At 49.5% G+C, this 54,466-nt stretch carries 43 protein-coding genes and 4 pseudogenes; 33 read left to right on the forward strand and 14 right to left on the reverse strand.

Annotation, left to right across the window (positions count from 1 at the left end):
- The 11 genes from D9738_RS22470 to D9738_RS22520 form a co-directional block, all read left to right on the forward strand.
- Positions 1 to 1,533 (forward strand): phage tail tape measure protein (locus D9738_RS22470; RefSeq protein ID WP_130261224.1); only part of this gene is annotated, 1,533 nt, incomplete at its 5' end.
- On the forward strand, positions 1,530 to 1,859 hold the full coding sequence (locus tag D9738_RS22475; RefSeq protein WP_130261225.1) for a phage tail protein: 330 nt from the start codon (positions 1,530 to 1,532) through the stop codon (positions 1,857 to 1,859). The genes D9738_RS22470 and D9738_RS22475, both read left to right, overlap by 4 nt.
- Entirely contained in the window at positions 1,859 to 2,557 is a 699-nt protein-coding gene (locus D9738_RS22480) for a phage minor tail protein L (RefSeq protein ID WP_130261226.1), read from the forward strand. Before D9738_RS22475 ends, D9738_RS22480 begins: the two co-directional genes overlap by 1 nt.
- Positions 2,558 to 2,562: 5 nt before the next feature.
- Positions 2,563 to 3,306, forward strand: coding sequence for a C40 family peptidase (locus D9738_RS22485; RefSeq protein ID WP_000194780.1), 744 nt, complete (start codon positions 2,563 to 2,565; stop codon positions 3,304 to 3,306).
- Positions 3,303 to 3,875, forward strand: coding sequence for a tail assembly protein (locus tag D9738_RS22490; protein ID WP_240780611.1), 573 nt, complete (start codon positions 3,303 to 3,305; stop codon positions 3,873 to 3,875). The genes D9738_RS22485 and D9738_RS22490 overlap by 4 nt, the downstream gene beginning before the upstream one ends.
- A gap of 60 nt (positions 3,876 to 3,935) precedes the next feature.
- Complete coding sequence (locus D9738_RS22495; protein ID WP_130261228.1) at positions 3,936 to 7,349, forward strand: host specificity protein J; 3,414 nt, start codon at positions 3,936 to 3,938, stop codon at positions 7,347 to 7,349.
- Between the two features lie 70 nt (positions 7,350 to 7,419).
- Positions 7,420 to 8,019 (forward strand): Ail/Lom family outer membrane beta-barrel protein, encoded by a 600-nt coding sequence (locus tag D9738_RS22500; protein ID WP_001233071.1) that lies wholly within the window; start codon positions 7,420 to 7,422, stop codon positions 8,017 to 8,019.
- Between the two features lie 64 nt (positions 8,020 to 8,083).
- Entirely contained in the window at positions 8,084 to 11,479 is a 3,396-nt protein-coding gene (locus D9738_RS22505; RefSeq protein ID WP_130261229.1) for a prophage tail fiber N-terminal domain-containing protein, read from the forward strand.
- A complete protein-coding gene (locus D9738_RS22510) occupies positions 11,479 to 12,063 on the forward strand; it encodes a tail fiber assembly protein (protein WP_130261230.1) in 585 nt (194 codons plus the stop codon). The genes D9738_RS22505 and D9738_RS22510 overlap by 1 nt, the downstream gene beginning before the upstream one ends.
- Positions 12,064 to 12,381: 318 nt before the next feature.
- Positions 12,382 to 13,272 carry a LysR family transcriptional regulator gene (locus D9738_RS22515; protein ID WP_024193551.1) on the forward strand — a complete coding sequence of 297 codons (891 nt, stop codon included), beginning with the start codon at positions 12,382 to 12,384 and terminating at the stop codon, positions 13,270 to 13,272.
- Between the two features lie 149 nt (positions 13,273 to 13,421).
- Positions 13,422 to 14,414: a zinc-dependent alcohol dehydrogenase family protein gene (locus D9738_RS22520; RefSeq protein ID WP_016248370.1), complete on the forward strand. Its 993-nt coding sequence runs from the start codon at positions 13,422 to 13,424 to the stop codon at positions 14,412 to 14,414.
- Positions 14,415 to 14,672: 258 nt separating this feature from the next.
- Here the strand turns inward: D9738_RS22520 and D9738_RS22525 are convergent, their stop codons facing one another.
- Positions 14,673 to 15,452, reverse strand: coding sequence for a hypothetical protein (locus tag D9738_RS22525; protein WP_130261231.1), 780 nt, complete (start codon positions 15,450 to 15,452; stop codon positions 14,673 to 14,675).
- 522 nt (positions 15,453 to 15,974) lie between these two features.
- On the opposite strand from D9738_RS22525, the pseudogene D9738_RS22530 reads away from it, so the two are divergent.
- Positions 15,975 to 16,347, forward strand: a pseudogene (locus D9738_RS22530) (tyrosine-type recombinase/integrase); the annotation flags it as partial.
- A gap of 48 nt (positions 16,348 to 16,395) precedes the next feature.
- Here D9738_RS22530 and D9738_RS22535 read toward each other — a convergent pair.
- Both D9738_RS22535 and D9738_RS22540 read right to left on the reverse strand, forming a co-directional pair.
- Positions 16,396 to 16,734 carry a DUF1294 domain-containing protein gene (locus D9738_RS22535; protein WP_130210782.1) on the reverse strand — a complete coding sequence of 113 codons (339 nt, stop codon included), beginning with the start codon at positions 16,732 to 16,734 and terminating at the stop codon, positions 16,396 to 16,398.
- A 115-nt stretch (positions 16,735 to 16,849) separates the two neighbouring features.
- Entirely contained in the window at positions 16,850 to 17,524 is a 675-nt protein-coding gene (locus D9738_RS22540) for a TetR/AcrR family transcriptional regulator (RefSeq protein WP_130261232.1), read from the reverse strand.
- 144 nt (positions 17,525 to 17,668) lie between these two features.
- Between D9738_RS22540 and D9738_RS22545 the strand changes: the two genes are divergently transcribed.
- The 3 genes from D9738_RS22545 to D9738_RS22555 all read left to right on the forward strand — a co-directional run bounded on the left by D9738_RS22545 (position 17,669) and on the right by D9738_RS22555 (position 20,451).
- Positions 17,669 to 18,316: a class I SAM-dependent methyltransferase gene (locus D9738_RS22545; RefSeq protein WP_130261233.1), complete on the forward strand. Its 648-nt coding sequence runs from the start codon at positions 17,669 to 17,671 to the stop codon at positions 18,314 to 18,316.
- Positions 18,317 to 18,406: 90 nt separating this feature from the next.
- Complete coding sequence (locus D9738_RS22550; RefSeq protein WP_130261234.1) at positions 18,407 to 19,702, forward strand: PHB depolymerase family esterase; 1,296 nt, start codon at positions 18,407 to 18,409, stop codon at positions 19,700 to 19,702.
- A gap of 59 nt (positions 19,703 to 19,761) precedes the next feature.
- Positions 19,762 to 20,451, forward strand: a complete 690-nt coding sequence (locus D9738_RS22555; protein WP_130261235.1) for a tetratricopeptide repeat protein — start codon at positions 19,762 to 19,764, stop codon at positions 20,449 to 20,451.
- Between the two features lie 113 nt (positions 20,452 to 20,564).
- Here D9738_RS22555 and rpmJ read toward each other — a convergent pair.
- A pseudogene (gene rpmJ / locus D9738_RS22560) lies at positions 20,565 to 20,666 on the reverse strand (50S ribosomal protein L36); the annotation flags it as partial.
- A gap of 42 nt (positions 20,667 to 20,708) precedes the next feature.
- On the opposite strand from rpmJ, the gene D9738_RS24855 reads away from it, so the two are divergent.
- Positions 20,709 to 20,933: a hypothetical protein gene (locus D9738_RS24855; protein WP_165383358.1), complete on the forward strand. Its 225-nt coding sequence runs from the start codon at positions 20,709 to 20,711 to the stop codon at positions 20,931 to 20,933.
- Between the two features lie 110 nt (positions 20,934 to 21,043).
- Here D9738_RS24855 and ykgR read toward each other — a convergent pair whose 3' ends face one another.
- The 3 genes from ykgR to D9738_RS22575 form a co-directional block, all read right to left on the reverse strand.
- Positions 21,044 to 21,145, reverse strand: a complete 102-nt coding sequence (gene ykgR / locus D9738_RS22565; protein ID WP_064530486.1) for a small membrane protein YkgR — start codon at positions 21,143 to 21,145, stop codon at positions 21,044 to 21,046.
- Between the two features lie 329 nt (positions 21,146 to 21,474).
- On the reverse strand, positions 21,475 to 21,726 hold the full coding sequence (locus tag D9738_RS22570; RefSeq protein WP_130210792.1) for a DUF1471 domain-containing protein: 252 nt from the start codon (positions 21,724 to 21,726) through the stop codon (positions 21,475 to 21,477).
- Between the two features lie 133 nt (positions 21,727 to 21,859).
- A complete protein-coding gene (locus D9738_RS22575) occupies positions 21,860 to 22,165 on the reverse strand; it encodes a hypothetical protein (protein WP_130261236.1) in 306 nt (101 codons plus the stop codon).
- 119 nt (positions 22,166 to 22,284) lie between these two features.
- Between D9738_RS22575 and D9738_RS22580 the strand changes: the two are divergent.
- Positions 22,285 to 22,759 (forward strand): annotated as a pseudogene (locus tag D9738_RS22580) (LysR substrate-binding domain-containing protein); the annotation flags it as partial.
- On the opposite strand, the gene D9738_RS22585 reads toward D9738_RS22580, so the two are convergent.
- Both D9738_RS22585 and D9738_RS22590 read right to left on the reverse strand, forming a co-directional pair.
- Positions 22,756 to 23,745, reverse strand: coding sequence for an aldo/keto reductase (locus D9738_RS22585; protein WP_130218362.1), 990 nt, complete (start codon positions 23,743 to 23,745; stop codon positions 22,756 to 22,758). The pseudogene D9738_RS22580 and the gene D9738_RS22585 sit on opposite strands and share 4 nt — an antisense overlap.
- A 26-nt stretch (positions 23,746 to 23,771) precedes the next feature.
- Positions 23,772 to 24,623: an aldo/keto reductase gene (locus D9738_RS22590; RefSeq protein WP_130261237.1), complete on the reverse strand. Its 852-nt coding sequence runs from the start codon at positions 24,621 to 24,623 to the stop codon at positions 23,772 to 23,774.
- Between the two features lie 565 nt (positions 24,624 to 25,188).
- On the opposite strand from D9738_RS22590, the gene fdeC reads away from it, so the two are divergent.
- A complete protein-coding gene (fdeC, locus tag D9738_RS22595; RefSeq protein ID WP_130261238.1) occupies positions 25,189 to 29,439 on the forward strand; it encodes an inverse autotransporter adhesin FdeC in 4,251 nt (1,416 codons plus the stop codon).
- Positions 29,440 to 29,564: 125 nt separating this feature from the next.
- On the opposite strand, the gene D9738_RS22600 is transcribed toward fdeC, so the two are convergent.
- Entirely contained in the window at positions 29,565 to 30,416 is an 852-nt protein-coding gene (locus D9738_RS22600; RefSeq protein WP_130261239.1) for a helix-turn-helix domain-containing protein, read from the reverse strand.
- A gap of 394 nt (positions 30,417 to 30,810) precedes the next feature.
- On the opposite strand from D9738_RS22600, the gene D9738_RS22605 reads away from it, so the two are divergent.
- The 6 genes from D9738_RS22605 (at position 30,811) to D9738_RS22630 (ending at position 41,148) form a co-directional block, all read left to right on the forward strand.
- Positions 30,811 to 31,680, forward strand: coding sequence for an aldo/keto reductase (locus D9738_RS22605; protein ID WP_130261240.1), 870 nt, complete (start codon positions 30,811 to 30,813; stop codon positions 31,678 to 31,680).
- A gap of 508 nt (positions 31,681 to 32,188) precedes the next feature.
- Positions 32,189 to 32,908: a (Fe-S)-binding protein gene (locus D9738_RS22610; protein WP_130218352.1), complete on the forward strand. Its 720-nt coding sequence runs from the start codon at positions 32,189 to 32,191 to the stop codon at positions 32,906 to 32,908.
- Positions 32,909 to 32,918: 10 nt separating this feature from the next.
- Positions 32,919 to 34,346 (forward strand): LutB/LldF family L-lactate oxidation iron-sulfur protein, encoded by a 1,428-nt coding sequence (locus D9738_RS22615; protein ID WP_130261241.1) that lies wholly within the window; start codon positions 32,919 to 32,921, stop codon positions 34,344 to 34,346.
- On the forward strand, positions 34,339 to 35,034 hold the full coding sequence (locus D9738_RS22620; protein WP_130261242.1) for a lactate utilization protein C: 696 nt from the start codon (positions 34,339 to 34,341) through the stop codon (positions 35,032 to 35,034). The genes D9738_RS22615 and D9738_RS22620 overlap by 8 nt, the downstream gene beginning before the upstream one ends.
- 908 nt (positions 35,035 to 35,942) lie before the next feature.
- Complete coding sequence (locus D9738_RS22625; RefSeq protein ID WP_130261243.1) at positions 35,943 to 39,920, forward strand: autotransporter outer membrane beta-barrel domain-containing protein; 3,978 nt, start codon at positions 35,943 to 35,945, stop codon at positions 39,918 to 39,920.
- 139 nt (positions 39,921 to 40,059) lie between these two features.
- Positions 40,060 to 41,148: an EAL domain-containing protein gene (locus D9738_RS22630; protein ID WP_130209778.1), complete on the forward strand. Its 1,089-nt coding sequence runs from the start codon at positions 40,060 to 40,062 to the stop codon at positions 41,146 to 41,148.
- Positions 41,149 to 41,189: 41 nt separating this feature from the next.
- Here D9738_RS22630 and D9738_RS22635 read toward each other — a convergent pair whose 3' ends face one another.
- Together D9738_RS22635 and D9738_RS22640 are read right to left on the reverse strand one after the other, a co-directional pair.
- Positions 41,190 to 42,122: a LysR substrate-binding domain-containing protein gene (locus tag D9738_RS22635; RefSeq protein WP_130261244.1), complete on the reverse strand. Its 933-nt coding sequence runs from the start codon at positions 42,120 to 42,122 to the stop codon at positions 41,190 to 41,192.
- A gap of 91 nt (positions 42,123 to 42,213) precedes the next feature.
- A complete protein-coding gene (locus D9738_RS22640; RefSeq protein WP_130261245.1) occupies positions 42,214 to 42,711 on the reverse strand; it encodes a DUF1097 domain-containing protein in 498 nt (165 codons plus the stop codon).
- A gap of 257 nt (positions 42,712 to 42,968) precedes the next feature.
- On the opposite strand from D9738_RS22640, the gene D9738_RS22645 reads away from it, so the two are divergent.
- The 9 genes and pseudogenes from D9738_RS22645 to yahK all read left to right on the forward strand — a co-directional run bounded on the left by D9738_RS22645 (position 42,969) and on the right by yahK (position 52,046).
- Positions 42,969 to 43,574 carry an ankyrin repeat domain-containing protein gene (locus D9738_RS22645; protein WP_130261246.1) on the forward strand — a complete coding sequence of 202 codons (606 nt, stop codon included), beginning with the start codon at positions 42,969 to 42,971 and terminating at the stop codon, positions 43,572 to 43,574.
- Between the two features lie 39 nt (positions 43,575 to 43,613).
- Entirely contained in the window at positions 43,614 to 44,477 is an 864-nt protein-coding gene (locus D9738_RS22650) for a DUF2877 domain-containing protein (protein WP_130261247.1), read from the forward strand.
- Entirely contained in the window at positions 44,467 to 46,014 is a 1,548-nt protein-coding gene (fdrA, locus tag D9738_RS22655) for an acyl-CoA synthetase FdrA (RefSeq protein ID WP_130261248.1), read from the forward strand. Before D9738_RS22650 ends, fdrA begins: the two co-directional genes overlap by 11 nt.
- On the forward strand, positions 46,014 to 47,432 hold the full coding sequence (locus tag D9738_RS22660) for a DUF1116 domain-containing protein (protein WP_130261249.1): 1,419 nt from the start codon (positions 46,014 to 46,016) through the stop codon (positions 47,430 to 47,432). The genes fdrA and D9738_RS22660 overlap by 1 nt, the downstream gene beginning before the upstream one ends.
- A 23-nt stretch (positions 47,433 to 47,455) precedes the next feature.
- Positions 47,456 to 47,638: pseudogene (locus D9738_RS22665) on the forward strand (hypothetical protein); the annotation flags it as partial.
- A 49-nt stretch (positions 47,639 to 47,687) separates the two neighbouring features.
- Positions 47,688 to 48,638 carry a carbamate kinase family protein gene (locus D9738_RS22670; RefSeq protein WP_000661631.1) on the forward strand — a complete coding sequence of 317 codons (951 nt, stop codon included), beginning with the start codon at positions 47,688 to 47,690 and terminating at the stop codon, positions 48,636 to 48,638.
- Positions 48,639 to 48,647: 9 nt separating this feature from the next.
- Positions 48,648 to 50,030, forward strand: a complete 1,383-nt coding sequence (locus tag D9738_RS22675; RefSeq protein WP_130261251.1) for an amidohydrolase family protein — start codon at positions 48,648 to 48,650, stop codon at positions 50,028 to 50,030.
- 319 nt (positions 50,031 to 50,349) lie between these two features.
- The gene (locus D9738_RS22680) at positions 50,350 to 50,760 is read left to right on the forward strand and encodes an ASCH domain-containing protein (protein ID WP_130261252.1); all 411 of its coding nucleotides are present in this window, start codon (positions 50,350 to 50,352) and stop codon (positions 50,758 to 50,760) included.
- Positions 50,761 to 50,996: 236 nt separating this feature from the next.
- On the forward strand, positions 50,997 to 52,046 hold the full coding sequence (gene yahK / locus D9738_RS22685; protein ID WP_130261253.1) for an NADPH-dependent aldehyde reductase YahK: 1,050 nt from the start codon (positions 50,997 to 50,999) through the stop codon (positions 52,044 to 52,046).
- A gap of 400 nt (positions 52,047 to 52,446) precedes the next feature.
- On the opposite strand, the gene D9738_RS22690 is transcribed toward yahK, so the two are convergent.
- Complete coding sequence (locus D9738_RS22690; protein WP_130218317.1) at positions 52,447 to 53,079, reverse strand: LysE family transporter; 633 nt, start codon at positions 53,077 to 53,079, stop codon at positions 52,447 to 52,449.
- 133 nt (positions 53,080 to 53,212) lie between these two features.
- On the reverse strand, positions 53,213 to 54,466 hold a 1,254-nt coding region (locus D9738_RS22695; protein WP_130261254.1), incomplete at its 5' end, for an autotransporter outer membrane beta-barrel domain-containing protein.

A 54,466-nucleotide genomic window follows, 5' to 3' on the forward strand; every position in this document is an offset into this window, starting at 1 on the left:
GATGATTATTTTGTTAACGATGAAGCGCGGGCGCGTTACTGGGATGATCGTGAAAAGGCCCGTCTTGCGCTTGAAGCCGCCCGAAAGAAGGCTGAACAGCAGACTCAACAGGACAAAAATGCGCAGCAGCAGAGCGATACCGAAGCGTCACGGCTGAAATATACCGAAGAGGCGCAGAAGGCTTACGAACGGCTGCAGACGCCGCTGGAGAAATATACCGCCCGTCAGGAAGAACTGAACAAGGCACTGAAAGACGGGAAAATCCTGCAGGCGGATTACAACACGCTGATGGCGGCGGCGAAAAAGGATTATGAAGCGACGCTGAAAAAGCCGAAACAGTCCGGCGTGAAGGTGTCTGCGGGCGATCGTCAGGAAGACAGTGCTCATGCTGCCCTGCTGACGCTTCAGGCAGAACTCCGGACGCTGGAGAAGCATGCCGGAGCAAATGAGAAAATCAGCCAGCAGCGCCGGGATTTGTGGAAGGCGGAGAGTCAGTTCGCGGTACTGGAGGAGGCGGCGCAACGTCGCCAGCTGTCTGCACAGGAGAAATCCCTGCTGGCGCATAAAGATGAGACGCTGGAGTACAAACGCCAGCTGGCTGCACTTGGCGACAAGGTTACGTATCAGGAGCGCCTGAACGCGCTGGCGCAGCAGGCGGATAAATTCGCACAGCAGCAACGGGCAAAACGGGCCGCCATTGATGCGAAAAGCCGGGGGCTGACTGACCGGCAGGCAGAACGGGAAGCCACGGAACAGCGCCTGAAGGAACAGTATGGCGATAATCCGCTGGCGCTGAATAACGTCATGTCAGAGCAGAAAAAGACCTGGGCGGCTGAAGACCAGCTTCGCGGGAACTGGATGGCAGGCCTGAAGTCCGGCTGGAGTGAGTGGGAAGAGAGCGCCACGGACAGTATGTCGCAGGTAAAAAGTGCAGCCACGCAGACCTTTGATGGTATTGCACAGAATATGGCGGCGATGCTGACCGGCAGTGAGCAGAACTGGCGCAGCTTCACCCGTTCCGTGCTGTCCATGATGACAGAAATTCTGCTTAAGCAGGCAATGGTGGGGATTGTCGGGAGTATCGGCAGCGCCATTGGCGGGGCTGTTGGTGGCGGCGCATCCGCGTCAGGCGGTACAGCCATTCAGGCCGCTGCGGCGAAATTCCATTTTGCAACCGGAGGATTTACGGGAACCGGCGGCAAATATGAGCCAGCGGGGATTGTTCACCGTGGTGAGTTTGTCTTCACGAAGGAGGCAACCAGCCGGATTGGCGTGGGGAATCTTTACCGGCTGATGCGCGGCTATGCCACCGGCGGTTATGTCGGTACACCGGGCAGCATGGCAGACAGCCGGTCGCAGGCGTCCGGGACGTTTGAGCAGAATAACCATGTGGTGATTAACAACGACGGCACGAACGGGCAGATGGGTCCGGCTGCTCTGAAGGCGGTGTATGACATGGCCCGCAAGGGTGCCCGTGATGAAATTCAGACACAGATGCGTGATGGTGGCCTGTTCTCCGGAGGTGGACGATGAAGACCTTCCGCTGGAAAGTGAAACCCGGTATGGATGTGGCTTCGGTCCCTTCTGTAAGAAAGGTGCGCTTTGGTGATGGCTATTCCCAGCGAGCGCCTGCCGGGCTGAATGCCAACCTGAAAACGTACAGCGTGACGCTTTCTGTTCCCCGTTGGGAGGCCACGGCGCTGGAGTCGTTTCTGGCTGAGCACGGTGGCTGGAAATCCTTTCTGTGGACGCCGCCTTATGAGTGGCGGCAGATAAAGGTGACCTGCGCAAAATGGTCGTCGCGGGTCAGTATGCTGCGTGTTGAGTTCAGCGCAGAGTTTGAACAGGTGGTGAACTGATGCAAAATATCCGGCAGGAAACATTGAATGAATGCACCCGTGCGGAGCAGTCGGCCAGCGTGGTGCTCTGGGAAATCGATCTGACAGAGGTCGGTGGAGAACGTTATTTTTTCTGTAATGAGCAGAACGAAAAAGGTGAGCCGGTCACCTGGCAGGGGCGACAGTATCAGCCGTATCCCATTCAGGGGAGTGGTTTTGAACTGAATGGCAAAGGCACCAGTACGCGCCCCACGCTGACGGTTTCTAACCTGTACGGTATGGTCACCGGGATGGCGGAAGATCTGCAGAGTCTGGTCGGCGGAACGGTGGTCCGGCGTAAGGTTTACGCCCGTTTTCTGGATGCGGTGAACTTCGTCAACGGAAACAGTGACGCCGATCCGGAGCAGGAGGTGATCAGCCGCTGGCGCATTGAGCAGTGCAGCGAACTGAACGCGGTGAGTGCCTCTTTTGTACTGTCCACGCCGACGGAAACGGACGGCGCTGTTTTTCCGGGACGTATCATGCTGGCCAACACCTGCACCTGGACCTATCGCGGCGATGAGTGCGGTTATCACGGTCCGGCGGTCGCGGATGAATATGACCAGCCAACGTCCGATATCACGAAGGATAAATGCAGCAAATGCCTGAGCGGTTGTAAGTTCCGCAATAACGTCGGCAACTTTGGCGGCTTCCTTTCCATTAACAAACTTTCGCAGTAAATCCCATGACACAGACAGAATCAGCGATTCTGGCGCACGCCCGGCGATGTGCGCCAGCGGAGTCGTGCGGCTTCGTGGTAAGCACGCCGGAGGGGGAAAGATATTTCCCCTGCGTGAATATCTCCGGTGAGCCGGAGGCGTATTTCCGTATGTCGCCGGAAGACTGGCTGCAGGCAGAAATGCAGGGTGAGATTGTGGCGCTGGTCCACAGCCACCCCGGTGGTCTGCCCTGGCTGAGTGAGGCCGACCGGCGGCTGCAGGTGCAGAGTGATTTGCCGTGGTGGCTGGTCTGCCGGGGGACGATTCATAAGTTCCGCTGTGTGCCGCATCTCACCGGGCGGCGCTTTGAGCACGGTGTGACGGACTGTTACACACTGTTCCGGGATGCTTATCATCTGGCGGGGATTGAGATGCCGGACTTTCATCGTGAGGATGACTGGTGGCGTAACGGCCAGAATCTCTATCTGGATAATCTGGAGGCGACGGGGCTGTATCAGGTGCCGTTGTCAGCGGCACAGCCGGGCGATGTGCTGCTGTGCTGTTTTGGTTCATCGGTGCCGAATCACGCCGCAATTTACTGCGGCGACGGCGAGCTGCTGCACCATATTCCTGAACAACTGAGCAAACGAGAGAGGTACACCGACAAATGGCAGCGACGCACACACTCCCTCTGGCGTCACCGGGCATGGCGCGCATCTGCCTTTACGGGGATTTACAACGATTTGGTCGCCGCATCGACCTTCGTGTGAAAACGGGGGCTGAAGCCATCCGGGCACTGGCCACACAGCTCCCGGCGTTTCGTCAGAAACTGAGCGACGGCTGGTATCAGGTATGGATTGCCGGGCGGGACGTCAGCACGTCCGGGTTAACGGCGCAGTTACATGAGACTCTGCCTGATGGCGCTGTGGTTCATATTGTTCCCAGAGTCGCCGGGGCCAAGTCAGGTGGCGTATTCCAGATTGTCCTGGGGGCTGCCGCCATTGCCGGATCATTCTTTACCGCCGGAGCCACCCTTGCAGCATGGGGGGCAGCCATTGGGGCCGGTGGTATGACCGGCATCCTGTTTTCTCTCGGTGCCAGTATGGTGCTCGGTGGTGTGGCGCAGATGCTGGCACCGAAAGCCAGAACTCCCCGTACACAGACAACGGATAACGGTAAGCAGAACACCTATTTCTCCTCACTGGATAACATGGTTGCCCAGGGCAATGTTCTGCCTGTTCTGTACGGGGAAATGCGCGTGGGGTCACGCGTGGTTTCTCAGGAGATCAGCACGGCAGACGAAGGGGACGGTGGTCAGGTTGTGGTGATTGGTCGCTGATGCAAAATGTTTTATGTGAAACCGCCTGCGGGCGGTTTTGTCATTTATGGAGCGTGAGGAATGGGTAAAGGAAGCAGTAAGGGGCATACCCCGCGCGAAGCGAAGGACAACCTGAAGTCCACGCAGTTGCTGAGTGTGATCGATGCCATCAGCGAAGGGCCGGTTGAAGGTCCGGTGGATGGATTAAAAAGCGTGCTGCTGAACAGTACGCCGGTGCTGGACACTGAGGGGAATACCAACATCTCCGGTGTCACGGTGGTGTTCCGTGCCGGTGAGCAGGAGCAGACACCGCCGGAGGGGTTTGAATCCTCCGGCTCCGAGACGGTGCTGGGTACGGAAGTGAAATATGACACGCCGATCACCCGCACCATTACGTCTGCAAACATCGACCGTCTGCGCTTTACCTTCGGTGTACAGGCACTGGTGGAAACCACCTCAAAGGGTGACAGGAATCCGTCGGAAGTCCGTCTGCTGGTTCAGATACAACGTAACGGTGGCTGGGTGACGGAAAAAGACATCACCATTAAGGGCAAAACCACCTCGCAGTATCTGGCCTCGGTGGTGGTGGGTAGCCTGCCGCCGCGCCCGTTTAATATCCGGATGCGCAGGATGACGCCGGACAGCACCACAGACCAGCTGCAGAACAAAACGCTCTGGTCGTCATACACCGAAATCATCGATGTGAAACAGTGCTACCCGAACACGGCACTGGTCGGCGTGCAGGTGGACTCGGAGCAGTTCGGCAGCCAGCAGGTGAGCCGTAATTATCATCTTCGCGGGCGCATTCTGCAGGTGCCGTCGAACTATAACCCGCAGACGCGGCAATACAGCGGTATCTGGGACGGAACGTTTAAGCCGGCATACAGCAACAACCCGGCCTGGTGTCTGTGGGATATGCTGACCCACCCGCGCTACGGCATGGGGAAACGTCTTGGTGCGGCGGATGTGGATAAATGGGCGCTGTATGTCATCGGCCAGTACTGCGACCAGTCAGTGCCGGACGGTTTTGGCGGCACGGAGCCGCGCATCACCTGTAATGCCTGGCTGACCACGCAGCGTAAGGCGTGGGATGTGCTCAGTGATTTCTGCTCGGCGATGCGCTGTATGCCGGTATGGAACGGGCAGACGCTGACGTTCGTGCAGGACCGACCATCAGATAAGGTGTGGACCTATAACCGCAGTAATGTGGTGATGCCGGATGATGGCGCGCCGTTCCGCTACAGCTTCAGCGCCCTGAAGGACCGCCATAATGCCGTTGAGGTGAACTGGATTGACCCGAACAACGGCTGGGAGACGGCGACAGAGCTTGTTGAAGATACGCAGGCCATTGCCCGTTACGGTCGTAATGTCACGAAGATGGATGCCTTTGGCTGTACCAGCCGGGGGCAGGCACACCGCGCCGGGCTGTGGCTGATTAAAACGGAACTGCTGGAGACGCAGACCGTGGATTTCAGCGTGGGTGCTGAAGGGCTTCGCCATGTACCGGGCGATGTCATTGAAATCTGCGATGATGACTATGCCGGTATCAGCACCGGTGGTCGCGTGCTGGCGGTGAACAGCCAGACCCGGACGCTGACGCTCGACCGTGAAATCACGCTGCCATCCTCCGGTACCACGCTGATAAGCCTGGTTGACGGAAGTGGTAATCCGGTCAGCGTGGAGGTTCAGTCCGTCACCGACGGACTTAAGGTGAAAGTGAACCGGGTTCCTGACGGCGTTGCAGAATACAGTGTGTGGGGGCTGAAGTTGCCGACGTTGCGTCAGCGCCTGTTCCGCTGTGTGAGTATCCGTGAGAACGATGACGGCACGTATGCCATCACTGCCGTGCAGCATGTACCGGAAAAAGAAGCCATCGTGGATAACGGGGCGCACTTTGACGGCGACCAGAGCGGCACGGTGAATGGTGTCACGCCGCCAGCGGTGCAGCACCTGACCGCCGAAGTCACCGCAGACAGCGGGGAATATCAGGTGCTGGCGCGCTGGGACACGCCGAAGGTGGTGAAGGGCGTGAGCTTCCTGCTCCGTCTGACCGTAACAGCGGATGACGGCAGTGAGCGGCTGGTCAGCACGGCCCGGACGACGGAAACCACATACCGCTTCACGCAACTGGCGCTGGGGAACTACAGGCTGACAGTCCGGGCGGTAAATGCGTGGGGGCAGCAGGGCGATCCGGCGTCGGTATCGTTCCGGATTGCCGCACCGGCAGCACCGTCGAGGATTGAGCTGACGCCGGGCTATTTTCAGATAACCGCCACGCCGCATCTTGCCGTTTATGACCCGACGGTACAGTTTGAGTTCTGGTTCTCGGAAAAGCGGATTACCGATATCAGGCAGGTTGAAACCACAGCCCGCTATCTTGGTACGGCGCTGTACTGGATAGCCGCCAGTATCAATATCAAACCGGGCCATGATTATTACTTTTATATCCGCAGTGTGAACACCGTTGGCAAATCGGCATTCGTGGAGGCCGTCGGTCGGGCGAGCGATGATGCGGAAGGTTACCTGGATTTTTTCAAAGGCAAGATAACCGAATCCCATCTCGGCAAGGAGCTGCTGGAAAAAGTCGAGCTGACGGAGGATAACGCCAGCAGACTGGAGGAGTTTTCGAAAGAGTGGAAGGACGCCAACGATAAGTGGAATGCCATGTGGGCTGTCAAAATTGAGCAGACCAAAGACGGCAAACATTATGTCGCGGGTATTGGCCTCAGCATGGAGGACACGGAGGAAGGCAAACTGAGTCAGTTTCTGGTTGCCGCTAACCGTATCGCATTTATTGACCCGGCAAACGGGAATGAAACGCCGATGTTTGTGGCGCAGGGCAATCAGATATTCATGAACGACGTGTTCCTGAAGCGCCTGACGGCCCCCACCATTACCAGTGGTGGCAGTCCTCCGGTATTTTCCCTGACATCAGACGGAAAGCTGACCGCTAAAAATGCGGATATCAGTGGCAGTGTGAATGCGAACGCCGGGACGCTCAACAATGTCACGGTAAATGAAAACTGTACGATTAAGGGCATGCTGGAGGCGACTCAGGTCAGAGGTGACTTCGTTAAAGCTGTATCCAAATCATTTCCGAAACAGGCTGGTACGTGGGGTAACACGGAAACACCAAACGGGACGGTTACAGTCACCATCAGCGATGATCATAACTTTGACCGCCAGATTATTATTCCGCCCATTATTTTTAACGGTATAGCGTATGACGATCCGGGGAGCGGAAATAACCCGGGAGGCACGCGATACACGGGTTATGGTTTTGAAGTTCGCAAAAACGGCGTATTAATCGCATCCAGAGAAACTAAAGGGGCCATTCCCGGTAGTTACAGTGCAGTTATTGATATGCCTAGTGGTGGTGGTAGCGTCACTCTGGAGTTTAAGATTTTCCAGAAAGGCAATCAGGGGGCAGGCAATATCACCGACTGTACGGTGATTGTGACCAAAAAAGCGGCTTCCGGCATCAGTATTCGTTGAAATATTTATAACCCCAATAAATGGCGTCAGGAATGACGCCTTTTTTATTGCAGAAAAGCGAGAGGTAATTATGCGTAAAGTTTGTGCAGCCATTTTGTCCGCAGCCATTTGTCTGGCCGTATCCGGTGCGCCTGCATGGGCGTCTGAACATCAGTCCACGCTGAGCGCGGGGTATCTTCATGCCCGGACCAACGTTCCCGGCAGTGATGATCTGAACGGGATTAACGTGAAATACCGTTATGAGTTTACGGATACGCTGGGGCTGGTGACGTCATTCAGCTATGCAGGAGACAAGAATCGCCAGCTGACCCATTACAGCGATACCCGCTGGCATGAAGATTCCGTTCGTAACCGCTGGTTCAGCGTAATGGCGGGGCCGTCTGTGCGCGTGAATGAATGGTTCAGCGCGTATGCGATGGCGGGTGTGGCTTACAGCCGTGTGTCGACTTTCTCCGGGGATTATCTCCGCGTAACTGACAACAAGGGGAAAACGCACGACGTGCTGACCGGAAGTGATGACGGTCGCCACAGCAACACGTCTCTGGCGTGGGGAGCTGGCGTGCAGTTTAACCCGACCGAATCCGTGGCCATTGATATTGCTTATGAAGGCTCCGGCAGTGGCGACTGGCGCACTGACGGTTTCATCGTGGGTGTCGGTTATAAGTTCTGATTAGCCAGGTAACACAGTGTTATGACAGCCCGCCGGTTCAGGCGGGCTTTTTTGTGGGGTGAATATGGCAGTAAAGATTTCAGGTGTACTGAAAGACGGCACAGGAAAACCGGTACAGAACTGCACAATCCAGCTGAAAGCAAAACGTAACAGCACCACGGTGGTGGTGAACACGCTGGCCTCAGAAAATCCGGATGAAGCCGGGCGTTACAGCATGGACGTTGAGTACGGTCAGTACAGCGTTATTCTGTTGGTGGAAGGATTCCCGCCGTCACATGCCGGGACCATCACCGTGTATGAAGATTCCCGACCCGGTACGCTGAATGATTTTCTCGGTGCCATGACGGAGGATGATGCCCGTCCGGAGGCTCTGCGCCGTTTTGAACTGATGGTGGAAGAGGTGGCGCGTAACGCGTCCGCGGTGGCACAGAACACGGCAGCCGCGAAGAAGTCAGCCAGTGATGCCGGCACATCTGCCAGTGAGGCGGCAACCCATGCGACTGATGCTGCAGGCTCAGCGCGTGCAGCCAGCTCGTCAGCCGGACAGGCCGCGACGTCGGCTCAGGAGGCGTCTTCCAGCGCAGGAACGGCATCAACAAAGGCCACTGAAGCATCAAAAAGTGCTGCCGCTGCAGAGTCCTCAAAAAGCGCGGCGGCCACCAGTGCCGGTGCCGCGAAAACGTCAGAAACGAATGCTGCAGCGTCACAAAAATCAGCAGCCACTTCTGCATCCACTGCGACGACGAAAGCGTCAGAAGCCGCCACTTCAGCCCGGGATGCGTCGGCTTCAAAAGAGGCGGCAAAATCATCAGAAACGAACGCATCCTCGAGCGCCAGTAGCGCAGCTTCCTCGGCAACGGCGGCAGCAAATTCCGCGAAGGCGGCAAAAACGTCCGAGACGAACGCCAGGTCTTCTGAGACGGCAGCGGGACAGAGCGCCTCAGCTGCGGCAGGCTCAAAAACAGCGGCTGCGTCGTCTGCCAGTGCCGCGTCAACAAGTGCCGGGCAGGCCTCAGCCAGTGCCACCGCCGCCGGAAAATCGGCAGAAAGCGCCGCATCATCCGCTTCAACAGCCACAACGAAGGCTGGCGAAGCCACTGAACAGGCCAGCACAGCAGCGAGGTCAGCTTCCGCAGCGAAGACATCCGAAACGAACGCGAAAGCGTCGGAAACCAGCGCAGAATCCTCAAAAACGGCTGCCGCATCGTCAGCCAGTTCGGCGGCGTCATCGGCATCATCTGCGTCTGCTTCAAAAGATGAGGCGACCAGACAAGCGTCAGCAGCGAAGAGCAGCGCCACGACGGCATCCACGAAGGCGACAGAGGCAGCTGGCAGTGCGGCAGCGGCAGCACAGAGCAAAAGTACGGCAGAATCCGCAGCAACGCGCGCTGAGACAGCGGCAAAACGTGCAGAGGATATTGCATCCGCCGTGGCGCTTGAGGATGCGAGCACGACGAAAAAGGGGGGAGTACAGCTCAGCAGTGCGACCAACAGCACGTCTGAAACGCTGGCGGCAACGCCAAAGGCAGTAAAAGCAGCCTATGACAATGCAGAGAAACGTCTGCAGAAAGACCAGAACGGTGCTGATATTCCCGACAAGGACCGCTTCCTGAGTAACATTAATGTTTACAGCAAAGGTGAAGTGGATCAGAAAAAGGGGATGCGATACGTTGTGGTAAATGCCCCGGCGGGTGTCCAGGAAGGTAAATATTATCCGTTAGTGATAAAAAGGAATGACAGCCATCGGGCATCCCGCGTTGTCATTTTAACGCCAAGTCGCTCAGCTAATCACAGAATGAATAATTGTGAGTTTAATGGTTTTGTTTGCGCAGGCGGCTGGACGGACCGGGGTAGCTATGCCTGTGGTATGTTCTGGGCTTATTCATCATCGGAACGCGCTATTCATTCCATTCTGATGAGTAATAAAGGCGATACCGTAGACAGCGTATTCTATATAGAAGGTGGGGCATTTCCCGTAGAGGTCTTTTTAGAAGAAGGTCTCTCCGTTACTGCACCTGCTTCTGATTATATTGTTGCTGAAACGACTTATAAATTTGGCGCAACTGATCCTTATTCTGAATCAGTTGCGGTAAATTTAATTTTAGATTTTAAACAAGGTAATGGATTTTATAGTTCGTATCCTGTTTTGAGTAAGTCAGACATTAGCGGGAATAAGATTTACGCTAATGATGAAGTTATTGTCCGTAGTCAGAACGCGTTAAGGATGATTGCAGGTGATTACGGTGTCATATGGCGAAATGATGGAGCAAATACTTACTTGCTCATGACTGATAAAGGCGACCAGTACGGTGGCTGGAACGGTCTTCGACCATTTGCAGTAAATAACGCAACAGGTGAAGTGACGATCAATACATCACTTAATTCTCCTAAGGGGATTAAGGGAAATTCTGATACAGCTACGAAACTTCAGACAGCAATAAAAATATCTGGTGTTTCGTTTGATGGTTCTACTGATATCACTTTAACCGCTGCGCATGTTGCTGCTTTTGCCAGAAGAGCAACGGATACGTATGCCGATGCGGATGGGGGCGTTCCCTGGAATGCCGAATCAGGCGCTTACAATGTCACTCGCTCTGGCGACAGCTATATTCTGGTTAACTTCTATACCGGAGTCGGAAGTTGCCGGACCTTGCAGATGAAGGCGCATTACAGAAATGGTGGTCTGTTCTACCGTTCTTCAAGAGACGGTTATGGTTTTGAGGATGACTGGGCAGAAGTTTATACCTCGAAAAATCTTCCACCAGAAAGCTACCCAGTCGGCGCACCAATCCCGTGGCCATCAGATACCGTTCCGTCTGGTTATGCCCTGATGCAGGGGCAGACTTTTGACAAATCTGCCTACCCGAAACTTGCAGTCGCTTATCCGTCAGGCGTGATCCCTGATATGCGTGGCTGGACGATTAAGGGCAAGCCCGCCAGTGGTCGTGCCGTATTGTCTCAGGAACAGGACGGCATTAAATCGCACACCCACAGCGCCAGCGCATCCAGTACGGATTTGGGTACGAAAACCACATCGTCGTTTGATTACGGCACTAAATCCACGAATAACACCGGGGCGCATACGCACAGTCTGAGCGGCTCTACAAGCTCGGCCGGAGCACACTCGCACGTTGATGGTCGCAGGTTTAATACAAGCACTTTTAAAGACACCTATCAGTATGGTTCTACAGCTGTCGGAAGTAAATCATACCAGGTACAAGGGGCGGTTGGTCTGGGCATTGGCACGATGGCGAATACGAACTCTGCTGGCGCGCATACCCACTCACTGTCCGGCACTGCTGCAAGCGCAGGTGCACACGCACATACTGTCGGTATTGGTGCTCATACGCACTCCGTTACGATTGGCTCACATGGACACACCATCACCGTTAACGCTGCTGGTAACGCGGAAAACACCGTCAAAAACATCGCATTTAACTATATTGTGAGGCTTGCATAATGGCATTCAGAATGAGTGAACAAGCACGGACCATAAAAATTTATAATCTGCTGGCCGGAACTAATGAATTTATTGGTGAAGGTGACGCATATATTCCGCCTCATACAGGTCTGCCAGCAAACAGTACCGATATTGCACCACCAGATATTCCTGCTGGCTTTGTGGCTGTTTTCAACAGTGATGAGGCATCGTGGCATCTCGTTGAAGACCATCGGGGTAAAACGGTTTATGACGTAGCGTCAGGGGACGAGTTATTTATTTCTGAACTCGGTCCGTTACCGGAAAATGTTACTTGGTTGTCACCGGAAGGGGAATATCAGAAGTGGAACGGCACAGCCTGGGTGAAAGATGCAGAAGCAGAAAAACTGTTCCGGATCCGGGAGGCGGAAGAAACAAAAAACAGCCTGATGCAGGTAGCCAGTGAGCATATTGCGCCGCTTCAGGATGCGGTAGATCTGGAGATCGCAACGGAGGAAGAAAACTCGTTGCTGGAAGCCTGGAAAAAGTATCGGGTGTTGCTGAACCGTGTTGATACATCAACTGCACCTGATATTGAGTGGCCGGAAGAACCAGACACAATGTAAGCGAAAAAGAAAAACCGCAGACACGACGTATGCAGGACGTGCTGCGGTTGGCTGGTGAACTTTCGATAGTGCGAGTATTGAATGATTTCTATCTGTTATAGATTTTACCGTATTTCGGCATGAATGAAACTGAATATCCTCCCACCGATTCTCCATGACTTTACGCCATTGTCTCTAGAACTGCTATGTGCCAGAAGCGGACATTGTGACAGCCAGGAAGCCCTTATCTGAACGAAAAAAATAATGTCGTTGGGATGGTTTACTTTACAATGTCAGTTTTAAACAGCCTACAAAACAGGTGATCACGTGCATGCCAACATGATTGAATACCTAAATATTTTCATACAGGTTGTTGAGCAGGGTAGCTTCACTAAAGCTGCTGATGTACTTCAGATCCATCGCCCCACCGTGAGCAAAGCAATACAGCAGATAGAGCATGATCTGGGTGTAAAACTCATTTATCGCACAACCCGAAAGCTGAGCGTTACTGCTGAAGGGGATGAGTTCTATCATCATGCCAGGCATGTCCTGGCCGAAGTTAATGACATGATGGCCAGTTTTTCACCGACTCTTCCACCGCGAGGACGCCTGAGACTTGATGTGCCCCTGGCGCTGGCGCATTCCATATTGATCCCTAATCTTAGGCATTTTCAGACACTGTATCCAGGTATTGAAGTTGTGCTGGTTTCTTCGGATAAAAAAACTGATTTGATCACGGAAGGCGTAGATTGCCTTATCCGCCTGGGTGCGCTTCAGGATTCTAGTTTTATATCCAGACGTCTTGGTGACATCCGGATGGTTACCTGTGCAGCCCCGTCTTACCTGCAGCAGCATGAGCGGCCAGAAACACTTGCGGATCTGGATAAACATCGGGCAATTAACTTTTTTAGCGACCACAGTCGTGACGTCATGGAATGGAAGTTTATCGAAAACGGGAGCATTGTTTCGCTACGTCCTGCGGGCAGCCTGCTGGTTGATAATTCCGATATTCTGCTTTCCTGTGCTCTGGCTGGTCTGGGCATTATCCAAGCTACCTATGATGCCGTTGCTCCCCATATTGCTTCCGGCGCTCTTGAAGAGATTCTGCCGCAATACCCATCGGTGTCAAAGCCCGTGTCAGTGATGTATCCCGACAGGCGCTACCTTTCTCCAAAAGTGCGCGTCTTTATCGACTGGTTCAGTGATGTTCTGGCCACGCAGATCCGCTGAAGCAGGCGGATTGTTAATGGATAATTAATACTGAAGTTCCCTCTCAGCTATTTCTGGTGTGTTTGTAACAACGTAGATTGTTCACAAATGATTCGGGCATCCCTTCGGCATTATTCTGAAGGAGTGCCTTTAACTGAAGAGAGCTGAATATGTCTAAAGTTATTACCTTTAACCGTACCGGAGGCCCGGAAGTGCTGGAATTTGTTGATGTACAGGTGCCTGCGCCGACAGCGGGTGAAGTGCAGATCCGCGTACATGCGATAGGTATCAACCGTGCAGAAATCATGTACCGCAACGGCCAGTATGTTATTGAGCCGGAATTTCCGGCACGTCTTGGTTATGAAGCGGCTGGCGTTGTGCAGGCCGTAGGTGAGAATGTTGATGAGTTTACCATTGGAGATCTGGTCAGCGTTATCCCTTCATTTATGTTTAATGAATACGGTATGTACGGTGAAGTGGTCAATGCACCTGTGCATGCTATCGTGAAGCATCCTGAAAACCTTTCTTTTGAGGAAGCCGCTGCAAGCTGGATGATGTATGTCACCGCTTATGGTGCGCTGGTTGAATATGGCAATCTTCAGGCTGGTCAGAATGTTGTGATCCGCGCAGCATCAAGCAGCGTAGGTCTGGCTGCCATACAGATAGCTAACATGCTGGGTGCAAACCCAATTGCACTCACTCGGACCTCTGAAAAAAGTGAAATGCTACTGAAAGCTGGCGCAGCTGCCGTCATTGCTACTGCAGAGCTGGATATGGTTGCTGAAATCAATCGAACAACAGATGGCGTAGGTGCCCATATTGTTTTTGATCCCGTCGGCGGGCCGGACGTGGCAAAACTGACGCAGGTGATGGCACCACAGGGCATGTTTTTCCAGTATGGCGCGCTCGATAGCCGTGACATGCTTGTGCCTGTATTTAATATTCTCGGTAAGCATCTCACTCTGCGTGGATATGAGCTGTTTGAAATCACGACTGACTCTGAAAAAATGGCGCGCGCAAAATCCTTCATCACAGAAGGCTTACGAGCTGGCAAATTGAAACCGGTCATCGATAAAACGTTCCCGTTCGAAGAGATTGCAGACGCCCAGCGCTATATGGAGGCCAATGGCCAGGTAGGCAAAATAGTCGTGACCGTTGAGTAATCCTTACCACAGCATTTTATAAATGAGCCTGGTGAAGCCTGGATATTATCCAGGCTTCGATGCAATGGCTCCGGCAGGTACTGCCTTCGATTTCCACGACTTGAAAATTAAATGTCCTTTTCTCGCTTAAAGGGGGACCTTCAGATCCAAGAGGCTGTCCGCTTGGTGCTAGGAGCGGACATTACCTAACACATTGGTAACCTTCACAGATTTACGCGTTCTACATAGTAAGCGTCGTATCTGATGAGTTATCATGTTTTAAAATATCCAGCTGATAAATCCACCTGAATACTTTTCACTAATTTTGATTGCATAAAGGTCATGAAGACTTAGAAATAAATCATTATCTTCTTTGAAAATTAACTCCTCATACTCTGCCATTATCAAACTATGCTGCGTTGTTAGTTTAGATATGTTATCCATTTCACTGGCAAGCATGGATTTGTTTGCATGGGTGGATAGATCCATAGCAATAAATTTCCGCATCAATGGAATTAGTTGATTAGGGTCTATATTTTTTGTATTTTCCTTAGCTTTTTTTTGTCTTTCTGAATAGATGGTGTTAATCGTATTCGTATAATTTTTCGCTAAGCTCCTAAACTCTTGATATGAACCAGTAACTAATGCAAGCTCTTCGTACTTGAGGAATAAATCGGTCTTGCATTTTTTTACCGTTATTTCAAGGTCTTCAACTCTTTTTTTTAACTCTGTATTTGCTTTAATAATAGACATTGGGAGAGCTTCATAATGTTGGCCTAATTTTGAATCAGGGGTCATTGTCATATGTACTGTTTCATTAGACATGAGCTGATAAGAACCAGATAACTCTCCATACTTTAGAAATAGTTCATTATGTGAAGATGAACAAGAGTTTTGTAATTCCATCATTGGTCTAAAGTAATCCTTTATAATCTCCTCCTGAAGACCTTGGTCTTTTTTGTAGCTCTCTAGAATCCCAGCAAAAAGAAATGACCCTAAAGATATAGAGATTATGGCAATTAGCAATTGACTAAGAAATGATTGTGCTCCATTACTCATGAATTATCCTTAAAAAATAACACGGAAAAAGTGGCTCCTGACAGGGGGGGAACGACAGGTCGGAAACAAACTTAACTGATGGGTTAGTCATAGTCCAGAACCTTGTTTAAACACTTAGTGTGACTGTATGCATCTCAGAAATTTGTGCCAATAACATTTGAAGCCTTATAATTTATTTAAATCGAGGTCAGTTACTCGCTCATAACAGACATTCACTACAGTTATAGTAGAAGGTATGCATGCTGAGTGGGGAAAGTGTGAAAGAAAAGAAGACTGCAGCGTCGTTTGTCGTCACGTTTATCTTCATTGGTTATGCAAGTAGTAATACAAGGTGGGACAAAACTGAGACACATAAGGCCTCACAATAGCTTGCAAGGCTTTACATGTTTTGATGTGGTGGGACGTGTGAGCGCAGTGTTGATGGGGTAATGCTTTGAATTAGAAGCGGATTCTTATAATTCGTAATGCGAAGGTCGTAGGTTCGACTCCTATTATCGGCACCATTTCAAACTCTTCCCAAGTCTATCTAAGTCAATTGACCCCGCACATACTACAGCTCACTGCCCGTTCCTTATCTTCCATTATCAACCGTATTTTCTTTAATGCGTTATCTGGTTACACAGGTAGTCCGCTGGTTGTTTTGGGGGCGAGATTGTTGATTATTACAGGTGTTCGAACCGGAGAGTGGAGAGCGGCGCTCTGGAGCGAATTCAACCTCGATAAAGCGATATGGGAGATCCCTGCGCAACGGATGAAAATGAGGCGACCACATATTGTTCCGCTTTCAATTCAGGCAATTACAATACTCAAAACGCTTCAGATAATGACAGGAAATTATCCTCTAGTGTTTCCTGGTCGTAAGGATCCAAATAAGTGCATGAGTAAAGCGCCGGTGAAATAGCATGGAGCTACTGCCTGTAACTCCCGGAGCGGATACCGGGTTTTATGGTTGATACAATTCATATATCACAACTGACAGGATCATCACGTTCAATACGACGCTGATTGCGAAGTAGGTTCTGAATGGCTGTTTCTGTGTTTTATGTCGAAAGACCTGTTGACCAATAATTGCACCAACCCAACCTCCGACAAAGCCAAACACCAGCAGAGTTGCTTCTGGCACTCTGCGCCAGCCTCTACGTGCAGCCAGCTTATCAGTACCATAAATTACCAGGGTGAGCAGGTTTACGCATGTAACCCACGCAGCAAACGGCTCCGCCAGTAACACACTGCTGGCAGCCGTTAAAAGGAGGAGCAAATAGCAAAAACGATTCAGATTCATGGCGTATTTTAGTCATACCAGGCATGCGCTTGCTATCATTTTTGTATATCTCCCTAAACGGAATGGACTCAATTTTGGGGATTATGATGTTGTGTAAGTATCCCCATAATCGTGGCTAGTTTTTGTTGACCACTTCAATCCCTTGTATAACAGTTTCGATACGCTCTTTTATTTCCTCAAGTTGTTGCTGACGACCTTCAGGTGTTAATGTCTGATCTTCGTTAACATCCAAAACCCATCGACGAGGAAGCAATGCGCCAAAAACAATATCCATTAGCATTCCAGCGCAATTACCCGTATTTTTAACAGCAATACGCCCTTGAGCTTGCTGAATATCCAGCCATTCGATTAACAGTTCTCTTGAGCGAAGCGTTTTAGTGGCATATAAATAGTCTGAAAGCTCTGGAAAGAGAATTGATTCACGTGTCATTAATTTTAAGAGTGCTTCTCTCTCTTTAGCTTCTTCTTGACTTATATCTAATCGGAATATACGAAACAGAGTTTCATTAATGGGGAGCTTCTCGTTTTCCGGTCTTGGGAGATCGAGGAACAGGGCTTTATATTCTTTAATTACTTCTGAAAAAATTTCCTTCTTATTACTGAATACCTCATAAATTGTTCTTTTTGATACTTTTGCCCGACGAGCAATTTCTGTGGTTGAGGTTTGGGCAAAACCAAGCTCAATGAAGGCACTATACGCGCCAATAACTATCGCTTTCTTACGCTCACCAAGCCCCGCACTTTTAGGTCTTCCCCGTCGCACCGGTGTCCTCACTTCGCTCTTGTTCATCAAAACATTTACTCCTGCATTAATTTTTGGTACTTGACCAGTACCAAAAATGGTATCACTATACCAACAACATAAGCAATGATCATAACATGGTGTATGAAAACAACCAGGTAACATCACTTCATAAAATACAGGTCCTTATTTATGAGTCGATTAAATAATAGTATCTGCCCCATTCGTGATCCCCAGGTTATACGTGTTCTGGAACGCATGAATAATGAACGCAAACATCCCCCGCAGGAACTGTTTCGCGAAGCTCCGGCACTTGATCCTGAAAGATTTTCCAGTTATGGCTTTTCCATAGCCCCAGAACAGGGGGAACTTATCTACTTACTGTGCCGGGCAATGAAAGCCACTCGCGTTGTGGACTTTGCAACTTCTGTAGGTATGTCAGCGCTCTATTTTGCCGCTGCGATGAAAGATAATGGTGGCGGACTGGTGATTGGTTCTGAAATGGTACGGGAAAAAGCTGAAGTCGCGTCTCGAAATCTGGCAGAGGCAGGTCTTACGTCTTTTGTTGATATTCGTGTCGGTGATGCGAGAGAAACGCTGAAAGATCTCGGTGGTCCTGTCGATTTTATTCTTATTGATGGTTTCCCTCTTGCGGATGGCCCAAGCCTCGCTCGTAAGGTTACTGAGATCGTTGCGCCACAGTTACGAGTAGGAGGATATATATTAAATGATAACGCAGAACCGGATTTTTTATCTTATGTTCGTGATCCACAGAATGGTTTTATTTCTATAACATTGCCGATAAAACGAGGTACAGAGTTAGCACTGAAAATAAGTTAAATACAAGCACGAATGATAAAGTTGAAAAAATATAGTCCTGGTATCATGCTGATATTCATTTAATTTTTATCAAAAGTAAAGAGGGCATTTATGCCGACGCGCAGAGAGTTTTTAATTAAAAGTATTGCGGGTGCTTTAGTTGTTTCAATGCCTCGCATTGTATTCGCAAACACAAACAACAAGGCAATAAAGGCTACAGCTATTACACAAGTTTTTGGTGACGGAGTTCGACTTATTGCGATAGCTGTAGAATTTGAAAAGCCTATAAATAAGGAAGAACTTTCGTCAACAGAGTTTAGCGTAAAAAATTATCATATCAATAAAGTGGTTATCAGTCAGTCAACAGCTTTGGTTGAGGCAAAATCAGGTAAGTACGCGATTCTTGAACTGGACCACAGCAAACCACAAAATGAATGGCAAGAAACTATAACGGACCCAACAATACAAAAAGCAGTTCCCAAACAAGGGCAAGGTAAACCCTCCTGGGTTGCAGGAGAAAAACTAAACCAAACTATTAGATATAAAGATGCATCTGCAACTGTGATTACACAAAATACCACGCTGGAAACTAACGCCGTTTCAAATCTGGTGGTCGATAGTTTTAGACATGGTAAATATAAAGATAATGAAAGCGGAAAAATACTAGAATATAATTTCTTTATTCCTGAAGAACAAAATAAAGTATTGCCATTGGTTCTTTTTATGCATGATGCAGGGGCTACCAGTGCACAAATAACAACGACTCTGTTTCAGGGGCTAGGCGCAGTAATTTGGGCAGAACCGGAAGAACAACTGAAACGACCCTGCTATGTTTTAGCTCCTCAGTATAATGAAATCATTGCTGATGATGACTGGCGTACATCTACGTTGCTTGATACAACAATAAATCTTGTTCAGTCTTTGATGAAAGAATATAAAATAGATCCTGAACGTATTTATGTTACTGGTCAGTCAGGGGGATGTATGCTGGCCATCGCTATGAATATCAAATATCCTGACTTTTTCACAGCGAGTTACCTGGTTGCAGGAAAATGGGATGCGGAACAGGTTGCTCCAATAGCTAAAAACAAATTGTGGTTTATGGCCTCAGAAGATGATGCAGGGGCTTTTCCCAGCTTCAACGCGATTACTGAACGTCTTGAGCAGTTTGGGGGAAAAGTTTCTCGTGCAGCATGGAATGGTCAATGGGACCCTGAACAATATCGATTTGCTGCCGACACATTGTTTGAAGAACAAAGTAATATCCGTTATACCGTTTTTATAAAAGACAGTGTATTTGATGAATACTCTTCGCGAGAAGGTGCCAGCGGGCATCGTAACACATGGCGTATTGCTTACAGTATAGAACCAGTTCGTGAATGGTTATTTAACCAACGCAAACAATAAAGTGTAGGCCAGACTGTCATCAGGTATCGTGTTGGCAGTCATTTTTACCGAGAGACAGAATGAAGGCGTTATTATTTGTAATTCTATTTTTTTCTGCATCTGTATATGCAGATACTCCACCAAAAATGAATTTTGATGAAATAATAACGCGCTCTGCTCAGGGAGATGCAGAAGCGCAAGCCAGATTGGGGGAAGCATACCTGAATGGAAACTACAATCAAACGGTGAATTATACTGAGTCTTTTAAATGGTTGACGAAATCAGCAGCCAGCGGAAACCCCCGCGCGAAACTGGATTTAGGGATTTTATATCTTAATGGATATGGCGTACCGTTTGATTATGCAAAAGCCTTAAGCCTTTTTGAGCAAGCTGACCAGGCGGGAGAAATGAAAGCTGCACGTTATCTTGGGATTATTTATGAAAGAGGATTAGGCGTTCCTCAGGATTATAATAAAGCGGCGAAATATTATAAGAAAGGCGATAAAAATAATGATATTACGGCGCAGTATCGTCTGGCTAAACTTTATGAACAAGGTAATGGCGTAAAACGCGATTATCAAAAAGCGATAAACCTTTATCTTAAACATATCAGCAGAATGGATCATATCACTGCTCCCAGTTTTGTGGCTTTAGGTGATATTTATTCTTTGGGATTGGGCGTAGAGAAAAATCCACAACTGGCTAAAAAATGGTATCAAAAAGCGGTTGATGCGGCTCATACACAGCATCAGCAGGTAGCAAGCCATTAATGAGTAAGAAGATACGTTTGCAGGAAAGTTAATGCTGGCGCACTGAATACACCAGCGTTAATCAGGCATGATTATGCAGCCAGCCAGGTGTCGTTGAACCTTCAAACTCAGAGTTAACGCTTTTTCTTGCGCCTCTGAACAGCCTTAAAGCGGGGATTAGATTTGCAAATGACATATAGCCGTCCTTTTCGCTTCACAATCTGACAGTCTGGATATGTGGGATTCCCGCAGCTAACTGAACGTGCCGGAAGTGAGAGATGTTGTTGGCTATCGTTGGTGACGGCACTATTCATGCTGATTTATGTCACTACCCGCTGATCGGTATGAACGCATTGAGAATGTGGGTGAGCCTTGCTTTACCGGCTGATTATTTATCACGCAGCCAAAGTAACAATTTGGTGAACCAACATGCGCATTGGGTAACTAAAATGCTGACTCAATGCGCAATCTCTTTTAGTGCGGCACAAATACGGTTTCTTTAAACTTCCCTTCGAAACTGTACGAATATCCTTCCCCACTGACATAACTCTTACAAAGTAGGTGGAGGATACATATTTTAAATATCACCTAAGGGAATTGTTTTTAGATGTAATTAATAGTAATGGAGGAATAAATAAGCATATTCTACAACTGCAACCAAAACAACAATATTAATCAGCTTATTACTGATTTCTTGTATCTTATTCTCTTTCATTGGTATTTCCTCGCTTTAAAAAAGAGCGCACCTCATAAGCGCCTCTTATATAGATAACGAGTTTGGTCAACCAATTTTTTGAACTGTATCACAAATTTGGAAAGATGTATTACATCAATTATTACTAATCGCACACAAGTGATCCATAGTTTACGCTGAGATTGGCCCTGAGGATTACGCTGCTCTCCTTGTATGATCCCCGCATAATTGTGCTATTCACACTTAGAAATGTACCGTGTTTACAATCTGCTGAGACTGCATTTTCGTCGTAAGGACAAGCCATGGAACCGATGCTCATGATAAACAGTCCATGGCACATCATTTACTATTTACTTATAGATTTCAGCAACTCCGTGCAGTTTGTTATTCCCCGTGGTAGACAGGATTTTGAACGACGTTGCTCCTTGCTCATCAGCCTTACGAGAAAGCGCATTCGATAACTCATCAAGCGTCAAGGCATTGCTGGCTGAGATTACACCAATCTTTTCTTTGCCATCTGTATGATTAATTTCTTGCGCTGCAAATGCAACATTCACCGAAATAAAGCCCATGACTAATGTAGTAACAAGTAGTGTTTTCATAACTAATACCTAATCTAAGTTATATGTTTGAAAATGAATTAATATAGGAGAGAACGTCTCTTTCCTGATAATTGTACAGATTAAAGCTGTCATAATACTGACCGCTATATGATAAAATTGTCATATTTTAAAATTAGTTAACCTTGGTGTGCAGATTCAGGTCATTAATAATACATTCAGGTTCTTCACGCAGAGGCATATTGTCTATATCCAAAACCCCATCGTTTTTTTGAGGATTATCACTCTGCAGGTTTGCAAACAGAGGGGGCAGATCCTGCTGCGCTTCTCCTCGTTCTGCGACCAGTTCGAATGTTTTATTTTTAGCGGCGTCGTTGCTCAGGGTACTGACCAGATCCACGGGCTGATGACCCATTGCAATAGCGGTATTTACTACATGAATACCGATGCATCCTGTTGCTCCTGCAACGAGTATTTTCATGGTAAACCTCATGATAATTAATCTTTATTTTCGATACATACAGATTATCAATTATCATAATTGTCAGTAATGTGGCTAAAATAATTGTATCTATGAACGCCCTTCATGAGTGCGCTTTGAAAAGTGTGGATAAGGATATGATTGCAGTGCGGATTGGACCAGAGATGCGGATGGCCGTGGTGGGGGCTCCGGAGTATTTTGCCGCTAACGCCTTACCTGAAACGCCTCACGAGCTACAAAATCATCGCTGCATCAATATGCGTTTGCCAACCGCCGGTGGGCTTTACCACTGGGAGTTCGAGCGAGAAGGGAAACCACTTCGCGTCAAGGTTGAGGGGCAACTGACGTGTAGCCCATTGCCAGTAAGAATTGATGCCGCGTTATCAGGGTTTGGGATCGCTTTCTCTGAAGACATGGTTCAGAAGTATGTAAAGTCAGGCAAGCTTATTCAGGTGTTGCAGGAGGGGGGGGCCAACTTTTCCAGGATATTACCTTTACTACCCCAGCCACAAGCAGCATCCGCCAGCTTTTGCGCTGTTGATCGTATTCAGAGTAACGGGTCCACATTTTGTTGTGGACCCGTTTGGGCATTAACGGCCTACGCGTGCCTGGTGCTCAGGCGAGTAACGTTCACCGACGATTTTAATTGTTTCCAGTGCCTCGGTTATCTGCTGCGTATCATTGCGCGAAAGAACAATGTCGACAGCACCCAGGTTTTCTTCCAGCCGGTGCAGTTTAGTGGTGCCAGGGATGGGTACAATCCATGGCTTTTGTGCTAACAGCCATGCCAGTGCGATTTGTGCAGATGTTACCCCTTTCTCCGCGGCCAGTTCACCTAACAAGGTGACCAGTTTTTCATTGGCTTCAATAGCTTGTGCCGCGAAACGCGGTACGGTGCTACGATAATCATCCTTGCCGAAAGTGGTTCCTGGCTTAATCGACCCCGTCAGGAAACCTTTACCTAGTGGGCTGAAGGGTACAAAACCAATCCCCAGTTCCTCCAGCAACGGCAGAATTTCCTGTTCAGGCTCACGCCACCACATGGAATATTCGCTTTGCAGGGCGGTGACAGGTTGTACCGCATGTGCACGACGAATGGTTTGTGCTCCCGCTTCAGACAGGCCGAAATGTTTGACCTTCCCTTCTGCAATTAGGTCTTTCACCGTTCCTGCAACATCTTCAATAGGAACATCCGGATCAACACGGTGTTGATACAGAAGGTCAATGACATCAGTCTTAAGACGGCGTAATGAGCCTTCAACGGCTTCACGGATATGTTCCGGACGGCTGTTTAAAATCTGCTGTTTATTATCATCGCCGAAGGTAAAACCGAATTTAGTGGCAATTACCACGCGGTCACGAAACGGTTTTAAGGCTTCGCCGACCACTTCTTCATTCAGATACGGACCATACACTTCGGCGGTATCGAAGAAGGTGACGCCACGTTCAACCGCAGCACGAATAAGTTCGATAGCCTGACGGGTATCGGTCGCCGGGCCGTAGCCGTGGCTTAAGCCCATGCAACCGAGCCCAAGGGCGGAGACTTCGAGTCCGGATTTACCCAGATAACGTTTTTGCATTGAATGAATACCTCTTTTATCGCGGCTTAAACATCAAGTTTGCGGCCAGTCAGCCATTCCACCATTGCGGGATCGCGGTGAGAGAAGAACGCGCTGGTTGTGGTATCCAGGGCGGTAATTTGCAGCATATCTTCAGGGCTGAGTTCAAAATTGAGAATGTTGATGTTCTCTTCCATGCGTTCTTTTCGCACTGATTTTGCCAGTGAAACAATGCCTCGTTGGTAGATCCAGCGCAGAACAACCTGGCCCACGCTTTTGCCATACTTCGCGCCAATTGCCGTCAATACCGGATGCTGGAACAGACCATTTTTCCCTTCCGCAAACGGTGCCCAGGCTTCTGGCTGAATGCCACGACTTTGCATCCACGGAACGGCCTGTAATTGCTGGTTGAAGGGGTTAACTTCAATCTGGTTTACCGCCGGAACGACTTTATTAAAGGCGATAAGGTCAGCCAGTCGGTCAGGATGGAAGTTACTGACGCCAATAGCGCGGATCTTGCCTGCCTGTTGCAGTTCTTCCATGGCGCGCCAGGCACCGTGGACATCACCGTATGGCTGGTGAATCAAATACAGGTCAACATAATCAAGTTGCAACCGATTCAAAGAGCGTTCGAACTGGGCTTTGGCCCCTTCGTAACTGGTATCCTGCAACCAGAGTTTGGTGGTGACAAAGAGCTCGTTACGGGCGATACCGCTTTGTTTCAGTGCGTTCCCGACCTGGGTTTCATTTTGATAGGAGGCGGCGGTGTCAATCAGTCGATAACCGGTGTTAATAGCGTCAATGACCGCTCTTTCGCATTCGGCGGCATCGGTCATCTGAAATACACCAAAGCCCAGCAGGGGCATTTCAATACCGTTGTTCAGTTTTACTTTTTGCATGGTGTTATCCTTCCGTTATCGTTCATGAGAAGCATAACGTAAAGGGAAGAGCTCGATTAGACGGCAGGATCTGTCAGGGGTTATGAACGAAATTCATAAATCTGTTTGAGTGTTGAGATGAGTAGTGCAAGTTCGATATCCCCGGAATTTACAGTCCGATGAAGGAAAATGAATATCCATAAAAAATATATTGGTTTATCCTGGCGTATATACCTACTTCGACGTATTGCCAATCGTGATAAATTAAAGGCAGGTCATTATTATTCACTCTGAATAATGAATTATTCACTGTCCGCAGACTAAGAAATATAACTTAGGTATCTATTTAATGACTTGCACAAAAAGCTAAATTTTCACCCATAAATAAAAATATAATCCCGCGCCCAACCACCTGATGAGTGGCTACAGGCACTGGATATATTAGGTGGCGGTGTACTTTCTTACATAAAGGTATTTCCTTTTCTGCGGAAAAGGAAACCGGGAAATTCCCGGTTTTTCTGACAAGCGGACGCCATTATTTGTGTCTGCCTATGTTCGTTAATTCGTTCATCAGGAAATTATCTCAATGTCACGTTATAAAACAGGTCATAAACAACCACGATTTCGTTATTCAGTTCTGGCCCGCTGCGTGGCGTGGGCAAATATCTCTGTTCAAGTTCTTTTTCCACTCGCAGTCACCTTTACGCCGGTAATGGCGGCACGTGCGCAGAATGCGGTTCAGCCACGGTTGAGCATGGAAAATACCACGGTAACTGCTGATAATAATGTGGAGAAAAATGTCGCGTCGTTTGCCGCAAATGCCGGGACATTTTTGAGTAGTCAGCCAGATAGCGATGCGACACGTAATTTTATTACCGGGATGGCCACCACTAAAGCTACCCAGGAAATCCAGGAGTGGCTCGGAAAATATGGTACTGCGCGCGTCAAACTGAATGTCGATAAAGATTTCTCGCTGAAGGATTCTTCGCTGGAAATGCTTTATCCGATTTATGATACACCGACAAATATGTTGTTCACTCAAGGGGCAATACATCGTACAGACGATCGTACTCAGTCAAATATTGGTTTTGGCTGGCGTCATTTTTCAGGAAATGACTGGATGGCAGGGGTGAACACCTTTATCGACCATGATTTATCCCGTAGTCATACCCGCATTGGTGTTGGTGCGGAATACTGGCGCGATTATCTGAAACTGAGCGCCAATGGTTATATCCGCGCTTCTGGCTGGAAAAAATCGCCGGATATTGAGGATTATCAGGAACGCCCGGCGAATGGTTGGGATATCCGCGCAGAGGGCTATTTACCTGCCTGGCCGCAGCTTGGCGCAAGCCTGATGTATGAACAGTATTATGGCGATGAAGTCGGGCTGTTTGGTAAAGATAAGCGCCAGAAAGACCCGCATGCTATTTCTGCCGAGGTGACCTATACGCCAGTGCCTCTTCTGACACTGAGCGCCGGGCATAAGCAGGGCAAGAGCGGTGAGAATGACACTCGCTTTGGCCTGGAAGTTAACTACCGAATTGGCGAACCTTTGGCGAAACAACTCGATACGGATAGCATTCGCGAGCGTCGGGTACTGGCAGGCAGCCGCTATGACCTGGTTGAGCGTAATAACAATATCGTTCTTGAGTATCGCAAATCTGAAGTGATCCGTATTGCTCTGCCTGAGCGCATTGAAGGTAAGGGCGGGCAGACGGTTTCCCTGGGGCTTGTGGTAAGCAAAGCAACTCACGGTCTGAAAAATGTTCAATGGGAAGCGCCGTCTTTGCTGGCCGCAGGCGGAAAAATTACTGGGCAGGGTAATCAGTGGCAAGTGACGCTCCCGGCTTATCAGGCAGGCAAAAACAATTATTATGCGATTTCTGCGGTTGCCTACGATAACAAAGGCAATGCCTCAAAACGCGTGCAGACAGAGGTGGTCATTACCGGAGCAGGTATGAGTGCCGAGCGCACGGCGTTAACGCTTGACGGTCAGAGCCGTATCCAAATGCTTGCTAACGGTAGTGAGCAAAAGCCACTGGTGCTTTCTCTGCGCGATGCAGAGGGGCAGCCAGTCACGGGTATGAAAGATCAGATCAAGTCTGAGCTGACGTTCAAACCGGCTGGAAATATTGTGACACGTACCCTGAAGGCCACTAAATCACAGGCACAGCCAACACTGAGTGAGTTCACCGAAACTGAAGCTGGGGTGTACCAGTCTGTCTTTACTACCGGAACGCAATCAGGTGAGGCAACGATTACGGTTAGCGTTGATGGCATGAGCAAAACCGTCACTGCAGAATTGCGCGCCACGATGATGGATGTGTCGAAGTCTACTCTGAGCGTGAATGAATCTTCAGGAGACGTGGTTGCCGATGGTCAGCAATCCCACACGCTGACGCTGACTGCGGTGGATACTGATGGCAACCCGGTGACGGGAGAGGCCAGCCGCTTGCGATTTGTTCCGCAGGATAGCAGTGGTGTCACCATTGGCGCCGTTTCGGAGATAAAACCAGGCGTTTACAGCGCTACGGTTTCTTCGACCCGTGCCGGAAACGTTGTTGTGCGTGCCTTTAGCGAGCAGTATCAGTTGGGCTCATTGCAACAAACGCTGAAGTTTGTCGCCGGGCCGCTTGATGCAGCACATTCGACTATCACCCTGAATCCAGAAAAACCGGTGGTTGGCGGTACGCTTACGGCAATCTGGGCGGCAAAAGATGCCAATGGCAACCCTGTAACTGGCCTCAATCCGGATGCACCGTCATTATCGGGCGCAGCCGCTACGGGTTCTAAGGCATCAGGCTGGACGGATAATGGCGACGGGACCTGGACCGCGCAGATTTCTCTCGGCACTACGGCGGGTGAATTAGTGGTTATGCCGAAGCTCAATGGACAGGACGCGGCAGCTAGTGCGGCTAAAGTGACCGTGGTGGCTGATGCTTTATCTTCAGGCCAGTCGACAGTCTCTGTGGCAAAAGATCACGTAAAAGCAGGAGAAAGCACAACCGTGACGCTTATTGCAAAAGATGCGCATGGCAACGCTATCAGCGGCCTTTCCCTGTCGGCAACCCTGACAGGTGTTGCATCTGCAGGGGCGACGGTATCCAACTGGACCGAGCAAGGCGATGGTTCCTATGTCGCTACGCTGACCGCAGGCGGAAAGACAGGTGAGCTTCTCGTTATGCCGCTATTCAACGGCCAGCCAGCAGCCACCGATGCTGCGCGGTTGACTGTCGTCGCCGGGGATATGTCATCAGCGAACTCTACGCTTGTTGCGGACAATGAGGCTCCGACCGTCAAAGCGACGACGAAACTCACCTTCACCGTGAAGGATGCGTATGGGAACCTTGTCACCGGGTTGAAGCCAGATGCACCGCAGTTTAGTGGTGCCGCCAGCACGGGGACAGAGCGACCTTCAACAGGAGACTGGACAGAAACAAGTAATGGGGTCTACGTGGCGACCTTAACTCTGGGCTCTGCCGCGGGTCAGTTGTCTGTGATGCCGCGAGTGAACGGCCAAAATGCCGTTGCTCAGCCACTGGTGCTGAATGTTGCAGGTGACGCTTCCCAGGCAGTGATCAGTGATATGACGGTGAAGGTTGATAACCAAGTGGCAAATGGACAGTCGACTAACCAGGTAACCCTGACCGTTGTGGACCGCTATGGCAACCCGTTGCAGGGACAAAATGTGACGCTGACTCTGCCGAAAGGTGTGACCAGCAAGACGGGGAATACGGTAACAACCGATGCGGCAGGTAAAGCCAACATTGAGCTGATGTCAACGGTTGCCGGGGAACACAATATTACCGCTTCGGTGAATGGTGCTCAGAAGACGGTTACGGTGAAATTTAAAGCGGATTTCAGTACCGGTCAGGCGACCCTGGAGGTTGATGACGCCGCGGAAAAAGTGGCAAACGACAAAGATGCCTTTACGCTGACGGCAACGGTTAAGGATCAATACGACAACCTTCTTCCTGGCGCTGTGGTCGTCTTTAATCTGCCTCGGGGCGTCAAACCGCTTGCAGACGGTAATATCATGGTGAACGCCAACGAGGAGGGTAAAGCGGTACTGAAAGTGGTTTCCGTGACTGCCGGAACGTATGAAATCACGGCGTCGGCAGGAAATGACAAGCCTTCGAATACGCAGACTGTAACGTTTGTGGCCGATAAGGCTACCGCAACCGTCTCCGGTATTGAGGTGATTGGCAACTATGCACTGGCGGATGGCAAAGCCAAACAGACGTATAAAGTTACGGTGACTGATGCCAATAACAACCTGTTGAAAGATAGCGAGGTGACGCTGACCGCCAGCCCGGCGAAGTTAGAGCTGACTCCCGATGGGACGGCGAAAACTAATGAGCAAGGACAGGCTATTTTCACCGCCACGACCACTGTCGCAGCGAAATATACACTCACGGCGAAAGTGAGTCAGAGCAACGGTCAGGAATCGACGAAAACTGCCGAATCTAAATTCGTCGCGGATGATAAAAACGCGGTGCTCGCCGCATCATCTGATGTAGATTCTCTGGTGGCGGATGGGGTAAAGACTGCAACAATGACGGTTACCCTGTTCTCGGCAAAAAACCCCGTAGGAGGAACTATGTGGGTCGACATTGAGGCTCCGAAAGACGTGACAGAGGCGGATTATAAGTTCTCGCCGTCGAAGGCCGACCATTTCTCGAGCGGGAAAATTACGCGTACATTTAGTACCAAGAAGCCGGGTCTCTATACGTTCACATTCCACGCACTGACGTATGGCGGGTACGAAATGAAGCCTGTGAAGGTGACAATTAACGCCGTGGCTGCAGATACTGAAAAGGGCGAGGAGGAGAAATAAAAGCGACGATGTAGTAAAGAATAATGGTGTTGACATGTTCAACGCCATTATTCACTGAATACCTGGCCTGCTACTGATTAAACAGTAGCAGGCCAGGATAAAACTCAATAAGACATAGCGACAAACTAAACCGGACGAACGGGGATAAAAATTTCGCAAACAACATCATTGCCATCTTTTTCTACGAAATCTTCATTGTAATAAAATCGCTCAATATCGCTGCCGTTCACTCTGGCTAACCCCCTGGCAGGCAACTCTATCAGATAGATGTTCCGAACCCAGTCAGAGTAATGTTCCCAGTTTCCTTCATAACGGAAAGAGGCATAAACTCCTCGGGTCGTTGTCCACTCTTTCGGCATGTCAGCATATTCACATACCGTACCAGCAAAGGTTTCAACTGTGAGTAAATCGACCGACTTTGTTGATGGTTTAAACGTTGAGACGAAATAGATATCCGTCTTAAAATCCTTCATACACCTGGCTAAATGATGACGTCGCAATTTGACTTCTTCATCCGGTGATTTATTCGATATTTCAGTATCATACTTAAATGAATTGCCAAAAATACGTGTTTCAGGGAAATGAATTAATATGCAATCAGTTTTTGTATGTTGGCGTGCTAAAAATGGAGGGAAGATATTTTCCAGATCCCAATAATCACGGAGTCGGTATTCTCGGGGAGTGCAGCCGAATAATTTTTTAAATTCGCGACTGAATGACTGCTGTGAATCAAAATGCAAAGATAGTGCAATATCAAGCATAGATTTCGCTGTGAGTCGGACAAGAATAGCTGCCCGGCAAAGTCTTCGTTTGCGAATGTATTCTCCCAGCGGCACATGCATGAAGTTTCTGAACAGGAGCTGGATATTGCGTCTACTGTAGCCAGATTTCTGTGCGATATCTTCGATTGAGATAGGGTTACCGAGATTGCACTCAATCCACTCCAGGAGTTGCTGCAAAATCTTCTGCCTGATCATAACATTCTCCATTTACCCTTCGCCATTTCGTACATTTTTCGTATGACAAAGGCTATTAGTGTATCAAAAACAGAAAGGTCCGAGGCCAGGCGACTGACAGTATCTCAGATTGTTGACAAATGCTTGTTGTGTATACCGGAACTTATCCCGCCTACAAAATAGCGCAAATTCAATAAATTGCGATTCTCTGGTCGGCATGATAATCATAGCGCATCAGGCAATTTTGTGCTTGTCATCAATCTCATCGTGTCTGCTTCATTTTTCCCATAATAGAGAGATTACAGTCCCCTATTATTAATGAAATTTTTACATAAGTGATATCAAAATCCACATACTAATCTGCGGTCATGTTTTAACGTAGACTAATGATTCATATGTAATGGAGGGACTGCTAGTGGAATTTTCCGTATTAAGCAACAATCTGAAAATGCCGATGATGGGATTTGGTGTTTTTCAGGTTACCGATAAAGAAGTGTGTAAACAATCAGTGTTGAATGCTATCCGAACCGGTTATCGGCTAATCGACACTGCAGCGGTATATGGTAATGAAGACGCCGTCGGCGAGGCTATTCGTGAAGCCATTTCGGAAGGTTTCTGTACCCGCGAGGAGTTGTTTATTACTTCTAAATTATGGGTGCAGGACATGGTTGATCAGGATACGGCAAAAGCAGGTATTGAAGCGTCATTAAAAAAATCGGGACTTGAATACTTTGATCTCTATTTATTGCACCAGGCAATGCGCGATTATTTCAGTGCATGGCGTGCACTGGAAGAGGCTTATGAAGAGGGCAAACTGAAAGCGATTGGGGTTTCCAATTTCTATCCTCATGTTCTGGCCAACTTTTGTGAAACAGTCAGAATTAAGCCAATGGTCAACCAGGTTGAGTTGCATCCCTATTTTGCTCAACCAGAAGCGCTGGCAACCATGAAATACTACAACGTGCAGCCTGAAGCATGGGCACCATTAGGCGGTGGAAGACATAAACCATTTGAAAACAGCCTGCTTCAGGGTATTGCAAATGCTCACCAAAAATCGATTTCTCAGGTAATTCTACGCTGGAATATTCAACGGGGAGTGGTTGTTATTCCAAAATCGACTCATCAGCATCGTATTGCAGAGAACTTCGCTATCTGGGATTTTTCACTGACAGAGAAAGAAATGGCGCAAATAAACTCACTTGATCTGGGGTATGTTGGCGAATCCGTAAAACATTTTAATCCTGAGTTTGTTCGTGGCTGTCTTGGCGTAAAAATACATAACTAATTAGAGTTATCAGAATACTACCTGACCCGCACTCTGAAAATATAACTTATAGCAGATGTTATTATATATTTTCCGAAGGCGGGGCCTCATTATAAAAACACACTGAATCGCTTCAGTAAGATAAAATTACAGTTATTAATGCTTGTGTAATTATTGTTAATAATTTCATTTATACTCATTTGGTGGACTGTTTTAACAGATACCAAATGAGTATCTCTAAATGGGTGTTTAAGATAAATTCGATTGGATTCATGACGTTATTATATCGAATGCATGATTCCATGTTGTTAGTGGCGATCATTATAAAAATGTGAGCGACGCCGAAAGAAATAAAATTAGCTATTGCATCCAGGTATCCAATGATGGATTATTGATTTGTCATACAAATCAGTTTGAATTTGTATTCTGCTACCCAATAAAAAAGCCGCCATTTTTATTGATGTCTGATAACCCGGAAGGAGTGGTTGCGATCAGGCATAAATAGAAATGAAGCAATGGAGTATTGGTTGTGAATGTAAATTTCTTTGTTACCTGTATCGGTGATGCCCTGAAATCAAGGATGGCACGTGACTCCGTGCTGCTCCTGGAAAAACTCGGCTGTCGCGTAAATTTTCCTGAGAAACAGGGATGCTGCGGTCAGCCTGCGATCAATAGTGGTTATATCAAAGAAGCGATCCCAGGAATGAAAAATCTGATCGCTGCACTTGAAGATAACGACGATCCCATTATTTCTCCCGCCGGTTCCTGCACTTACGCCGTAAAAAGTTACCCAACATATCTGGCTGACGAACCAGAATGGGCATCACGTGCAGAAAAGGTCGCCGCGCGTATGCAGGATCTCACTTCTTTTATTGTCAATACACTTGGGGTCGTTGATGTAGGCGCCAGCTTGCAAGGGAGGGCGGTATACCATCCATCCTGTAGTCTGGCCCGTAAGTTGGGCGTGAAGGATGAACCACTTACGCTGCTAAAAAATGTACGCGGACTGGAGCTGTTGCCCTTTGCCGAACAGGATACTTGCTGCGGGTTTGGCGGTACGTTCTCGGTCAAAATGGCCGAAATTTCCGGCGAGATGGTGAAAGAAAAGGTTTCACACCTGATGGAGGTCTGTCCTGAGTATTTAATTGGTGCCGACATTAGTTGCTTGCTGAATATAAGTGGGCGATTACAACGGGAAGGGCAGAAAGTCAAAGTGATGCATATTGCTGAAGTGCTGATGAGCCGCTGAGGGTATAAAGATGTCGATCAAAACCAGTAATACAGAATTCAAGACACGCATCCGTCAGCAAATTGAAGATCCGATCATGCGCAAAGCGGTGGCAAACGCGCAGCAGCGTATTGGGGCAAATCGGCAAAAAATGGTCGATGAATTAGGTCACTGGGAGGAGTGGCGCGATCGTGCCAGCCAGATACGTGATCATGTTCTGAGTAATCTTGACGCTTATCTGTACCAGCTCTCCGAAAAAGTGTCGCAAAACGGCGGTCACGTCTATTTTGCAAAAACCAAAGAAGACGCTACCCGCTACATTTTACAGGTCGCCCAACGCAAAAATGCCCGGAAGGTGGTGAAATCTAAATCGATGGTGACCGAAGAGATTGGCGTCAATCATGTGTTGCAGGATACTGGCATTCAGGTGATTGAAACCGATCTGGGTGAATACATTCTTCAGTTGGATCAAGATCCGCCATCTCATGTTGTGGTTCCGGCTATCCATAAAGATCGCCACCAGATCCGCCGGGTGCTACACGAACGTCTGGGCTATGATGGCCCGGAGACGCCTGAAGCGATGACCTTATTCATTCGCCAAAAGATCCGTGAAGATTTCCTCAGTGCCGAAATCGGTATAACCGGCTGTAATTTCGCGGTAGCAGAAACAGGTTCGGTATGCCTGGTGACCAATGAAGGCAATGCGCGAATGTGTACCACGCTACCTAAAACGCACATCGCGGTGATGGGGATGGAGCGTATTGCTCCCACGTTTGCCGAGGTTGATGTATTGATCACCATGCTGGCGCGTAGTGCCGTTGGCGCACGTTTGACGGGATACAACACCTGGCTGACAGGGCCGCGCGAAGCGGGGCATGTGGACGGGCCAGAAGAGTTTCATCTGGTAATTGTTGATAACGGGCGTTCTGAAGTGCTGGCCTCTGAATTTCGGGATGTGCTGCGCTGTATTCGCTGCGGGGCCTGCATGAATACTTGTCCGGCATATCGCCACATTGGAGGTCACGGATACGGCTCAATTTACCCAGGGCCAATCGGCGCGGTGATTTCTCCGCTACTTGGCGGCTATAAAGATTTTAAAGATTTACCTTACGCCTGCTCTTTATGCACAGCTTGTGACAGCGTGTGTCCGGTGCGTATTCCTCTGTCAAAACTGATTTTGCGCCATCGTCGGGTGATGGCTGAAAAAGGGATCACCGCAAAAGCAGAGCAACGGGCGATTAAAATGTTCGCTTATGCCAATAGTCATCCGGGATTGTGGAAAGTCGGAATGATGGCAGGCGCTCATGCGGCAAGCTGGTTTATCAGTGGCGGCAAAACACCACTCAAGATCGGTGCGATTAGCGACTGGATGGAAGCCCGCGATCTTCCTGAAGCTGACGGCGAGAGTTTCCGTAGTTGGTTTAAGAAACATCAGGCGCAGGAGAAAAAGAATGGATAATCGAAGCGAATTCTTGCAAAACATCGCTCAGGCACTGGGGCGTCCGTTGCGACTCGAACCGCAAACAGAAGATGTACCGCTTAACAACTATGCAAACGAGCGTCTTACTGAACTTAACCAGCAACAGCGCTGTGACGCGTTTATCCAGTTTGCCAGTGATGTCATGTTGACGCGTTGTGAACTGATCAGCGAGGCGCAGGCCGCGGATGCTGCATTACGCCTGTGTAAAGAGCTGGGAGATCAGTCGGTTGTGGTTAGTGGCGACAGGCGACTGGAAGAACTGGGGATCAGTGAACGTTTACAGCAGGAATGCAATGCCGTCGTGTGGGATCCGCTGAAAGGTGCCGAGAATATCTCGCAGGCAGAGCAGGCTAAAGTTGGCGTAGTGTATGCTGAATATGGCTTAACCGAATCGGGAGGCGTGGTGCTTTTTTCCGCTGCTGAGCGTGGGCGCTCGTTGAGTTTGCTCCCTGAGTCCTCAATTTTTATCCTGCGCAAAAGCACCATCCTGCCACGTGTGGCGCAACTCGCAGAACAATTGCATCAGAAAGCGCAGTCCGGTGAACGTATGCCGTCCTGCATTAACATTATTAGTGGCCCCAGTTCAACGGCGGATATTGAGCTTATCAAAGTCGTCGGGGTTCATGGCCCGGTAAAGGCGGTGTACCTGATCATTGAGGATTGCTGAGAGGGAGTAACATGAGAGTTACCTCACGTTTTTATGGCAGGATTCAGTCCCATATCAAAACGGTAACTCTCAACCTTACAAGGCCTACAGCCAAATCAAGTCGCGACTGAATTTTTAGTTCTCAGCGGCATTCCATTCGCCACAAAATACGCAGCCGTGCTTTTCGCCAAATCCACCACGCGCAGGCCCTCCAGTTCGTATACGGCCCGCCGTCTCGTCGTAGTCTGTTCTGTACGCATCGCACGGGGAAAGGCGGTTTCGGTGCAATTACGCACAAGTTCGTTGAGCTGTTCATCGGTCTGACAATTGACACACAGGGAATAGTGTGATGTTCCAGGACGTGCATAAAACTGCGCCATCTCTGCATATGGTACGGGAATCATTGAACCCCTGTAGAATTTTATGCATATATTATATATAGTTGTAACTTCATATCTTGTAATTCCTCTTAGTCACTTGTAAATCTTATATTCTATTAATTAACGATTTTATATTAATGAAAGCTGAATGGATTCAGTCTTATGCGCATATATATTTCTTAATAAGACAATTCTTATATTTAAATACCTAATTAGAGTTATCACTTTCGTTGGTTATATATTATGGGTGTAATGCCTGCTTCTTGTTTATATTTTGAGTTGATTTGAGCTTTCAGATACATATAATGCGCATATGTTTGAGACTGGGTGCTAATGTAAGGGTAAAGTTAAGATTGTTAATTTGAAATAGGTGTCCGGTAGTAAGTTAATCTATTATTACTCTCTGAACTGCATACCCAGGTATGTGGTTATCAATGTTATGCGATTTTTTTGAATTTATATATGCCATGAGCAGCAACCGGGATGGCATTTTATGCGTTGCTGTTTATGCAATCTTGGTTTTATTTGGATGTATTGCTGGAGATTGTGATGAATAAAATATATCGGCTAAAGTGGAACAGGTCCCGTAACTGTTGGAATGTTTGCTCTGAACTGGGAAGCAAAATAAAAGGAAAAAAGTCCCGGGCTGTTTTAATTAGCGCGATAAGTTTATATTCATCTCTGGCGTTCTCTGGTGATGTCATCGTGAATAAGGATGAGACTTATGCTTTTGGCAAAACTGACCAGCTCATCGATTACCGTATTACAGTGACCAATAATGCCAATCTGGTAATCGATGCGACAGACTCATCGCGTCCTCGTATGACTCTCGCTTCTGGTGGTGGACTGGATATCACCGGAGGGAAGGTGCGTATCAATGGCCCACTTAACTTTTTGCTGAAAGGTACAGGTTTCCTGAACGTCTCCAATGCTGGCAGCGAGTTATATGCTGATGATTTGTATGAGTCAAACTCAGGCATGAGACATGATAAAGGCTATTTTAACGTCTCCAACGGCGGCAAAATCCATGTTAAGGGCACCAGTCGTCTGACTTATACGCAGGGAAATGTCAGTGGTGAAGGTAGCCAGGTAAATTCCGAAACCTTCTTTATGGGCGTTTTTAGCAGTTACGGTGGTGATCAGTACCTGTCAGTTAATAACGGCGGTGAAGTTAATGCCAGGAAGCAAATTAGCCTGGGCTATTATAATCAAAACTCCGATACAACACTTGCCGTTTCGGAAGGTGGTAAAATTTCTGCGCCGACTATTAGTTTAAGCACCAACTCTGAGTTGGCGTTAGGTGCCCAGGAAGGGAGTGATGCGAAAGCAGCAGGGATTATTGATGCCGAAAAAATTGAGTTTGTCTGGGCTTCGACATCCGATAAGAAAATCACCTTAAACCACACGGATAAAAACGCGACTATTTCCGCGGATATTGTCAGTGGCAGCGAGGGCCTGGGCTATATCAATGCGCTCAATGGCACGACTTACTTAACCGGTGATAACTCTGCCTTTAGCGGTAAAGTCAAAATTGAGCAAAATGGCGCTTTAGGGATCACCCAAAATATAGGCACTGCAGATATCACCAACCGCGGGAAATTACACCTGAAGGCTGAGGATAGCATGACCTTTGCCAATAAGATCTCCGGCAACGGTACAATAAGTATCGACAGTGGGACGGTGGAGTTGACCGGCAATAACTATGCATTCAGCGGATATATTGATGTTGCTTCCGATGCTGTCGCGGTTATTTCTGAAGAAAAAAACATTGGCAACGCGGATCTGGATGTTGATGGCAAATTGCAAATTAATGCCAACAAAGATTGGGTATTTGATAACGATCTTGAAGGTAAAGGCATTGTTGAAATAAACATGGGGAATCACGAATTCTCCTTCGATGATTTTGCTTATACAGACTGGTTCCAGGGTTCACTGGCGTTCCAGAACACGACATTTAACCTGGAAAAGAATGCTGAGTTTCTGCAGAAAGGCGGGATCACTGCGGGTCAGGGAAGCCTGGTAACAGTGGGTAAGGGCGCTCACTCCATTAGCACTTTGGGATTCTCCGGCGGAACGGTTGATTTTGGTGCCCTGACAGCAGGTGCACAGATGACAGAAGGGACGGTCAACGTTAGTAAAACGCTGGATCTGCGCGGCGAGGGTGTGATTCAGGTTTCTGACAGTGACGTTGTCCGCTCAGTATCTCGTGATATTGACTCCGCGTTATCGCTTACTGAAGTTGATGATGGTAACAGCGCCATTAAGCTGGTTGATGCGCAAGGTGCGGAAGTTCTGGGCGATGCGGGCAACCTGCAATTGCAGGATAAAAATGGGCAAATTCTCTCCAGCAGCGCCCAACGTGATATTCAGCAGAATGGACAAACAGCGGCCGTCGGCACTTACGACTATCGTCTGACGAGTGGGGTAAACAATGATGGCCTGTATATCGGCTATGGCCTGACGCAGCTTGATTTGCAGGCTACCGACAGCGATGCCCTGGTGCTGAGTGCAAACGGTAAAAGCGACAATGCCGCCGATCTCAGCGCAAAGATTACCGGCAGTGGTGACCTGGCATTCAGCAGCCAGAAAGGTCAGACCGTATCGCTTTCTAACAAAGACAACGACTATACCGGTATTACCGATCTGCGCAGCGGGACGCTCTTGTTGAATAACGATAACGTGTTGGGTAATACCCGTGAACTGCGTCTGGCGGCAGAGACTGAACTGGATATGAATGGTCACAGCCAGACCGTGGATACGCTCAATGGGAGCGCCGATTCGCTGCTGAACTTAAACGGCGGGAGCCTGACTCTTGCCAACGGGGGGACTTCAGCCGGTTCGTTAACGGGGAACGGGGAGCTGAATATTCAGGACGGCACGCTGGACCTTGCGGGCGATAACAGCAACCTGACGGCTAATATGAATATTGCTAGCTCGGCTAATGTTCTGGTAAGTCATGCACAGGGATTGGGTAGCGCAAATGTTGAGAACAACGGTACCCTGGTGTTGAATAATAGCGCTGAAAAAAGAGCGGCTGTGCCTGTGAATTACACCCTGGGCGGCAACCTGACTAACAACGGTACGCTGATGACCGGAGAGTCTGGACAGCAAGCGGGCAACGCGTTAGTGGTGAAGGGGAACTACCATAGTGATAACGGCCGACTGGTGATGAATACGGCACTGAATGGCGATGATTCAGTGACGGATAAACTGGTTGTTGAGGGCGATACCAGCGGCACGACTTCCGTTACGGTGAATAACGCTGGTGGTACAGGCGCTAAAACGCTTAACGGTATCGAACTTATCCATGTTGATGGTAAGTCTGAGGGGGAATTTGTTCAGGCGGGACGTATCGTTGCGGGCGCATATGACTACACTCTCGCGCGTGGTAAGGGGGCAAACAGCGGAAACTGGTATCTGACCAGTGGTGGTGATTCAGCTGAACCGCAACCGGAGCCAGAGCCGATGCCGAATCCGGAGCCTAATCCGACTCCGACTCCGACTCCAGAGCCGACGCCGGGGCCGGATCTGAATGTGGATAATGACCTGCGACCGGAGGCGGGTAGCTACATCGCGAACCTTGCAGCAGCGAATACCATGTTCACTACGCGTCTGCATGAGCGTCTGGGTAATACGTACTATACCGACATGGTGACGGGTGAGCAGAAACAAACCACTATGTGGATGCGCCATGAAGGTGGTCATAATAAATGGCGCGATGGCAGCGGCCAGCTGAAAACCCAAAGCAATCGCTATGTTCTGCAACTGGGAGGCGACATCGCGCAGTGGAGCCAAAACGGCAGCGACCGCTGGCATGTTGGGGTCATGGCGGGATATGGCAACAGCGACAGCAAAACCATTTCCTCGCGAACCGGTTATCGTTCAAAAGCGAGTGTGAATGGATATAGCACTGGCCTGTATGCCACCTGGTATGCTGATGACGAATCGCATAATGGCGCGTATCTCGACAGTTGGGCGCAGTACAGCTGGTTTGATAACACAGTGAAAGGTGATGATTTACAAAGTGAATCCTATAAATCAAAAGGATTTACCGCTTCACTGGAAGCTGGATACAAACACAAATTAGCTGAATTTAATGGCAGCCAGGGAACGCGTAATGAATGGTATGTTCAGCCGCAAGCACAGGTTACCTGGATGGGAGTCAAAGCCGATAAGCACCGCGAAAGCAATGGGACTCTCGTTAGGAGCAGCGGTGACGGCAACATTCAGACTCGACTTGGTGTAAAAACCTGGCTGAAGAGTCATCATAAAATGGACGACGGTAAATCCCGCGAGTTCCAGCCATTTGTGGAAGTGAACTGGTTGCATAACAGTAAGGATTTCAGCACCAGCATGGATGGCGTGTCAGTCACTCAGGATGGCGCCCGAAATATTGCCGAGATAAAGACGGGTGTTGAAGGACAGCTAAATGCCAACCTGAATGTCTGGGGAAATGTGGGCGTTCAGGTTGCTGATAAGGGATATAATGACACCTCTGCAATGATTGGCGTTAAGTGGCAATTCTGATCTGAATAATAAGTAAAAGGAGAGAGCCGAATGGGTGCTAATTCGGCTCTCTGTGTCATTTTCTTGCAGCCAGCTTTTCCTGCCGGAGTGAAGACAAGCAGATTAAGCTGGCGCACAAGATTTAATCAAGGTGTGTTCAATGGCTTCGCATGATTTGAGTGTTTTTTTGGAAGAGTTCGGCGCAACGGTAAATTTGACGTTGCCTGGTATTGTGTCCGAAAAAGAACGGCTTTTACTCAAGCTGCTAATGGAGGGGATGTCGGTTACAGAAATCTCACAGTACAGAAATCGCAGTGCAAAGACAATTTCACATCAAAAGAAGCAGTTGTATGAGAAATTAGGTATCCAGAGTGATATTACCTTCTGGCGGGATATCTTTTTTCAGTATCACCCGCAGGTAACCACTGCTACGGGAAATAAAAATAAAATTTATCTTCCTGACAACCGTTGTCACCATATTGTCACACCTGAAGCCATCAGTCTGGCGCTGGAAAACCATGAATTCAAACCGTGGATCCAACCGGTATTTTGTGCTCAGACAGGGGTACTGACAGGTTGTGAAGTGCTTGTTCGTTGGGAACATCCGCAAACGGGAATCATCCCGCCGGATCAATTTATTCCTCTGGCGGAGTCATCTGGTCTTATCGTCATAATGACCCGCCAGTTGATGAAACAGACTGCGGATATTCTGATGCCGGTAAAACATTTGCTGCCGGACAACTTCCATATTGGTATCAACGTCTCGGCGGGCTGTTTCTTGGCTGCGGGATTTGAAAAAGAGTGCCTGAACCTGGTTAAGAAATTAGGTAACGATAAAATCAAGCTGGTTCTTGAGCTGACAGAACGTAACCCTATTCCGGTAACACCAGAAGCCAGAGCGATATTTGACAGCCTTCATCAGCACAACATTACCTTTGCGCTGGATGACTTTGGTACGGGTTATGCGACCTATCGTTACTTGCAGGCGTTCCCGGTCGATTTTATTAAGATCGATAAGTCATTTGTGCAAATGGCGAGCGTGGACGAAATCTCCGGTCATATTGTCGACAATATTGTCGAACTGGCGCGTAAACCTGGTCTGAGTATCGTGGCTGAAGGGGTGGAAACTCAGGAACAGGCGGACTTAATGATCGGTAAAGGCGTTCACTTTTTGCAGGGCTATTTGTACTCCCCGCCAGTTCCTGGTAATAAATTTATCTCTGAATGGGTAATGAAAGCAGGTGGTTGATCTAAACCGCTATTCACAACGCATCGGGAGGTTGAGTGGTATCAATTCTCCCGATGCAGTAGATCCTGATAGATCCCCGTTAATATGCCATTTGGCGCAAATTGTTTTTTAATCCACTGCGTGACCTGACCCGTAGCAGAATGCTGAGTCGCCAGTAACATGCGCGAATCCTGGCGCGGATTATGGATTTGTCGGGTAACCAGCAGGGATTGCGTCATCGCCTCACGGACCATGTAATCCGGCAAAAAACCAATCCCTTCACCTAAAATCTGGCACTGACATTTGGTATTGAAATCTGGCACCAGAATCGACTCCTGCCCATGCAGCAACCAACCTACTTTTTTATTAATCGTATGCGCGGTGTCCTCCACCATAATATTAGGGTAAAGACGCAACTGACTTTCAGCGATCGGTTCTGGCATAAAGGCCAGTGGGTGATCCGGGGCAATGGCAAAAGCCCAGCGAATCGCGCCAATTTCAGTGTAATCAATACCGCCACCGTCCAGCAGCGTGTCGGGCGCGCCGATGGCGATATTCGCCTGATTATTGATAATCGCATCCCAGACGCCGTTATACACTTCGGTCGTCACGGTAATCTGGCAGGTAGGAAACTGCTTTTTCAGCACCTGTAATAAGCGTGCGGTGTGTTTGGGCGTATAAAGTAGCTGATTAATACAAATGCGCACGCGCGCTTCTATGCCCTGAGAAATAGTATCGATACTGCGTTTGATGGCGTGAAAATCATTCAGCAGGTCGGTAGCTTTGCGGAAAAAATAACGCCCGGACTCGGTTAACTCAATGCTGCGGGTGTTACGAGTGAACAGCACCACATCCAGCCCCGTCTCCATACGCTTGATGGTGTAGCTAATGGCGGAAGTGGTTAAACCCAACTCTTCTGCCGCTTTACTGAAGCTGCCAAAACGCGCAGCGGTAGTAAATGCCAACAGATTCTCTTCGGTAAAAATTGAGTTCATTAAACCATTCCCGCCATTATCTACTATGAATTTCTCCAGCTATGACTGTAGAGGTATCGGTTAAAGATAGATAATCATTTTTGAATAACTTTTAATACCCGTCGCGTTTAGTCGTCGCTTCGCTTAATTTTTGTCCGCCATATTCTGAAATTATCCCCACGCAGTTACCCGCCAGAAAACCCAGTAACGTTACCGTCCAGTTCATCCCGCTGGCAAAAAACAGCGTCATGCCGAGAAAGCCACCGGGAATAAATGACAGTAACCAGAAACGCCCTTGCCAGACCACCACCGCCGAGAAGGGTACAGTCGTAATCACGCTCGCCCAGAACGCGGACAGCCCACTCACCGAGGCCAGCCAACCGGCAGCCAGTGCGGCGAAAAACGCCCACACCATCCCGGAATAGTTAACCGCCAGGCTTCTGATAAACCCCGATTTACCGCCGCCTGCGGCATAAAAACTGCAAAAGGCGACGAAGCCTGTCGTTCCTAATAATTCCCATCCCTGAGAAAGCCCAACATGTGAAGACACTAACTGCCAAAGCCCTGCACAAACACCGACGGTTATACCCGTTGCAGTGAGTCCGTTCATCTTGTTCCCCTCTGGTTAGACATGGACGAAAGCTGCGCTTACATGTGCAGACTATAGAGAAATAAAACCTGATTGAGTGAAAGGGTATCGGGTCAAAGAAACAAATATTGCACTACCGCACACTGCGAAAAGATTGTTGAGCATCATTCAACAAAAAGGCGAAATACGGCGAATTAAATTTAAGCGGGTTCTTTTATCAGATTATCGTTGCTATTCTCAATTCATCGAAAACAGCCACAAAAACCAGGGGAATGTGAATGACTATAAAAAATCTACCTGCCGACTATTTATTGGCTGCACAACAGGGCGATATCGATAAAGTAAAAACCTGTCTTGCGCTGGGTGTCGATATTAATACCTGCGATCGCCAGGGGAAAACGGCAATTACGCTGGCAAGTTTATATCAGCAATATGCTTGCGTTCAGGCATTAATTGATGCCGGGGCGGATATTAATAAACAAGACCTGACATGTTTAAATCCTTTTTTAATGAGCTGCCTGAACGGTGATTTAACGCTGCTACGAATTATTTTACCGGCTAAACCAGACCTTAATTGTGTCACCCGTTTTGGCGGTGTCGGCCTGACGCCTGCCTGTGAAAAAGGCCATTTAAGTATTGTAAAAGAGCTTTTGGCACATACAGATATCAACGTTAACCAGACCAACCATGTTGGCTGGACGCCGCTACTGGAAGCGATTGTGCTTAACGATGGCGGGATTAAACAGCAGGCGATTGTCCAGCTATTGCTGGAACACGGGGCCAGCCCGCACATGACGGATAAATATGGCAAAACGCCGCTGGAACTGGCGCGGGAACGGGGTTTTGAAGAGATTGCGCAGTTGCTGATTGCCGCAGGCGCATAAACCGGGAGGCTGGCTATCGACACACCAGAAAGACGGTGTGTGTGGGCGCTAACTGCGGATGCGGATTTTCTGGCGCAGCGGGGGCAAGGACAGGTTGAACAGGTCTTTGCCAGAGCGGTAAATATCGCACTCCCGGCTCGCCAGCAGTTGCTGACGCTGCTTTGTGAAGAGTACGACAATGCGCCAAACAGTTGTCGGTTGGCACTCACTCACTTTGATGGTCTGTTCCGGCATGGTGATAAGGTTCAGTTTGACGATCAAGGCATTACGGTTGGTCAACATCTTCATATAGAGATGAGTCGATGTCAGCGTTGGCTGTCCCCAACCTTGCAAATGACCGCTCTGAATTTTCACCTTATCGCCTGGCAACAGTGGCACGACATTATTCATCAGCACCTGGGGGAAAATGAAACCCTGTTTAATTATCACGGCGATAATCCGTTTTATCAGGCATTAAATAAAGAATTACATATTAAACGACGGGCAGTTATTCAGGCAGTAAACGATAAACAAAATATCGCCTCAGCGGTCGCCAGTATGATGGGCTTAGGGATTGGCCTTACGCCATCAGCCGACGATTATTTAACAGGGCTGGCGCTTATTTTATTTATATCCGGGCATCCGGCGGAAAAATACAAAGAGGAATTTTATCTCGGTCTGCAACGCGGCAAAAATAATACCACATTATTAAGTGCCATAACGCTGGAAGCCGCATTACAACAACGCTGCCGGGAAAATATTCATCGTTTTATACACGACATTATTTATGACATCCCTGGGAACGCAACTCAGGCAATAGAAAAAATTAAACATATTGGCTCCAGTTCCGGCTGCGACATGCTGTATGGCATGGCCGATGGTTGTGCGCTGAGCCAAACCTACGGAGGGAATTATGTCAGTTAAAATAGTCATTAAACCGAATACCTATTTTGATTCTGTCTCGCTGATGTCTATCTCCACGCGTGCAAATAAACTCGACGGCGTCGAGCAGGCATTTGTGGCGATGGCGACCGAAATGAACAAAGGTGTACTGAAAAATTTAGGGCTGCTGACGCCGGAGCTGGAACAGGCGAAAAACGGCGACCTGATGATTGTCATCAACGGCAAAGCGGGCGCGGACAACGAGCAGTTGCTGGTGGAGATTGAAGAGTTGTTCAACACCAAAGCGCAAAGCGGCTCGCACGAGGCACGTTACGCCACGATTGCCAGCGCCAAAAAGCATATCCCGGAAAGTAACCTGGCAGTGATTTCGGTCAACGGCCTGTTTGCTGCGCGCGAAGCGCGTCAGGCGCTGCAAAACGACCTTAACGTGATGCTGTTTTCCGATAATGTCTCGGTTGAAGATGAACTGGCGCTCAAGCAGCTGGCCCACGAAAAAGGGCTGCTGATGATGGGGCCAGACTGCGGCACGGCGATTATCAACGGCGCGGCTCTCTGTTTTGGTAACGCCGTGCGTCGCGGCAACATCGGTATTGTTGGCGCATCCGGCACTGGCAGCCAGGAACTGAGCGTCCGTATCCATGAATTTGGCGGCGGCGTTTCGCAACTGATTGGCACTGGCGGGCGCGACCTGAGCGAGAAAATCGGCGGCCTGATGATGCTCGACGCTATCGGGATGCTGGAAAACGATCCGCAAACTGAAATCATTGTGCTTATCTCCAAACCGCCAGCGCCTGCGGTGGCCCGCAAAGTGCTGGAACGTGCGCGCGCCTGCCGCAAGCCGGTAGTGGTCTGCTTCCTCGGTCGTGGCGAAACGCCGGTTGACGAGCAGGGACTCCAGTTTGCCCGCGGCAGCAAAGAAGCGGCGCTGAAAGCAGTGATGCTCTCCGGCGTGAAACAGGAACATCTCGACCTGCATACCCTGAACCAGCCGTTGATTGCGGATGTGCGTGCGCGTCTGCAACCGCAGCAGAAATACATTCGTGGCCTGTTCTGCGGCGGCACGCTGTGTGACGAAACCATGTTCGCGGTGATGGAAAAACACGGCGATGTCTACAGCAACATTCAGCCCGATCCTGAATTCCGCCTGAAAGATATCAACCGCAGCATCAAACACACCTTCCTCGACTTTGGCGATGACGACTTCACCAACGGCAAGCCGCACCCGATGATCGACCCCACCAACCGCATCAGCCGCTTGATCGAAGAAGCGCGCGATTCAGAAGTGGCGGTGATCGTGATGGATTTTGTGCTCGGATTTGGATCGCACGAAGATCCGGTCGGCTCCACCCTCGAGGCGATCAAAGAAGCGAAAGCGATCGCCGCAGCCGAAGGCCGCGAGTTGATCATTCTCGCCTATGTGCTGGGTACCGATCTCGATACACCATCGTTAGCACAACAAAGCCAGATGCTGCTTGATGCCGGAGTGATTCTGGCCAGCAGCAGCACCAATACCGGATTGCTGGCGCGTGAATTTATCTGCAAAGGGGAGGAAGCCTGATGAGCCCGTCACTGTTTAGCCAACCGTTGAACGTTATTAACGTCGGCATCGCCATGTTTAGCGATGACCTGAAAAAGCAGCATGTAGAAGTGACCCAACTCGACTGGACGCCGCCGGGGCAGGGCAATATGCAGGTGGTGCAGGCACTGGACAACATTGCCGATTCGCCGCTGGCAGACAAAATCGCCGCCGCTAACCAGCAGGCACTGGAGCGCATTATCCAGTCGCATCCGGTGCTGATTGGTTTTGATCAGGCGATTAACGTGGTGCCAGGCATGACGCCGAAAACCATTCTTCACGCCGGGCCGCCTATCACCTGGGAAAAAATGTGCGGTGCGATGAAAGGCGCGGTCACCGGAGCGCTGGTGTTCGAAGGGCTGGCGAAAGATCTCGATGAGGCGGCTGAATTGGCGGCTTCCGGGGAGATTACTTTCTCGCCGTGCCACGAGCATGACTGCGTGGGATCGATGGCGGGCGTCACCTCGGCCTCGATGTTTATGCACATCGTAAAAAACAAAACCTACGGCAACGTCGCTTACACCAACATGAGCGAGCAGATGGCGAAGATATTGCGCATGGGCGCTAACGACCAGAGCGTGATTGACCGCCTCAACTGGATGCGCGATGTGCAGGGGCCAATGCTGCGCGACGCGATGAAAATTATCGGCGAGATCGATCTGCGCTTAATGTTGGCGCAAGCGCTGCATATGGGCGATGAGTGCCATAACCGCAATAACGCCGGGACGACGCTACTGATTCAGGCGCTGACGCCGGGGATTATTCAGGCAGGTTATTCCGTGGAGCAACAGCGCGAAGTGTTTGAGTTTGTTGCCAGCAGCGACTACTTCTCCGGCCCGACGTGGATGGCGATGTGTAAAGCGGCGATGGATGCGGCGCACGGCATCGAATACAGCACCGTGGTGACCACCATGGCGCGTAACGGCGTCGAGTTTGGCCTGCGGGTCAGCGGATTACCGGGGCAATGGTTTACCGGCCCAGCGCAGCAGGTGATCGGCCCGATGTTTGCCGGTTATAAGCCGGAAGATTCGGGGCTGGATATCGGCGACAGCGCCATCACTGAAACCTACGGTATTGGCGGATTTGCTATGGCGACCGCGCCTGCAATCGTCGCGCTGGTGGGCGGCACGGTGGAAGAGGCTATCGATTTCTCCCGTCAGATGCGCGAAATCACTCTCGGTGAAAACCCGAACGTCACCATTCCGCTGCTCGGTTTTATGGGCGTGCCGTCGGCTATCGACATCACCCGCGTCGGCAGCAGTGGCATTCTGCCGGTGATCAACACCGCCATCGCCCATAAAGATGCGGGCGTCGGCATGATTGGCGCGGGCATTGTGCATCCACCATTCGCCTGCTTCGAGAAAGCCATTCTTGGCTGGTGCGAACGTTACGGCGTCTGAACTGTAAAGTGCGCGTTGTTTCTGCCGGATGCGGCGTGAACGCCTTATCCGGCCTACGAATGGCACAAGAATCTGTAGGCCTGATAAGACGCGCGAGCGTAGCGCATCAGGCATTTGTCACCACTGCCGGATGTGGCGTGAACGCCTTATCCGGCCTACGGATGGCACGAGAATTTGTAGGCCTGATAAGCGTAGCGCATCAGGCAGTCTGGCGTTGGTCATAACCTCATCACCCTCTGTAGCGGACATAACAACATGAAAGAACTTGTGGTCGTTGCCATTGGTGGCAACAGCATTATCAAAGATAACGCCAGCCAGTCGATTGAGCATCAGGCGGAGGCGGTGAAAGCCGTCGCCGATACGGTGCTGGAAATGCTGGCTTCCGATTACGACATTGTGCTGACCCACGGTAACGGGCCGCAGGTCGGGCTGGATTTACGCCGTGCGGAGATTGCCCACGAGCGCGAAGGGCTGCCCTTAACGCCGCTGGCGAACTGTGTGGCAGATACGCAAGGCGGCATCGGCTATCTGATCCAACAGGCGCTGAACAACCGACTGGCGCGTCACGGCGAGAAAAAAGCCGTCACCGTGGTGACTCAGGTGGAAGTGGATAAAAACGATCCGGGTTTTGCTCATCCCACCAAGCCCATCGGTGCATTCTTCAGTGAAAGCCAGCGTGACGAACTACAAAAGGCTAACCCTGACTGGCGTTTTGTTGAAGATGCCGGACGCGGCTATCGCCGCGTTGTCGCCTCGCCGGAACCGAAACGTATTGTCGAAGCACCTGCCATTAAGGCGCTGATCCAACAAGGCTTTGTGGTAATTGGCGCGGGCGGCGGCGGAATTCCGGTGGTGCGCAGCGAAGCAGGGGATTACCAAAGCGTGGACGCGGTTATCGACAAAGATCTCTCCACCGCACTACTGGCTCGCGAAATTCACGCCGACATTCTGGTGATCACCACCGGCGTGGAAAAAGTGTGTATTCACTTTGGCAAGCCGCAGCAGCAGGCGCTGGATCGCGTAGATATTGCCACCATGACCCGCTATATGCAGGAAGGGCATTTCCCGCCCGGCAGCATGTTGCCAAAAATCATCGCCAGCCTGACATTCCTGGAACAGGGCGGCAAAGAAGTGATTATCACCACGCCGGAATGCCTGCCTGCGGCGCTGCGTGGCGAAACGGGCACCCATATTATTAAAACGTAAGGACGTAAGATGAAAGAAAGCAATAGCCGCCGTGAGTTTCTGAGCCAGAGCGGTAAGATGGTTACCGCCGCTGCGCTGTTTGGTACCTCTGTGCCGCTCGCCCATGCGGCGGTTTCTGGCACTACAAACTGCGAAGCGAACAACACCATGAAAATCACTGACCCGCATTACTATCTCGACAACGTGCTGCTGGAAATTGGATTTGACTACGAAAATGGCGTGGCGGTGCAGACCCGCACGACGCGCCAGACCGTGGAGATTCAGAACGGTAAAATTGTTGCCCTGCGCGAGAACAAACAGCATCCGGACGCCACGCTGCCGCACTATGACGCTGGCGGTAAGCTGATGCTGCCCACCACCCGCGACATGCATATTCATCTCGACAAAACCTTTTACGGCGGGCCGTGGCGCTCGCTCAATCGCCCGGCAGGCACCACCATCCAGGATATGATTAAGCTCGAGCAGAAAATGCTGCCGGAGCTGCAACCCTACACCCAAGAGCGGGCGGAAAAACTGATCGATTTATTGCAGTCGAAAGGCACCACCATTGCCCGCAGCCACTGCAATATCGAACCGGTTTCCGGCCTGAAAAATCTGCAAAATTTGCAGGCGGTGCTGGCGCGACGTCAGGCGGGCTTCGAGTGTGAAATTGTCGCCTTCCCGCAGCACGGTTTGCTGCTGTCGAAATCGGAACCCTTAATGCGCGAAGCGATGCAGGCAGGGGCGCATTACGTCGGCGGGCTGGACCCAACCAGTGTTGATGGCGCGATGGAAAAATCCCTCGACACCATGTTCCAGATTGCGCTGGACTACGACAAAGGCGTCGATATTCACCTGCACGAAACCACGCCGGCGGGCGTGGCAGCCATCAATTATATGGTTGAAACGGTGGAGAAAACGCCACAGCTGAAAGGCAAACTGACCATCAGTCACGCCTTTGCGCTGGCTACGCTCAACGAGCAACAGGTCGATGAGTTGGCGCACCGGATGGCGGCGCAGCAAATTTCTATCGCCTCGACGGTGCCGATTGGCACGTTGCATATGCCGCTCAAACAGCTCCACGACAAAGGCGTAAAAGTGATGACCGGCACCGACAGCGTTATCGACCACTGGTCGCCTTACGGCCTGGGCGACATGCTGGAAAAAGCCAATCTGTACGCGCAGCTCTATATTCGTCCTAACGAACAGAACCTCTCCCGTTCGCTGTTTTTAGCCACTGGAGACGTATTGCCGCTGAATGAAAAAGGCGAGCGTGTGTGGCCAAAAGCGCAGGATGACGCCAGCTTTGTGCTGGTGGACGCCTCCTGTTCCGCCGAGGCGGTGGCGCGTATTTCGCCGAGAACGGCAACGTTCCATAAAGGACAACTGGTGTGGGGGAGTGTGGCAGGTTGATACGCATTTGATATGTCTGCAACGGTGAATAGTAAGAGATTTAAGCCCCAGGGAGTGGGGCTATCTGAATATGAGTGTGTCGGCAGTGGTTTGCTAATGAATCATCCTGAACTTTATAATCTCCAGGCATAATTTTTAGGGGGTTATTTGAGAGAAATACACAAAAAAAGAGTTTTAACAAAGATATTTATCAAGCCATAAATGTGACCTGCTTCGGATAAAAAAGATTAAGCGTGGAAAAACCAATGATACTCTTGCTGATTATTATCAAGAGTAATTATGATGTGATTTATTTTTCCATGATTGCGTAAATATTCCCATGTCCATAGAAGAAAATATCTCACAAAAATATCCTCATGCTTCCTGTTGTACTTTTGGCGATTCAGCAGCGTTGGCCGATCACCTCGCAACGTTGATTGCGACTGGTGTTAAAACTGCTTCCTGTGGTTCGCTGGCGGGATGTATTGAGGACAACGCGTTTCCGATGATTGGTGAGTATAAGATTGTGCAAAATAGCGCTGGCGAGCCTGTTTGTGTTATCAGAATTATTGGCCTGTATTTACTGCGCTTTTCTGATGTCACTGAAGAGTTTGCCCGTAAGGAAGGCGAAGGTGATCTCAGTCTTAAATATTGGCGTAATGAACACCGTCGTTTTTTCGAGGCGGAAGGAAGTTATTCGCCAGAAATGGACGTTATCTTCGAAGAGTATGCCCTTATTGCCGTTGTGTAGATAATTAATTTATCTGCGCCCAAAAAATAAATATAGTCAGTTTTACTCTTTTACGTATGGCAAAAATTACACGTATTGGCCCTGTGGGGAACGTTGCTGCTCTGTTTGGTTCAGGTACGCGGTATGTTGGGGCTGGATCGGGCGGCTTAAATATTGGCTATATTCAATGGACGCGTTTTGCCGCGATGACATATCAGGCATCGCCAAATACACATAGCTAATCAGGAGTAAACGCAATGAAGATCAAAGCTATTGGTGCATATTCCGCTAAACAACCGCTGGAACCGATGGACATCACCCGCCGTGAACCGGGACCGCATGATGTCAAAATCGAAATCGCTTATTGTGGCGTCTGCCATTCCGATATCCACCAGGTCCGTTCGGAGTGGGCGGGGACGGTTTATCCCTGCGTGCCAGGCCATGAAATTGTGGGTCGCGTGGTGGCCGTTGGTGATCAGGTGGAAAAACATGCGCCGGGCGATCTGGTGGGCGTCGGCTGTATTGTCGACAGTTGTAAACACTGCGAAGAGTGTGAAGACGGGCTGGAAAACTATTGTGATCACATGATAGGGACCTATAACGCGCCGACGCCAGACGAGCCGGGCCATACTCTGGGCGGTTATTCGCAGCAAATTGTTGTTCATGAGCGTTACGTTTTACGTATTCGCCACCCGCAAGAGCAGCTTGCCGCAGTTGCGCCGTTGCTGTGTGCAGGCATTACGACCTATTCACCGCTGCGCCACTGGCAGGCCGGGCCAGGTAAAAAAGTGGGCGTGGTCGGCATTGGCGGTCTGGGGCATATGGGAATCAAGCTGGCCCACGCTATGGGAGCGCATGTGGTGGCGTTTACCACTTCTGAATCAAAACGCGAAGCGGCAAAAGCCCTGGGGGCTGATGAAGTCGTTAACTCGCGTAATGCCGATGAAATGGCGGCCCACGTGAAGAGTTTCGATTTCATTTTAAATACAGTTGCTGCGCCGCATAATCTCGATGATTTTACGATTTTGCTGAAACGCGATGGCACCATGACGCTGGTTGGCGCTCCCGCAACGCCGCATAAGTCGCCGGAGGTTTTCAACCTGATCATGAAACGTCGCTCAATTGCCGGCTCGATGATTGGCGGCATTCCAGAAACCCAGGAGATGCTCGACTTCTGCGCCGAACATGGCATCGTAGCTGATATAGAGATGATTCGGGCCGATCAAATTAACGAAGCCTATGAGCGAATGTTGCGCGGCGATGTGAAATATCGCTTTGTGATTGATAATGGCACGCTAACGGACTGAAAAATTAAATATAGCGTGTAGTGCTACATATAACGTCGCTCTCCGGCACTAAGAGAGCGACAACATTCAGGGCAGGGGCAAGAGCTCGCTGCCTGTGTAAAGCGATCAGCCGACATGAACTCAGTGCTGCTTATTAAATGATCAATAAATATATTTTGTGAATGTGCGAGTTGACATTCATATGAAAAAAATCATAATTCCGTCATGTTCGCGTAGGGCAGTTTCTGTATCTTATGCATCGCACCAGGGCCTGACAGGAAATATGCTGTAAGGTTCGTATCAAAAAACCGCCATTAGCTCATCAGGAAGAGCAGACGACAACCAGGATTGTTGTATGGTACGGGGTTCGAGGCCTCGATGGCGGTCCAATTTCTCAATTGGGTTGGTTACAATTATCAGCTCACCGATGTGTAACTCCTTCATAAATCAGCCGTAGCGCAAAGACACCAATAATCGCACCAATAACCCGACTGGCAACGCGCTGCATACGCCCGTATGCACGACGCACGGCGGGTAAAGAAAACGCCTGACTAAGAAATACACGCCAGATAATAGATGCGAGCACAATCCCCGCCCAGGCCATAAACCGCGCCCAGGTCGGCGTTTCTGCGCTTAACGTCACTGAGAAGATACTGATAAAAAATAAAACTGTTTGTGGATTAGAGAGATCGGTAATGAGTCCACGGCGGAAAAATACATACCAGGGAGCATTAAGCGGCTGCTGTAATGCGCTCATCTGTGGTGTTGATTGTCGGCGCATACTGTTCCAGGCAAACCATAAAAGATAAGCGCCGCCGACGATTTTAATGAGTGAGAAAATCTCTTCACACTGGGTAATGAGCGTCGCCATCCCAAACAATCCCAACCCGGAATAGATGGCATCGCCAAGCGCCACGCCAAGCCCGGTGAGTACACCTGCACGACGGCCTGAGGCCAGGCTGGTTTGTACCACGACAAAGAGATTTGCCCCCGGATTAAAAAAGGTGATGACGAACAGTCCGACGGTCAGGTAAACGGCGTGCAAGGGGTCCATAGTGATTTCACCCATAAATAAGCTGAATTAACTTCATCATATTTATAGTAAAAATGACTGAATGCGAGCGCGATCACAAAGGTTGTCGATCTAAGAGAGTGCCACCCGTACTGTGACAGGTGGCAAAGGGGTATCAGAAGAGATATTTCATGCCCAGCATTCCCTGGGTATCGCTGTAACCATTGTCACCCAACTGCTGGGCGACGTTGCCCCACAGTTGCAGACGCGGGGTAAGCTGACCTTCTACCCCCATTTTTAACTCGCCAATATTACGCGTGCCAGTAATTGCATCGCTGATGCCATCCATTTTCACGCTGTAATTGCGTGAGTTATAAATCCAGTTGGCTTCCACGAAAGGCTGGAAGGAACGCTCTTTATGATCATCAATAGCATGATGACCCTGCAGATACGCTTTCACCCCCAGACGCGTTTGCAGGTTGCCTTCGGTGCTGTCCTCAACCAGAGTGCCATTGTCTTCCGTATGATTGTCTGCCTTCACGTCCATCCACGTCAGTTGCATTTTTGGCTGCAACCAGTAGCTGGTACGCGCATCTGCGCTTTCACCAAGACGGAAGGTATAACCCGCTTCAATGGCGGCGGTGATGCCGTCAGAGTGATACTTTTCACTGGGCAGATACTCGCCGGAGACGGTGTTATCAAACCAGTTATAGAGCAACCAGCTGTCAACATAAGTCCCTGTTTTGTCTGCTTCGTTAGCGTACCAGGTGCCATACACGCCCACACTGTAGCCGTCGATTTGCCCACGTGAGCTGTATCCGGTCAGGCTGGAATGCGTGTGACTCTTGCTGTTGGCATAGCCAGCCATCAGGCCGAGATGCCAGCGATCGAGTGCGTTACTGCTCCATTGCGCAAGATCGCCGCCCAGTTGCAGAACATAACGGTTGCTCTGGGTGCTCAATTCATCCGAACGATCTTTAAAGCGGTTATGCCCGCCAATGTTACGCATCCACAAACTGGTTACTTTCTGTTCGCCAGTGAGCAGGTCGGTGTATTGTGTTTCCCCCAGACGGTCATGCAGCCGGGTATTAAACAGCGTATTTGCCGCCTGAATATTGGCCAGATAGCTACCAATTTCCGGGCGATACTGATGTTTTCGTTCTGGTTGTGGAACAGATGGCGTAACAGGTGGCTCCGGTGTCACAGGCGGTTCTGGTGTTACAGGGGGCTCAGGTGTTACAGGTGGCTCTGGATCGGGGTCCGGGATGACGGGTAGTACCGGAGTATACGGTCCTGCGGGAATTTCACTGGTTAAAAACCAGTTCTGGTTGTCGCTTTTTACCACGTTGTAGTCATAGGGACCGGCAACAATACGACCTTCTTTACTGAAAACGCCCTCTGACAGGCCGTCAACCTCGACAATTTTTAT

It is taken from the genome of Escherichia sp. E10V5 (genome assembly GCF_004212315.1).
Lineage (GTDB): Bacteria > Pseudomonadota > Gammaproteobacteria > Enterobacterales > Enterobacteriaceae > Escherichia.

Bases quoted from the DNA above. Each gene is read 5' to 3' on its own strand.
- D9738_RS24855 (WP_165383358.1), top strand. From the start codon at position 20,709: ATGTTGTTGGCTATCGTTGGTGACGGCACTATTCATGCTGATTTATGT.
- D9738_RS22525 (WP_130261231.1), bottom strand. From the start codon at position 15,452: ATGAGTAATGGAGCACAATCATTTCTTAGTCAATTGCTAATTGCCATA.
- D9738_RS22510 (WP_130261230.1), top strand. From the start codon at position 11,479: ATGGCATTCAGAATGAGTGAACAAGCACGGACCATAAAAATTTATAAT.
- fdeC (WP_130261238.1), top strand. From the start codon at position 25,189: ATGTCACGTTATAAAACAGGTCATAAACAACCACGATTTCGTTATTCA.
- D9738_RS22545 (WP_130261233.1), top strand. From the start codon at position 17,669: ATGAGTCGATTAAATAATAGTATCTGCCCCATTCGTGATCCCCAGGTT.
- D9738_RS22570 (WP_130210792.1), bottom strand. From the start codon at position 21,726: ATGAAAACACTACTTGTTACTACATTAGTCATGGGCTTTATTTCGGTG.
- D9738_RS22640 (WP_130261245.1), bottom strand. From the start codon at position 42,711: ATGAACGGACTCACTGCAACGGGTATAACCGTCGGTGTTTGTGCAGGG.
- D9738_RS22575 (WP_130261236.1), bottom strand. From the start codon at position 22,165: ATGAAAATACTCGTTGCAGGAGCAACAGGATGCATCGGTATTCATGTA.
- D9738_RS22495 (WP_130261228.1), top strand. From the start codon at position 3,936: ATGGGTAAAGGAAGCAGTAAGGGGCATACCCCGCGCGAAGCGAAGGAC.
- D9738_RS22680 (WP_130261252.1), top strand. From the start codon at position 50,350: ATGTCCATAGAAGAAAATATCTCACAAAAATATCCTCATGCTTCCTGT.
- D9738_RS22550 (WP_130261234.1), top strand. From the start codon at position 18,407: ATGCCGACGCGCAGAGAGTTTTTAATTAAAAGTATTGCGGGTGCTTTA.
- D9738_RS22485 (WP_000194780.1), top strand. From the start codon at position 2,563: ATGACACAGACAGAATCAGCGATTCTGGCGCACGCCCGGCGATGTGCG.
- D9738_RS22675 (WP_130261251.1), top strand. From the start codon at position 48,648: ATGAAAGAAAGCAATAGCCGCCGTGAGTTTCTGAGCCAGAGCGGTAAG.
- D9738_RS22635 (WP_130261244.1), bottom strand. From the start codon at position 42,122: ATGAACTCAATTTTTACCGAAGAGAATCTGTTGGCATTTACTACCGCT.
- D9738_RS22590 (WP_130261237.1), bottom strand. From the start codon at position 24,623: ATGCAAAAAGTAAAACTGAACAACGGTATTGAAATGCCCCTGCTGGGC.
- D9738_RS22645 (WP_130261246.1), top strand. From the start codon at position 42,969: ATGACTATAAAAAATCTACCTGCCGACTATTTATTGGCTGCACAACAG.
- D9738_RS22540 (WP_130261232.1), bottom strand. From the start codon at position 17,524: ATGAACAAGAGCGAAGTGAGGACACCGGTGCGACGGGGAAGACCTAAA.
- D9738_RS22625 (WP_130261243.1), top strand. From the start codon at position 35,943: ATGAATAAAATATATCGGCTAAAGTGGAACAGGTCCCGTAACTGTTGG.
- D9738_RS22520 (WP_016248370.1), top strand. From the start codon at position 13,422: ATGTCTAAAGTTATTACCTTTAACCGTACCGGAGGCCCGGAAGTGCTG.
- D9738_RS22515 (WP_024193551.1), top strand. From the start codon at position 12,382: ATGATTGAATACCTAAATATTTTCATACAGGTTGTTGAGCAGGGTAGC.
- D9738_RS22500 (WP_001233071.1), top strand. From the start codon at position 7,420: ATGCGTAAAGTTTGTGCAGCCATTTTGTCCGCAGCCATTTGTCTGGCC.
- D9738_RS22475 (WP_130261225.1), top strand. From the start codon at position 1,530: ATGAAGACCTTCCGCTGGAAAGTGAAACCCGGTATGGATGTGGCTTCG.
- D9738_RS22480 (WP_130261226.1), top strand. From the start codon at position 1,859: ATGCAAAATATCCGGCAGGAAACATTGAATGAATGCACCCGTGCGGAG.
- D9738_RS22660 (WP_130261249.1), top strand. From the start codon at position 46,014: ATGAGCCCGTCACTGTTTAGCCAACCGTTGAACGTTATTAACGTCGGC.
- D9738_RS22620 (WP_130261242.1), top strand. From the start codon at position 34,339: ATGGATAATCGAAGCGAATTCTTGCAAAACATCGCTCAGGCACTGGGG.
- D9738_RS22555 (WP_130261235.1), top strand. From the start codon at position 19,762: ATGAAGGCGTTATTATTTGTAATTCTATTTTTTTCTGCATCTGTATAT.
- D9738_RS22535 (WP_130210782.1), bottom strand. From the start codon at position 16,734: ATGAATCTGAATCGTTTTTGCTATTTGCTCCTCCTTTTAACGGCTGCC.
- yahK (WP_130261253.1), top strand. From the start codon at position 50,997: ATGAAGATCAAAGCTATTGGTGCATATTCCGCTAAACAACCGCTGGAA.
- ykgR (WP_064530486.1), bottom strand. From the start codon at position 21,145: ATGAAAGAGAATAAGATACAAGAAATCAGTAATAAGCTGATTAATATT.
- D9738_RS22630 (WP_130209778.1), top strand. From the start codon at position 40,060: ATGGCTTCGCATGATTTGAGTGTTTTTTTGGAAGAGTTCGGCGCAACG.
- D9738_RS22615 (WP_130261241.1), top strand. From the start codon at position 32,919: ATGTCGATCAAAACCAGTAATACAGAATTCAAGACACGCATCCGTCAG.
- fdrA (WP_130261248.1), top strand. From the start codon at position 44,467: ATGTCAGTTAAAATAGTCATTAAACCGAATACCTATTTTGATTCTGTC.
- D9738_RS22670 (WP_000661631.1), top strand. From the start codon at position 47,688: ATGAAAGAACTTGTGGTCGTTGCCATTGGTGGCAACAGCATTATCAAA.
- D9738_RS22585 (WP_130218362.1), bottom strand. From the start codon at position 23,745: ATGCAAAAACGTTATCTGGGTAAATCCGGACTCGAAGTCTCCGCCCTT.
- D9738_RS22600 (WP_130261239.1), bottom strand. From the start codon at position 30,416: ATGATCAGGCAGAAGATTTTGCAGCAACTCCTGGAGTGGATTGAGTGC.
- D9738_RS22505 (WP_130261229.1), top strand. From the start codon at position 8,084: ATGGCAGTAAAGATTTCAGGTGTACTGAAAGACGGCACAGGAAAACCG.
- D9738_RS22690 (WP_130218317.1), bottom strand. From the start codon at position 53,079: ATGGACCCCTTGCACGCCGTTTACCTGACCGTCGGACTGTTCGTCATC.